At 71.2% G+C, this 54,486-nt stretch carries 55 protein-coding genes (1 of these 55 cut by a window edge); 25 read left to right on the forward strand and 30 right to left on the reverse strand.

What is annotated here, in order from left to right; translation table 11 throughout:
* Window positions 1–958, reverse strand: the 5' portion of a protein-coding gene (gene arc, locus ACIBX3_RS26065) for a proteasome ATPase (protein WP_397121237.1). 806 nt of this gene lie to the left of the window's left edge; only the first 958 of its 1,764 coding nucleotides appear in the window; the start codon lies at window positions 956–958; its stop codon lies beyond the left edge, outside the window.
* Between the two features lie 204 nt (window positions 959–1,162).
* Window positions 1,163–2,014 (reverse strand): tRNA (adenine-N1)-methyltransferase, encoded by an 852-nt coding sequence (locus tag ACIBX3_RS26070; protein WP_397121239.1) that lies wholly within the window; start codon window positions 2,012–2,014, stop codon window positions 1,163–1,165.
* Window positions 2,015–2,069: 55 nt separating this feature from the next.
* Here ACIBX3_RS26070 and ACIBX3_RS26075 point away from each other — a divergent pair, with 55 nt between their 5' ends.
* Both ACIBX3_RS26075 and ACIBX3_RS26080 read left to right on the forward strand, forming a co-directional pair.
* A complete protein-coding gene (locus ACIBX3_RS26075; protein WP_397121241.1) occupies window positions 2,070–3,173 on the forward strand; it encodes a GNAT family N-acetyltransferase in 1,104 nt (367 codons plus the stop codon).
* Window positions 3,174–3,379: 206 nt separating this feature from the next.
* The gene (locus ACIBX3_RS26080; RefSeq protein ID WP_397121243.1) at window positions 3,380–3,877 is read left to right on the forward strand and encodes a hypothetical protein; all 498 of its coding nucleotides are present in this window, start codon (window positions 3,380–3,382) and stop codon (window positions 3,875–3,877) included.
* A 522-nt stretch (window positions 3,878–4,399) separates the two neighbouring features.
* On the opposite strand, the gene ACIBX3_RS26085 is transcribed toward ACIBX3_RS26080, so the two are convergent.
* Both ACIBX3_RS26085 and ACIBX3_RS26090 read right to left on the reverse strand, forming a co-directional pair.
* Complete coding sequence (locus tag ACIBX3_RS26085) at window positions 4,400–5,932, reverse strand: FHA domain-containing protein (protein ID WP_397121245.1); 1,533 nt, start codon at window positions 5,930–5,932, stop codon at window positions 4,400–4,402.
* A gap of 341 nt (window positions 5,933–6,273) precedes the next feature.
* Window positions 6,274–7,410, reverse strand: coding sequence for a site-2 protease family protein (locus ACIBX3_RS26090; protein WP_397121247.1), 1,137 nt, complete (start codon window positions 7,408–7,410; stop codon window positions 6,274–6,276).
* Between the two features lie 171 nt (window positions 7,411–7,581).
* Here ACIBX3_RS26090 and ACIBX3_RS26095 point away from each other — a divergent pair, with 171 nt between their 5' ends.
* From ACIBX3_RS26095 to ACIBX3_RS26105, 3 genes are all read left to right on the forward strand, one after another.
* Window positions 7,582–8,442, forward strand: coding sequence for a RecB family exonuclease (locus ACIBX3_RS26095; RefSeq protein WP_397121249.1), 861 nt, complete (start codon window positions 7,582–7,584; stop codon window positions 8,440–8,442).
* Window positions 8,443–8,576: 134 nt separating this feature from the next.
* Window positions 8,577–9,767 (forward strand): histidine kinase, encoded by a 1,191-nt coding sequence (locus ACIBX3_RS26100; RefSeq protein WP_397121251.1) that lies wholly within the window; start codon window positions 8,577–8,579, stop codon window positions 9,765–9,767.
* Complete coding sequence (locus ACIBX3_RS26105; RefSeq protein WP_397121253.1) at window positions 9,764–10,447, forward strand: response regulator; 684 nt, start codon at window positions 9,764–9,766, stop codon at window positions 10,445–10,447. Before ACIBX3_RS26100 ends, ACIBX3_RS26105 begins: the two co-directional genes overlap by 4 nt.
* A 46-nt stretch (window positions 10,448–10,493) precedes the next feature.
* Here the strand turns inward: ACIBX3_RS26105 and ACIBX3_RS26110 are convergent, their stop codons facing one another.
* From ACIBX3_RS26110 to ACIBX3_RS26135, 6 genes are all read right to left on the reverse strand, one after another.
* Window positions 10,494–11,489, reverse strand: coding sequence for an ABC transporter ATP-binding protein (locus ACIBX3_RS26110; protein ID WP_397121750.1), 996 nt, complete (start codon window positions 11,487–11,489; stop codon window positions 10,494–10,496).
* 32 nt (window positions 11,490–11,521) lie between these two features.
* The gene (locus tag ACIBX3_RS26115; RefSeq protein WP_397121255.1) at window positions 11,522–12,547 is read right to left on the reverse strand and encodes an ABC transporter ATP-binding protein; all 1,026 of its coding nucleotides are present in this window, start codon (window positions 12,545–12,547) and stop codon (window positions 11,522–11,524) included.
* Entirely contained in the window at window positions 12,544–13,557 is a 1,014-nt protein-coding gene (locus tag ACIBX3_RS26120; RefSeq protein ID WP_397121257.1) for an ABC transporter permease, read from the reverse strand. Before ACIBX3_RS26120 ends, ACIBX3_RS26115 begins: the two co-directional genes overlap by 4 nt.
* An 85-nt stretch (window positions 13,558–13,642) precedes the next feature.
* The gene (locus ACIBX3_RS26125; protein WP_397121259.1) at window positions 13,643–15,412 is read right to left on the reverse strand and encodes an ABC transporter substrate-binding protein; all 1,770 of its coding nucleotides are present in this window, start codon (window positions 15,410–15,412) and stop codon (window positions 13,643–13,645) included.
* Between the two features lie 47 nt (window positions 15,413–15,459).
* A complete protein-coding gene (locus ACIBX3_RS26130; RefSeq protein WP_397121261.1) occupies window positions 15,460–16,452 on the reverse strand; it encodes an ABC transporter permease in 993 nt (330 codons plus the stop codon).
* A 239-nt stretch (window positions 16,453–16,691) separates the two neighbouring features.
* Window positions 16,692–17,180 carry a cellulose synthase gene (locus tag ACIBX3_RS26135; protein ID WP_397121263.1) on the reverse strand — a complete coding sequence of 163 codons (489 nt, stop codon included), beginning with the start codon at window positions 17,178–17,180 and terminating at the stop codon, window positions 16,692–16,694.
* 66 nt (window positions 17,181–17,246) lie between these two features.
* Between ACIBX3_RS26135 and ACIBX3_RS26140 the strand changes: the two genes are divergently transcribed.
* Window positions 17,247–17,408 (forward strand): hypothetical protein, encoded by a 162-nt coding sequence (locus tag ACIBX3_RS26140; RefSeq protein ID WP_397121265.1) that lies wholly within the window; start codon window positions 17,247–17,249, stop codon window positions 17,406–17,408.
* Window positions 17,409–17,411: 3 nt separating this feature from the next.
* Here the strand turns inward: ACIBX3_RS26140 and ACIBX3_RS26145 are convergent, their stop codons facing one another.
* Window positions 17,412–18,095: an HAD family hydrolase gene (locus ACIBX3_RS26145; RefSeq protein ID WP_397121267.1), complete on the reverse strand. Its 684-nt coding sequence runs from the start codon at window positions 18,093–18,095 to the stop codon at window positions 17,412–17,414.
* Between the two features lie 79 nt (window positions 18,096–18,174).
* Window positions 18,175–21,639, reverse strand: coding sequence for a methionine synthase (metH, locus tag ACIBX3_RS26150; protein WP_397121269.1), 3,465 nt, complete (start codon window positions 21,637–21,639; stop codon window positions 18,175–18,177).
* A 152-nt stretch (window positions 21,640–21,791) separates the two neighbouring features.
* On the opposite strand from metH, the gene ACIBX3_RS26155 reads away from it, so the two are divergent.
* The 3 genes from ACIBX3_RS26155 to ACIBX3_RS26165 all read left to right on the forward strand — a co-directional run bounded on the left by ACIBX3_RS26155 (window position 21,792) and on the right by ACIBX3_RS26165 (window position 24,466).
* On the forward strand, window positions 21,792–22,250 hold the full coding sequence (locus ACIBX3_RS26155) for a universal stress protein (protein WP_397121271.1): 459 nt from the start codon (window positions 21,792–21,794) through the stop codon (window positions 22,248–22,250).
* 557 nt (window positions 22,251–22,807) lie between these two features.
* Window positions 22,808–23,662, forward strand: coding sequence for a PAC2 family protein (locus tag ACIBX3_RS26160; protein ID WP_397121273.1), 855 nt, complete (start codon window positions 22,808–22,810; stop codon window positions 23,660–23,662).
* 297 nt (window positions 23,663–23,959) lie between these two features.
* Window positions 23,960–24,466 carry a hypothetical protein gene (locus ACIBX3_RS26165; RefSeq protein ID WP_397121275.1) on the forward strand — a complete coding sequence of 169 codons (507 nt, stop codon included), beginning with the start codon at window positions 23,960–23,962 and terminating at the stop codon, window positions 24,464–24,466.
* On the opposite strand, the gene ACIBX3_RS26170 is transcribed toward ACIBX3_RS26165, so the two are convergent.
* On the reverse strand, window positions 24,463–25,182 hold the full coding sequence (locus ACIBX3_RS26170; RefSeq protein WP_397121277.1) for a sirohydrochlorin chelatase: 720 nt from the start codon (window positions 25,180–25,182) through the stop codon (window positions 24,463–24,465). The two genes, ACIBX3_RS26165 and ACIBX3_RS26170, sit on opposite strands and share 4 nt — an antisense overlap.
* Window positions 25,179–26,345, reverse strand: coding sequence for a uroporphyrinogen-III synthase (locus ACIBX3_RS26175; protein ID WP_397121279.1), 1,167 nt, complete (start codon window positions 26,343–26,345; stop codon window positions 25,179–25,181). Before ACIBX3_RS26175 ends, ACIBX3_RS26170 begins: the two co-directional genes overlap by 4 nt.
* 198 nt (window positions 26,346–26,543) lie before the next feature.
* On the opposite strand from ACIBX3_RS26175, the gene ACIBX3_RS26180 reads away from it, so the two are divergent.
* The gene (locus tag ACIBX3_RS26180; protein ID WP_397121281.1) at window positions 26,544–27,059 is read left to right on the forward strand and encodes a peptide deformylase; all 516 of its coding nucleotides are present in this window, start codon (window positions 26,544–26,546) and stop codon (window positions 27,057–27,059) included.
* Here the strand turns inward: ACIBX3_RS26180 and ACIBX3_RS26185 are convergent.
* Genes ACIBX3_RS26185 through ACIBX3_RS26195 form a run of 3 tightly spaced genes read right to left on the reverse strand, consistent with a single transcriptional unit; the run spans window position 26,995 to window position 28,817 of the window.
* Window positions 26,995–27,279, reverse strand: coding sequence for a WhiB family transcriptional regulator (locus ACIBX3_RS26185; protein ID WP_397121283.1), 285 nt, complete (start codon window positions 27,277–27,279; stop codon window positions 26,995–26,997). The two genes, ACIBX3_RS26180 and ACIBX3_RS26185, sit on opposite strands and share 65 nt — an antisense overlap.
* A gap of 30 nt (window positions 27,280–27,309) precedes the next feature.
* Window positions 27,310–28,230, reverse strand: coding sequence for a glycosyltransferase (locus ACIBX3_RS26190; protein ID WP_397121285.1), 921 nt, complete (start codon window positions 28,228–28,230; stop codon window positions 27,310–27,312).
* Window positions 28,227–28,817 (reverse strand): D-glycero-alpha-D-manno-heptose-1,7-bisphosphate 7-phosphatase, encoded by a 591-nt coding sequence (locus ACIBX3_RS26195; RefSeq protein WP_397121287.1) that lies wholly within the window; start codon window positions 28,815–28,817, stop codon window positions 28,227–28,229. The genes ACIBX3_RS26190 and ACIBX3_RS26195 overlap by 4 nt, the downstream gene beginning before the upstream one ends.
* A gap of 172 nt (window positions 28,818–28,989) precedes the next feature.
* Between ACIBX3_RS26195 and ACIBX3_RS26200 the strand changes: the two genes are divergently transcribed.
* The 10 genes from ACIBX3_RS26200 (at window position 28,990) to ACIBX3_RS26245 (ending at window position 39,654) form a co-directional block, all read left to right on the forward strand.
* Window positions 28,990–30,621, forward strand: coding sequence for a carbamoyltransferase (locus ACIBX3_RS26200; RefSeq protein ID WP_397121289.1), 1,632 nt, complete (start codon window positions 28,990–28,992; stop codon window positions 30,619–30,621).
* Window positions 30,622–30,851: 230 nt separating this feature from the next.
* On the forward strand, window positions 30,852–32,297 hold the full coding sequence (locus tag ACIBX3_RS26205) for a glycosyltransferase family 2 protein (protein ID WP_397121291.1): 1,446 nt from the start codon (window positions 30,852–30,854) through the stop codon (window positions 32,295–32,297).
* Window positions 32,294–33,472, forward strand: coding sequence for a glycosyltransferase family 9 protein (locus ACIBX3_RS26210; protein WP_397121293.1), 1,179 nt, complete (start codon window positions 32,294–32,296; stop codon window positions 33,470–33,472). The genes ACIBX3_RS26205 and ACIBX3_RS26210 overlap by 4 nt, the downstream gene beginning before the upstream one ends.
* Entirely contained in the window at window positions 33,469–34,656 is a 1,188-nt protein-coding gene (locus tag ACIBX3_RS26215) for a glycosyltransferase (RefSeq protein WP_397121295.1), read from the forward strand. The genes ACIBX3_RS26210 and ACIBX3_RS26215 overlap by 4 nt, the downstream gene beginning before the upstream one ends.
* Before the next feature lie 2 nt (window positions 34,657–34,658).
* Window positions 34,659–35,207, forward strand: a complete 549-nt coding sequence (locus ACIBX3_RS26220) for an SIS domain-containing protein (RefSeq protein WP_397121297.1) — start codon at window positions 34,659–34,661, stop codon at window positions 35,205–35,207.
* Window positions 35,207–36,604, forward strand: a complete 1,398-nt coding sequence (locus tag ACIBX3_RS26225) for a PfkB family carbohydrate kinase (protein ID WP_397121299.1) — start codon at window positions 35,207–35,209, stop codon at window positions 36,602–36,604. The genes ACIBX3_RS26220 and ACIBX3_RS26225 overlap by 1 nt, the downstream gene beginning before the upstream one ends.
* On the forward strand, window positions 36,601–37,275 hold the full coding sequence (locus ACIBX3_RS26230) for an SDR family oxidoreductase (protein ID WP_397121301.1): 675 nt from the start codon (window positions 36,601–36,603) through the stop codon (window positions 37,273–37,275). Before ACIBX3_RS26225 ends, ACIBX3_RS26230 begins: the two co-directional genes overlap by 4 nt.
* A complete protein-coding gene (locus ACIBX3_RS26235) occupies window positions 37,266–38,153 on the forward strand; it encodes a glycosyltransferase family 9 protein (protein ID WP_397121302.1) in 888 nt (295 codons plus the stop codon). Before ACIBX3_RS26230 ends, ACIBX3_RS26235 begins: the two co-directional genes overlap by 10 nt.
* Window positions 38,150–39,112 (forward strand): UDP-glucuronic acid decarboxylase family protein, encoded by a 963-nt coding sequence (locus ACIBX3_RS26240; protein ID WP_397121304.1) that lies wholly within the window; start codon window positions 38,150–38,152, stop codon window positions 39,110–39,112. The genes ACIBX3_RS26235 and ACIBX3_RS26240 overlap by 4 nt, the downstream gene beginning before the upstream one ends.
* 2 nt (window positions 39,113–39,114) lie before the next feature.
* The gene (locus ACIBX3_RS26245; RefSeq protein ID WP_397121306.1) at window positions 39,115–39,654 is read left to right on the forward strand and encodes a cysteine hydrolase family protein; all 540 of its coding nucleotides are present in this window, start codon (window positions 39,115–39,117) and stop codon (window positions 39,652–39,654) included.
* Here ACIBX3_RS26245 and ACIBX3_RS26250 read toward each other — a convergent pair.
* The 6 genes from ACIBX3_RS26250 to ACIBX3_RS26275 form a co-directional block, all read right to left on the reverse strand.
* Window positions 39,651–40,580: an NAD-dependent epimerase/dehydratase family protein gene (locus tag ACIBX3_RS26250; RefSeq protein WP_397121307.1), complete on the reverse strand. Its 930-nt coding sequence runs from the start codon at window positions 40,578–40,580 to the stop codon at window positions 39,651–39,653. The two genes, ACIBX3_RS26245 and ACIBX3_RS26250, sit on opposite strands and share 4 nt — an antisense overlap.
* A gap of 104 nt (window positions 40,581–40,684) precedes the next feature.
* Complete coding sequence (gene mshC, locus ACIBX3_RS26255; protein ID WP_397121309.1) at window positions 40,685–41,908, reverse strand: cysteine--1-D-myo-inosityl 2-amino-2-deoxy-alpha-D-glucopyranoside ligase; 1,224 nt, start codon at window positions 41,906–41,908, stop codon at window positions 40,685–40,687.
* Between the two features lie 10 nt (window positions 41,909–41,918).
* The gene (locus tag ACIBX3_RS26260; RefSeq protein WP_397121311.1) at window positions 41,919–42,566 is read right to left on the reverse strand and encodes an NRDE family protein; all 648 of its coding nucleotides are present in this window, start codon (window positions 42,564–42,566) and stop codon (window positions 41,919–41,921) included.
* A 101-nt stretch (window positions 42,567–42,667) separates the two neighbouring features.
* Entirely contained in the window at window positions 42,668–43,432 is a 765-nt protein-coding gene (locus tag ACIBX3_RS26265; RefSeq protein ID WP_397121313.1) for an SCO1664 family protein, read from the reverse strand.
* Window positions 43,429–43,977 carry a DUF3090 domain-containing protein gene (locus tag ACIBX3_RS26270; RefSeq protein ID WP_397121314.1) on the reverse strand — a complete coding sequence of 183 codons (549 nt, stop codon included), beginning with the start codon at window positions 43,975–43,977 and terminating at the stop codon, window positions 43,429–43,431. Before ACIBX3_RS26270 ends, ACIBX3_RS26265 begins: the two co-directional genes overlap by 4 nt.
* A gap of 9 nt (window positions 43,978–43,986) precedes the next feature.
* A complete protein-coding gene (locus tag ACIBX3_RS26275; RefSeq protein WP_397121752.1) occupies window positions 43,987–44,673 on the reverse strand; it encodes an MSMEG_4193 family putative phosphomutase in 687 nt (228 codons plus the stop codon).
* Window positions 44,674–44,908: 235 nt separating this feature from the next.
* Between ACIBX3_RS26275 and ACIBX3_RS26280 the strand changes: the two genes are divergently transcribed.
* Complete coding sequence (locus ACIBX3_RS26280) at window positions 44,909–45,856, forward strand: aldo/keto reductase (RefSeq protein ID WP_397121316.1); 948 nt, start codon at window positions 44,909–44,911, stop codon at window positions 45,854–45,856.
* A 127-nt stretch (window positions 45,857–45,983) separates the two neighbouring features.
* The gene (locus tag ACIBX3_RS26285; protein WP_397121318.1) at window positions 45,984–46,778 is read left to right on the forward strand and encodes a hypothetical protein; all 795 of its coding nucleotides are present in this window, start codon (window positions 45,984–45,986) and stop codon (window positions 46,776–46,778) included.
* Window positions 46,779–46,933: 155 nt separating this feature from the next.
* On the opposite strand, the gene fabI is transcribed toward ACIBX3_RS26285, so the two are convergent.
* On the reverse strand, window positions 46,934–47,698 hold the full coding sequence (fabI, locus tag ACIBX3_RS26290; protein ID WP_397121320.1) for an enoyl-ACP reductase FabI: 765 nt from the start codon (window positions 47,696–47,698) through the stop codon (window positions 46,934–46,936).
* Between the two features lies 1 nt (window position 47,699).
* On the reverse strand, window positions 47,700–48,395 hold the full coding sequence (locus tag ACIBX3_RS26295; protein ID WP_397121322.1) for a beta-ketoacyl-ACP reductase: 696 nt from the start codon (window positions 48,393–48,395) through the stop codon (window positions 47,700–47,702).
* A gap of 77 nt (window positions 48,396–48,472) precedes the next feature.
* Here ACIBX3_RS26295 and ACIBX3_RS26300 point away from each other — a divergent pair, with 77 nt between their 5' ends.
* On the forward strand, window positions 48,473–49,966 hold the full coding sequence (locus ACIBX3_RS26300; protein WP_397121324.1) for a TldD/PmbA family protein: 1,494 nt from the start codon (window positions 48,473–48,475) through the stop codon (window positions 49,964–49,966).
* Window positions 49,963–51,333 carry a metallopeptidase TldD-related protein gene (locus ACIBX3_RS26305; RefSeq protein ID WP_397121326.1) on the forward strand — a complete coding sequence of 457 codons (1,371 nt, stop codon included), beginning with the start codon at window positions 49,963–49,965 and terminating at the stop codon, window positions 51,331–51,333. Before ACIBX3_RS26300 ends, ACIBX3_RS26305 begins: the two co-directional genes overlap by 4 nt.
* 36 nt (window positions 51,334–51,369) lie before the next feature.
* Here ACIBX3_RS26305 and ACIBX3_RS26310 read toward each other — a convergent pair whose 3' ends face one another.
* The 4 genes from ACIBX3_RS26310 to ACIBX3_RS26325 all read right to left on the reverse strand — a co-directional run bounded on the left by ACIBX3_RS26310 (window position 51,370) and on the right by ACIBX3_RS26325 (window position 53,482).
* Complete coding sequence (locus ACIBX3_RS26310) at window positions 51,370–51,504, reverse strand: hypothetical protein (RefSeq protein WP_397121328.1); 135 nt, start codon at window positions 51,502–51,504, stop codon at window positions 51,370–51,372.
* A gap of 119 nt (window positions 51,505–51,623) precedes the next feature.
* The gene (locus tag ACIBX3_RS26315; RefSeq protein WP_397121330.1) at window positions 51,624–52,181 is read right to left on the reverse strand and encodes a hypothetical protein; all 558 of its coding nucleotides are present in this window, start codon (window positions 52,179–52,181) and stop codon (window positions 51,624–51,626) included.
* A 28-nt stretch (window positions 52,182–52,209) separates the two neighbouring features.
* On the reverse strand, window positions 52,210–53,205 hold the full coding sequence (locus tag ACIBX3_RS26320) for a linear amide C-N hydrolase (RefSeq protein WP_397121332.1): 996 nt from the start codon (window positions 53,203–53,205) through the stop codon (window positions 52,210–52,212).
* A 64-nt stretch (window positions 53,206–53,269) separates the two neighbouring features.
* Entirely contained in the window at window positions 53,270–53,482 is a 213-nt protein-coding gene (locus ACIBX3_RS26325) for a dodecin (protein WP_397121334.1), read from the reverse strand.
* A 99-nt stretch (window positions 53,483–53,581) separates the two neighbouring features.
* Here ACIBX3_RS26325 and ACIBX3_RS26330 point away from each other — a divergent pair, with 99 nt between their 5' ends.
* Entirely contained in the window at window positions 53,582–53,896 is a 315-nt protein-coding gene (locus tag ACIBX3_RS26330) for a DUF3099 domain-containing protein (protein ID WP_397121336.1), read from the forward strand.
* 317 nt (window positions 53,897–54,213) lie between these two features.
* Here the strand turns inward: ACIBX3_RS26330 and ACIBX3_RS26335 are convergent, their stop codons facing one another.
* Complete coding sequence (locus ACIBX3_RS26335; RefSeq protein ID WP_397121338.1) at window positions 54,214–54,471, reverse strand: DUF6457 domain-containing protein; 258 nt, start codon at window positions 54,469–54,471, stop codon at window positions 54,214–54,216.
* Window positions 54,472–54,486: the final 15 nt, after the last annotated feature.

The following is a 54,486-nucleotide window of genomic DNA, read 5'->3' on the forward strand; positions in this document are numbered from 1 at the left end:
CGACGTACTTGTTGAGCAGCTCGGGGCCCTTGATGTTGAGGAAGAAGCTCTTGCCGGACTGGCCGGTCTTCTCCGCGACCTGCTTGGCCAGGGAGTTGGCGACGGCCTTGGCGATGAGCGTCTTTCCGCAGCCGGGCGGGCCGTACAGCAGCACGCCCTTGGGGGGCCGCAGCTTGTGCTCACGGAACAGGTCTGCGTGCAGGTAGGGCAGCTCGATGGCGTCCCTGATCTGCTCGATCTGCCGCATGAGGCCGCCGATCTCCTCGTAGGAGATGTCGGGGACCTCTTCGAGCACGAGCTCTTCCACTTCGGATTTGGGTATGCGCTCGTAGACGTAGCCGGAGCGAGGTTCGAGCAGGAGTGAGTCACCGGCCCTGATGGGCTGGCCTACCAGCGACTCGGCCAGCCGCACGACGCGTTCTTCGTCGGCGTGCGAGATGACCAGGGCCCGCTTGCCCTCGTCGAGCAGTTCTTTGAGCATCACGATCTCGCCGACCTCTTCGTAGCCGAGCGCTTCGACCACGTTGAGCGCCTCGTTGAGCATGACCTCCTGGCCACGCCGCAGCGAGTCGACGTCGACGGCGGGGCTGACGTTCACCCGGAGCTTGCGGCCGCCGGTGAACACCTCGATCGTGCCGTCTTCTCTGGCCTCGAGGAAGGTGCCGAAGCCGGATGGCGGCTGCGCCAGCCGGTCGACCTCCTCCTTGAGAGCGACGATCTGGTCCCTGGCCTCCTTGAGTGTGGCCACCAGGCGTTCGTTCTGGCCGGTCACGGCCGCCAGATTCGCCTGTGCCTCATGGAGACGCTCTTCGAGGACCCTGGCCTGACGGGGTGACTCGGCCAGCTTCCGCCTCAGCGCGGTGATCTCCTCCTGGAGGAAGGAGACCTGTGTTGAAAGATCAGCGACCTCCCGTTCGCGCTGCGCGGCTCGAGCCTCAGCATCATCGCGAGCTGCCACGCCCCGTCACCTCCTTCCCAGTCGAGGGCGACTACTAAGGACCTTACCTATCTCGGGCCCCTCCGTAACCTGGCCGGGCAGTGTTCGTAGAGTGACATTCAGTATTCGGTGAATAATCCCCAATAGTGCGTTTAATACTCCCAGCACATGAACCCGGCAATCTGTTCCCGTGTCACGCACGAACGCACCCTCGTGGCCAAATTGTCATAGTTCTTCGGTGGTCCCCTTCGGTCGGCGGCGTCTCGGCGGGGGTGTCACTCCGTCCGCCATGCGGCGGGCGGTGACGAGGAACCCCGTGTGCCCGATCATCCGATGATCCGGTCTTACTGCGAGCCCTTCGACATGCCAGTCGCGAACCAGGGTCTCCCACGCATGCGGCTCCGTGAAACACCCGTGATCGCGAATGACCTCGACGGTCTTGGACATCTGCGTGGTCGTGGCAACGTAGCAGCAGATCACGCCGCCGGGGGTGAGCGCCTTGGCGGCGGCGTCGACGCAGTCCCACGGGGCGAGCATGTCGAGGATCACCCGGTCGACGTCGCTCTCGTCGATGGAGTGCACCAGGTCGCCGACGACCAGGCGCCAGTTGTCGTCCATGGCCCCGCCGTAGAACTTCTCGACGTTCTTGCGGGCCACCTCGGCGAAGTCCTCGCGCCGCTCGTACGAGGTCACGTGGCCTTCAGGGCCGACGGCCCGCAGCAGGAAGCACGTCAGCGCGCCGGAGCCGACGCCGGCCTCGATCACCCGTGCGCCCGGGAAGATGTCGGCCATGCCGACGATCATCGAGGCGTCCTTGGGATAGATGACGGCGGCGCCGCGCGGCATGGCGAGCGTGTAGTCCTGCAGCAGGTGGCGGAAGGCGAGGTACTGGGTGCCGCCGGAGGAGCGCACGACGGAGCCTTCAGGCTGCCCGATCAGGTCGCTGTGCGGGATGGCGCCCTTGTGGGTGTGGAAGACGCCGTCCTCCTTGAGCGTGATCGTGTGGCGCTTGTTCTTGGGGTCGGTGAGCTGCACCTGATCCCCCGCCTGGAAAGGCCCATGCCTGCGGAAACCCATGGCGGCAAGGTTATAGGGCTTTCGAGCGCGTCCGGACGCGCGGTATCTATGGGGGATGCTCCCACGCGACGTGATCTCCACCGGTTCCCTGATCCTGCGGCCTCCCGTGGACGGCGACGCCGAGGCGATCGCGAAGACCTGCGACGATCCGGTGTCGGCCCGGTTCCTGCCGGCGCTGCCGTCGCCGTACCGGCTGCAGGACGCGCGCGCGTTCCTGGAGACGGCGGAGGCGAAGTGGGGGGGCGGCGGCGCGGAGTTCGTGATCACGGAGAACGGTCAGTACGTCGGGTCCATCGGGGTGCGGGTGCCGGACCACTGGGGCGTGGCCGAGATCGGCTACGTGGTGGCCCCGTGGGCGCGGGGCAAGAACGTGGCCTCGACGGCCGCCAGGGCGGTCACCGACTGGGCGTTCGACCACGGGATCCGGCGGGTCGAGCTGCAGGCCGCGGTGGAGAACGTGGCCAGTCTGCGGGTGGCTTACAAGGCGGGCTTCCGCGAGGAGGGGCGCAGGCGGGACGCCAAGCGGCTGCGTGACGGCCGGTACGTCGACATGGTGCTGTTCGGCCGGCTGCGGGGCGACGTGGTGGGGCCGGCGGAGCCGTACCTGCCGTTCTTCGCGGGCGGTGAGTTGTCCGACGGGGTGGTGCGGCTGGCGCCCCTGGCCGCCGAGGACGCCGGGGACTTCCACCGGATGCTGGCCGATCCGGCCGTGGCGGCCTACTCGGTGGGGCCGGCGAGCACGTGGGAGGACGACGAGAGGCGCTGCCGCTGCACCGGGTACTGGTGGGTGTCGGGGCAGCGGATCGAGCTGGCGGTCAGGGACGCGGCCTCCGGGGCGTTCGCCGGGCATGTGCAGCTGACGCAGGTGCTGCCGGTGCTGGGGCAGGCGATGATCGGCTATTCGCTGGTGGCGGGGTTCCGCGGCAAGGGGTTCATGACACGGGCGGTCAACCTGCTGGTGGAGTGGGCGTTCGCGAACACGGCGCTGCACCGGATCGTGGCCGGGACCGAGGCGGGCAACACGGCCTCGCAGCGGGTGCTGGAGCGGGCCGGGTTCAGCAGGGAGGGCGTGCACCGGGAGCTGTTCGCCAAGCCGGACGGCGCGCGGGTGGACGACGTGGCGTGGGCGCGGCTGCGCGGGCCCCGGCCGCCGCGGTGAGCGTGCGGGTCCTTCCCAGGTCCCTCACAGGTCTCTCTCGCGTGCCATACGGCGGGCCCAGTCTGCGGACCGAAATGGGCAAAAATCCCGATTTCCAGTTGAGGGCTAGTCAAGGGCCGCGTCGAGAGTGATAGTCGGGGCACCGCACTCGAGTGTCGCGCAACCGGGCTGCGCGATCTCGCCGCCTCCGCCGAGGGGTCATCGCGATGCCATACAACCGTGTCGATGTCGCCATGCGCGAACTCATCGCCGCGTTCTCCGGTCTGGAGGCGGCGGACGTGATCGATCGGCTGGCGCGTGCCGCCGCGGCCGTCTCGGGCACCGCCTACGCGGGTTTCGTCCGCGTGGACGCGCTGCGGCAGGAGGCGATGTCGCTCCATGTGCACGCCCCGCCAGGAGATCCGCTGCGGGTGCGGCGCTGGCTGGTCGAATCGGGGGTCCTGAAGGAGCTGGCGGTGTCCGCCGAGGCGGTGCGTCTGACGTATGACCCGGCCGTGGGCGAGCCGGGCTTCCTGGCCTGTCCCGTGCCGCTGGTGGCGCGGGAGCACACGTTCGTGTGGGTGGCGGGGCGCGGGTTCGCCGAAGGGGACGAGCATCTGATGAGCCGGTTCGCGACGGCCGCGGGGCGGGCGTTGGAGGCGGCGAGCGGGCTGGAGGCGGCGGTACGCCTGTTGCGGGGCGTACGGGCTTTCCGGCCGGTGTAGGGCCGGGCGGGCGTTGGGGGCGTCCGGTTTCCGGGAAATGGGGTGGCCGGCGGAAGGGCTGGAATTCGCGGCGTGATGCCGGCGGGCGGCCATTTCCACTGGCACCGCCCCTGCCGATTTCTAGGTTATTTAACGGCTTATTTTATGGATCTGAAATTTTGCCTGTAAGGCGAAATTATTCCCTTACCGCCCCTCCCCCGAACCACCTCCGGGAAGCGGGAAGGCCCTGGATCCCGGGCTTTCCGGAGCCCCGAGGGCTCTCCGGCCACCAGGCAGAATGATTGTCTGGGCCTGATGCCTTTGTGTCTCGATGGGCTCGGGAAACGAGGCTTTCTGCGGGGGCGGGGTTGAAGTAGGTTGGCGATTCATGAAGGTTCTGATCGCGGCGGAGTGGTTTTCTCGCAGCCCTCGTCCGAAGACTCTGGACGCGAACGTCCAAGATCCTGGACGCGAACGTCCCCGGGCCCGAGGAGTGCTCCTCGGGCCCGGGGACATGATCGCGAAGGCCAGGGACCTGGCGGCCTACCCCCGATGCGCCTCGAAGCGCAGCGTGCGGGAGACGCCCACGCGGACGGTGGTGCCCGGGGCGATCGTGACAGGCTCGTTGGGCGGGATGTCGTAGAAGTTGGGATCGCCAGGCGGCTGGATCTGGGTGCCGTTGACCGATCCCAGGTCCACCAGGTTGACGTCCCACCCGTCCAGCGCCACGCGCAGGTGCCGCCGCGAGACCGACCCGTCCGGGCTGGTCACCTTCGCGGGCCTGGCGGTGCCGCCGGCGACCTCCGGCGCCCGTTCGGGGTCACGCCCGAGCAGGTAGTCGCTCTCCAGCGGCAGCGCGGTCCCGTCGTCCAGGATGAGGACGCCGAGCGAGGGGCGCGGCCCCTTGTACGGGACGAGGGTGCGCTGGACCAGGGCGATGCCGCAGACCGCACAGTAGGGCACGCGCGGGTCGTTGAAATGGTCGTTCTTGCAGTCGACCCCGTACACCAGCGGGCGGTCACCGTGGTCGGGCTGCTGCTCCTGCTGCTGCTGCGGTCCCGGGTGGTCGAAGTGGTCGGGCGGGCCGAGCAGCGGCGGCGGGGGTTGGTCGAAGTGGTCCTGCGGGCCCAGGTGCTGCGGAACCTGCTGCTCGGCGTTGCCGTTGCCGGAGGAGGGCTGCTCGTCGTAGGACGAGAACTGCTGCTCGGGCAGGGGCGGCTGCTCATGGGGCGGCTGGAACGGCGGCTGCTCCTGAGGCGGCTGGAACGGCGACTGCTCCTGCGGAGAATGGAACGGCGACTGCTCCTGCGGAGAATGGAACGGCGACGGCGGCTGCTCCTGGTGCGGCACGTACGGCGGCGGGGGCGGCTGGTCCGGCGGGGTGTGGTAGGACGGCTGCTCCACCGCCGGGGGCACGGGCTGAGGGCCGGACGGCGGGCTCTGCATGGCCGGCGGCTGGCCGGCCAGCGGGTACGGTGGCCGCTCCACCTGCTGTTGCTGCTGCTGCGCGGGCGGCTGGATCAGGTCGGCCTCGATGTGGAAGGCCGTGGCGGGCATCTCGCTGGTCAGCGGCCTTGACGGCGCGGGCGCGGGGGCGGAGGGCTGGTCGGTGAGGTCGCCGACGAGGCCGCCGCCGTGAACCACGCCGCCCTCGAACCGGACGGCGGGATGGGGGCTGCCGGCGCCGGGCAGGCTCAGCTCGACGCGCTCGACGGTGCCGGTGACGAGCCGGTCGGCCCAGGTCAGCGAGTCGCTTCCGGCCAGCCGCGTCTCACCGGAGGAGGTGGCGATGACGGCCGAGGCAGAGCCGCTGACCAGCACGGCCACGCCGCCGCTCACGGCTCCGGCGACGGCGCAGGCGGCCGGGTCGCCGGCCATGTTGGCCGCCAGGACCTGCGCGGCGCGGCGGGCCAGCGCCCTGCCGTCGCCGCCGGACTCGGCCGTCTCACGCAGCGCCTCGAGCAGGCCGTCCGCGGGGGCCTCACCCGGGTCGCACACCAGCAGCAGCCCGCCCAGGTAGGCGACCAGCCCATTTCCGGGAAGCGGACGCACCACTCCGAAGCCTTGGTCGGTCATGCGTCCTCCCTCATGACGACCGTGCTGCGCTCATTGGTGCCCTCGCTGCGCTCGGTCACTCAACTCTCCTCCCCGGAAGCCGGCGATGTTACGGCACCCGCACTGCCGTGCTGGCCACCAGCCATACGCATACCCAGACGACGAGGCCGTGTCGCGGCCCCGCCGTCTCGATTCGGTGAACCGGTGGACCGCAACAAACCCCTCAACTGTGCAAGTCTGGCCAAACAGAACACTATCGGCCAGTCGTCGCATCGCAGAAATCGCCGGAGTCTGGTCCGGGCCACCCGAAACTGCTGGACATGACCCTATCCGGGGGCCGCCGGTTAAACGAGTGGGACAAATCAGACGCCCGTGAAAACCCGGTTCACATCGGCGGTGGCGAGCACCCCGTAGATCTCTCCACCGCCCTCCACCAGCAGGTACTCACTGCCCGGGGCCTCCCGCATGGCCTCGATGAGCGGCTCTCCGGCCAGGTCGGCGGCCAGCACCATGGTGGGCTCGAGGGACTTGGCGAGGGAGGCGACGGTGACCCAGGGGCGGCGATGCTCGGGGGTGGCCTGTACGGCGGTCTCGCTCACGATCGCGAGCGGCTTGCCGTCGTGGTCGACCACGACCATCGCGCCCGCGTGCCGCTCGGCGGCCTGCCGCAGCGCCTCGGACAGCGGCGTCTCACCCGTCACCGGGATCGCCCTGCGAGCCAGGGCACGCGCGTTGACCTGCGGGATCCTGGCCCGGATCTTGGCCACGCGCAGCGACTGGGAGGCCCCCATCCAGATGAACGAGGCCAGCACCAGCGGCCACGCCAGCTGGGCGAGGTCGATCTCCTCCCCGCTCGACAACGCCATCGCGATCGGCCCGGCGACCAGCAGCACCGCCAGCACCCGGCCGCCCCAGGCGGCGATGACGGTGCCGGTGCCGGGATTCCCGGCCAGCTTCCACACGCCGGCGCGCAGCATCCGTCCGCCGTCGAGCGGCAGACCCGGCAGCAGGTTGAACACGCCGACGATGAGGTTGGCCCACCACAGCTGCCGGACGAGCAGCTCGGGGATGCCGCCGCTGTCGATCAGGTAGACGTCGGCGAGCACGCCGAGCCCGCCCAGCCCGAGCGACAGCACCGGCCCGGCCGCGGCGACCATGAACTCCTTGCCCGGCGTGGGCGGCTCCTTCTCGATCTCCGACACGCCGCCGAGGAGGTAGAGGGTGATCCTGCGCACCGGCAGGCCGTACCACTTGGCCAGGATGCTGTGCGCCAGCTCGTGCAGCAGCACCGACACGTACAGCAGCACCGCGAACGCGAACGCCGCCACGTACGAGGCCGTGTTGCCCAGTTCGGGCAGCATCTGGCGGAACTGCGGCGCGAACATCACGGTGATGAAGCCGGCGACGACGAACCACGTCCACGAGACGTAGACCGGAATGCCGAACGGCTTTCCCATCCGAATGCCGGAGAACTCCTGCCGCGGGCTCTGCTCGCTCACCGCACTCCTTGTACGTCCTTGCCGGCGGGAACCCTGCCGGCCGTGGCCGTCCGCATTGCAGTTTTCCCATGGGTTACGTGGTGTTGCTGCCCTTGATGCTACGCGCCGCAGCACGTGATCCTCGTTCCGCGGGTCGTTATTCTGTCAGGGTCTTCACCTAGAGTGCGGGGCATGACCTTGACCGAGCCGGTGATCATCGGAGCTCTCTCCCCGTCCCGGGCGGGCGATTTCATGACCTGCCCGTTGCTCTACCGCTTCCGGGTGATCGACCAGCTGCCGGAGAGACCCTCGCAGGCGGCGGTGCGCGGCACGGTGGTCCACGCGGTCCTTGAGCGGCTCTACGACCTGCCGGCGCCGCGCCGCTCGGTGGCGGCGGCCCTGGAGCTGCTGGAGCCGCAGTGGGAGCGCCTGCTGGGCGAGGACCCGCAGTATGCCGAGATGTTCGCCGACGACGCCGAGCGGGCCGAGTGGCTGGCGCAGGCGCGCGGCATGTTGGAGCGCTACTTCACGCTCGAGGACCCGACGCGGCTGGAGCCCGCCGAGCGCGAGCTCTACGTGCAGGCGGTCCTGGACGGGGGGCTGATGCTGCGGGGTTACGTCGACCGGCTCGACGTGGCGCCGACCGGCGAGGTCCGGGTCGTCGACTACAAGACGGGCAGCGCGCCGGGGCCGGACTTCGAGGCCAAGGCGCTGTTCCAGATGAAGTTCTACGCGCTGGTGCTGTGGCGGCTGCGCGGGCAGGTGCCGCGGCTGCTGCAGCTGGTCTATCTGGGGGGCGCGGGCGAGGTCCTGCGGTACGCGCCGGACGAGGCCGACCTGCTGGCCACCGAGCGCAAGGTGACGGCGCTGTGGACGGCGATCGAGCGGTCGATGGAGACCGGCGAGTGGCGGGCCCGGCGCAGCCGGCTGTGCGACTGGTGCGACCACCAGGCGTTGTGCCCGGAGTTCGGCGGCACTCCTCCCCCGGTGCCCGACCGCCGGCCGGGCGACACCGTCCGCACCAGCCGCCGCTCGGCCACGGACGAGCTTTGACGCGCTCTTCGATCTTCCGTGCGCCGCTGTCCCAAGCAGGCGGGGCCGACGGTGCGCGAACAGGACCGGGCACAGGGGGCTAATCCTCCCAAGGGAGGAGGTTGGGCGCTCTCACCTGGTCCTACAGTGAAGCCGTGCGCATCGACCGAACCAGGCTCCACGACACGGTCCTAGCCGGGGTGGTGGCCGCAGTCTCGGCGGTGTTGTTCGTGCACTACACCCCCGAGCGCCTCCAGCAAGAGGGCCTGCTGGTCGAGGGCATGCTGGTCGAGGGCCTGCGCCCGCCGGACGCGTTGGGGACGGCTCTGGTGCTGCTGGCGGCCCTGCCGGTGGCGGCGCGCCGGAGGTGGCCGCTGGCGGCCCTGTGCGCCGGCCTGGCGCCGGAGATGCTGCTGACGGCGTTCGGGTACGGCGCCGGAGTGTCCGGCCTGGCCGGGCTGGTGCTGCTGTACTCCGTGGCCTCCCATCGGGGGCTGGCGATGGCGCTGGGCGGGCTGCTGGTGTCGCTGGCCGCGTACGCCGCCGGTGCCGCGGCGGGCCCGGTGAGGGCCTTGAGCTGGAGCGATCACGTGATGGTCGTCGTGGTGCTGGCGGCGGTGTGGGGCGCGGGCCGCAGCCTGCGGTTGCGCCGGGCCTACCTTGAGGAGCTGAAAGATCGGGCGGCCAGGCTGGAGCGGGCGCACGCGGCCGACACCCGGGCGGCGCGCGCCGAGGAGCGCTCCAGGATCGCCCGCGAGCTGCACGACGTGGTGGCCCACCACGTCAGCGTGATGATCGTGCAGGCGGCGGCGGCGCGCAAGGTGCTGTCCGCCGACCCGGAGCTGGCCGGGGAGGCGCTGTCGGCGATCGAGCAGACGGGGCGCATGGCGATGACGGAGATGCGCAACATCGTCGGCGTGCTGCGTACCGACGCCCGGGCCGAGCTGGGCCCGCAGCCGGGCGTGCAGGACCTGCCGGCGCTCGTGGAGCAGATGCGGGAGGCGGGGCTGCCGACACGGCTGCTGGTGGAGGGCGAGCCGCGGCCGCTGCCCGCCGGGGTGGACCTCGCGGCGTACCGGCTGGTCCAGGAGGGGCTGACGAACAGCCTGCGGCACGCGGGCGCCGGGGCGCAGGCGGTGGTGACCGTCCGGCACAAGCCGCGCGAGCTGGATGTCCGGGTGGAGGACGACGGGACCGGCGGGTCGGATATGTCGACGCGGTCAGGGCACGGTTTGGTGGGCATTCGCGAACGGGTGGCACTCTATGGTGGAATCCTGAACATCGGTCCGTTACCGGGGGGCGGTTTCGAGGTGCGGGCGACGTTCCCGTTGAAGGGCGGCCAATGACGATCAGAGTGCTCCTGGTGGACGATCAGCCGCTGCTGCGCACGGGATTCCGTCTGATCCTGGAGGCCGAGCCCGACATCACGGTGGTGGGGCAGGCCGGGGACGGCAAGGACGCGATGGAGCAGACGCGGGCGCTGCTGCCGGACGTGGTGCTGATGGACATCCGGATGCCCGGTGTGGACGGCATCGAGGCGACGCGCAGGATCGTCCGGGAGGCGGCGCCGTCGGCGCACGTGCCGAAGGTGCTGGTGCTGACGACGTTCGACCTGGACGAGTACATCGTGGAGGCGCTGCGGTCCGGCGCGTCGGGATTCCTGCTGAAGGACGTGCCGCCGGACGAGCTGGTGCAGGCGATCCGGGTGGTGGCGGCCGGGGACGCGATCGTGGCGCCGAGCGTGACCAGACGGCTGCTGGACAGGTTCGCCAAGCGGTTGCCGTCGGCGTACGAGCAGGCCGCGCCGGCCCGGCTGGACCGGCTGACCGAGCGCGAGCTGGAGGTGCTGCGGCTGATCGCCAAGGGCATGTCCAACGCGGAGATCGCGGCCAAGCTCGTGGTGAGCGAGACGACGGTCAAGACGCACGTCGGCAACGTGCTGACGAAGCTGGGGCTGCGGGATCGCGTGCAGGCCGTGGTGCTGGCGTATGAGACCGGGTTGATCACTCCGGGCGCATTGTCCTGAGACGCCGGGCGCGCGGCGAGAGCCACGCGCCCGGCGCGCGACGGCGTCAGTCTTCCTGGGAGGCAGGAGATGCGACGGCGGCCGGGATCTCCGGGGCGTTCTCCGGGAAGTGGCAGGCGACGCGGTGGCCGCTGGCCAGCTCCTCCAGCGGCGGCTCGACCGTCCGGCAGATCTCCTGCGCCTTCCAGCAGCGGGTGTGGAAGCGGCAGGCGGGCGGCGGGTTGAGCGGGCTGGGCACGTCGCCGGTCAGCCGGATGCGGTCGCGGTCCCTGCGGGCCTTCGGGTCGGGCACGGGCACGGCCGACAACAGGGCGTTCGTGTACGGGTGCATCGGCGCGCTGTAGAGCTGCTTGCGCTCCGCGATCTCGACGATCTTGCCCAGGTACATCACGGCGACCCGGTCGCTGATGTGGCGCACCACCGACAGGTCGTGGGCGATCACGACGTAGGTCAGGTCGAGCTCGTTCTGCAGGTCCTCCAGCAGGTTGACGACCTGGGCCTGGATGGACACGTCGAGGGCGGAGACCGGCTCGTCGGCGATGATGAGCTTGGGCTTGAGCGCGAGTGTGCGGGCGATGCCGATGCGCTGCCGCTGGCCGCCGGAGAACTCGTGCGGGTAGCGGTTGTAGTGCTCGGGGTTGAGCCCGACGAGCTCCAGGATCTCCTGGACGGCCTTCTTGGTGCCCTGCTCGGTCCGCACGCCCTGGATGCGGAACGGGGCGCCGACGATGGCGCCGACCGTGTGGCGGGGGTTGAGCGACGAGTACGGGTCCTGGAAGATCATCTGCATGTCGCGCCGGAGCGGCCGGAGCCTGCCCTGGCTCATGTGCGTGATGTCCTCGCCCTCGAAGATCACCTTGCCGCCGGTGGGCTCGAGCAGTCTCGTGACGAGGCGTCCCGTCGTGGACTTGCCGCAGCCCGACTCGCCCACCAGGCCGAGCGTCTCGCCCTTGAACACGTCGAAGCTGATCCCGTCGACCGCCTTGACCGCGCCGACCTGCCTTTTGAGCAGGCCCTTCGTCACGGGGAAGTGCTTCTCCATGTCCTGCACGGACAGAAGCAGCTCGTTTTCACTCACTGGGTCTCCAGCACTGGCTTGATCTCGTTCTCCCACAGGTTCCGCCGCTCGGTCTTGCTCAGGTGGCAGCGCACCAGGTGGCCGCCCTCGGTCTCGGCCAGGGCGGGCACCTCGGTCTTGTCCTTGCCCTCGGTGCGCTCGGCGTACGGGCAGCGGGGGTGGAAGGCGCAGCCGGACGGCACGTTGATCAGCGACGGCGGGGAGCCCTTGATCGGCAGCAGCCGTTCGGTGCGCTCGCGGTCGAGGCGGGGCATGGAGCCCAGCAGGCCCCAGGTGTAGGGGTGCTCGGGGCGGTAGAAGATGTCGTCGGCGGAGCCGTACTCGATGCACTTGCCCGCATACATGACGAGGATGTCGTCGGACAGCTCGGCCACCACGCCCAGGTCGTGGGTGATGACGATGAGCGCGGAGTTGAACTCGCGCTGCAGGTCGCGCATGAGGTCCAGGATCTGGGCCTGTACGGTCACGTCGAGCGCGGTGGTCGGCTCGTCGGCGATGAGCAGCTCGGGGTCGCACGACAGCGCCATCGCGATCATGGCGCGCTGCCGCATGCCGCCGGAGAACTCGTGCGGGTAGCTGTCGACGCGCCCGGCCGGCTCAGGGATGCCGACGCGGCCGAGCATGTCGATGGCGTGCTTGCGGGCCACCTGCTTGGAGACGTCGTTGTGGATGCGGTAGGCCTCGATGATCTGGTGGCCGACCGTGTAGTACGGGTGCATCGACGACAGCGGATCCTGGAAGATCATCGCCATCTTCTTGCCGCGCAGCGTGCGTACGTGCTCGGCGGAGGCGCCGATGAGCTCCTCGCCGTCGAGCCAGATCTTCCCGGAGATCTTGGCGCGGCCGCCCTTGTGCAGGCCGAGGACGCCGAGGCTGGTCACGCTCTTGCCGGAGCCGGACTCGCCCACGATGCCCAGGGTCTTGCCGCGCTCGACGCTGAACGACAGGCCGTCGACGGACTTGACCAGCCCGTCGTCGGTCGGGAAGTGGATCTTCAGATCCTGGACGTCAAGGAAGCTCACGACAACCTCACCCTCGGGTCGACCACGGCGTAGAGCAGGTCGACGATCAGGCTCGCGACCACTACGAAGGTCGCGGCGACCAGGACGAAGCCCATGACCGGCGGCAGGTCCTGGTTTCTGATGGCCAGAATGGCGAACTGGCCGAGCCCGGGCAGAGTATAGGTGGTCTCGGTGAGCACAGCGCCGCCGACGAGCAGGCCGAAGTCGATGCCGAAGAGCGTGAGGATCGGCGTCAGCGCGGCGCGCAGGCCGTGCCTGACGACGACCTCCCGCTCGCGCAGGCCCTTGGCGCGGGCGGTGCGGATGTAGTCCTCCCCCATGGTCTCCAGCATGCCCGCCCGGGTGAGCCGGGCGTAGCCGGCGGCGAACAGGAACGCCAGCGTGATCCACGGCAGGAGCAGGTTGTACGCCCACTGCGCCGGATTCTCCGTGATCGGCGTCCAGGCGCCGCCCGGCGGGGTCCAGCCCAGGCCGTAGCTGAAGACGACCAGGGAGACCATGCCGGTGAAGAAGATGGGCAGCGACACGCCGGCCAGCGCGGTGCCCATGGACAGCCGGTCGAAGAAGCTGCCGCGGCGCAGCGCCGAGAGCACGCCGACGCTCACCCCGGCCAGCACCCAGATGATGGCGGCGCCGATGGCCAGGGAGAAGGTCACCGGCATGCGGTCGACCAGCTCCGGCCAGACGGCTTGCCCGCTGATGAAGGAGTAGCCGAAGCAGGGCGCCGGGCAATACTCGACCCCCGCGCCGTAGTTGTACTCGGCGCCGACGAAGACACCCTTCATGAACCTGCCGTACTGCACGGCCACGGGGTCGGTGAAGCCGAGCCGGTCGGCGATCAGCGCGACCGTCTCCGGTGTCGCGGCTCGCCCGACGTAGCGCGAGGCCATGGCCTCGGGTGTCGCCCCCGCCCACTGCGGCACGACGAAGAAGATGCCGAAGGTGACCATACTGATCACGATCAGCATCGCGAACGCGCCGATCAGACGTCTGATGAAATATGTCAGCACCGTTGCCGGCCGGGTGGCCGGCCCGTCGCCGGACCGGCCACCCCTGCCTTCACCTGCCTTCGCTAGATCCCCGAGTCACCACTGCTCACTGGACGCCGAGCAGGATGTAGTCGTACATGCTCTGGCCCTCGTTGTAGGCGATGTTCGTCACGCCCTCACCGCGCAGGAGCAGCGCCTTGGCCCAGACCACGGGAAGGATGGAGGCGTCCTCCATGACCTTCTTGTCGACGTCGACCCAGAGCTTCTCGCGGGCAGTGGTGTCAAGCTCCGCGGCGGCCTGGTCGATCAGCTTGTCAACCTCGGGGTTCTTGACGCTGAGGTTGTAGTTGCCGGCGGGGCGGATGGTACGGCTGTCCACGATGGCCTGCATGAAGCCGTAACCCGTGGGCCAGTCGGAGCCCCAGCCGTGGGTGGCCAGGCCGATGCCGTTCTTCTTGACGTACTGGGTGTTACCCGCGTAGTCGGAGAAGTAGCTGGAGGCCGGGAAGCCCTTGAGCGTGAGCTTGATGCCGACCTTGGCCAGCGCCTGCTCCATCGCCTCGGCCAGCGCCTTCTCGCGCGGGCGGTCGGAGCGGAAGGACATGGTCGTGGAGAAGCCGTTGGGCTGCCCGCAGGCGGCCAGCGCCTCCTTGGCCTTGGCCACGTCGCCCTTGTTCTCCGGCGTGGTGTACAGGTCGAACTTCTCCTGGCCGGCGATGGGCGGCGGCATCACGTTGGTGGCGAGGTCGCCACCGGCGACGGGGCCTCCGTAGGCGGTCTGGTTGGCGACGCGGTCCGCGGCCCACAGGACGGCCTTGCGGCAGTCCGGGTTGTCCAGCGGAGGGTTGTCAGGGATGACCGAGACGTACCAGAGCCTGGGGATCGTCGGGTTGTCCGTACGGGCCTTGAGCGCGGGGTCCGGAAGGACCTTGCCCAGCGCGGCGGGCTGCAGGCCGGTGCCCGGGATGTCCAGGTGGATGTTGCCGGAGATGAGCTGGTTGTCCAGGTCGTCGGCGTTGACGTTGAGCTGCACCTCGATCCGGTCCGGCAGCGCGGGACGGTTCGGGTCGGTGGCGGGGTCCCACTGGTCGTTGCGGACCAGTGCGAAGCTCTTGCCGATCTGGTTCGTCTCGAACTTGTACGGGCCGGAGGAGACGACCTTCTCCTTGTACTTCGCGCCCGTGTCCTTGGCCTTCGGAACCGGCGCGGTCATCGGCATCTGGACGATGTAGTCCATGTCCGAGAACGGCTTCGTCAGGTGGAAGACCACCGTCGTGTCGTCGGTCGCCTCGACGGCCGACTTGTAGTCGACGTCGGGGGTCTTGTAGACGCCCTTGAAGTCCTTCGGCCAGGCGAGCAGCTCGTTGAGGTAGGAGGGGCCGTGCGGGAAGGTCTCCTTGTCGAAGCTCCGCGCCACCGCGTAGGCCACGTCCTTGGCAGTGATCGGCGTGCCGTCCTCGAACTTCAGGCCGCTCTTGAGCTTGTACGTCCAGGTCTTGCCCTCGTCGCTGGGCGTGCCCAGCCCTTCGGCGAGGTCCGGGATCACGGTGTTGCCCTCGGGGCCGGGACCCGGCTTGTACATCGTCAGCGTCCGCCAGTAGAGGCGGCCGAAGTTGAACGAGTAGCCGTAGTACGTGTCACCGGGGTCGAGACTGTCCCAGTCGGAGGAATGCGCCGCCTTCAGCGTCCCTCCCTTCTTGGTGGAAGGGTTGTACACCTGGGTCAGCGCGGCGTTGGCCGCGGGTTGCGCGGCCGCGCCACCGGTCGCCGACTGGGCGGGCTGCTGCGGCGTGCCGCCACCTCCGCCGCCGCAGGCGGAGAGCACCAAGGCGAGCGCCGCTGTCGCGGCCGCCGCCAGTGCGGATTTCCTTCTCATTGACTAACCCCTTGTTAGTGAGATGGGGGATGGAGCGTTGGCGAAGGTCAGTGTGCGCGCGGGTCGAAGGCGTCCCTCAGCCCGTCGCCGAACAGGTTGAACGCCAGGACCGTGATGAAGATCGCCAGGCCCGGGAAGAGCACGAAATGCGGGAGCGTGTAGAAGCGCACCGCCTCCGAGAGCATGCCGCCCCAGGTCGGGGTGGGCGGGTTGACGCCGACGCCCAGGAACGAGAGCGCGGCCTCGAACAGGATGTTGGTCGGGATGAGGAGGGTCGAGTAGACCAGGATCGGCGCCATCAGGTTGGGCAGAACCTCACGGAACAGGATGTAGCCGTGACGCGCTCCCAGGCTGCGGGCCGCGTCGACGAACTCGCGTTCGCGCAGCGAGAGGGTCTGCCCGCGGACGATGCGGCCGATGCTGGGCCAGCTGAAGAACCCGATGATGAAGATGAGCATCGCGACGCGCAGCCCGTTGCCCTCCAGGCCGAACGCCTTGTCCGGGATGACACCCGCCAGGGCGATCGCGAAGACCAGCAGCGGGAAGGCGAGGAAGACGTCCATGAGGCGGCCGATGACCTGGTCGACCCAGCCGCCGAAGTATCCCGCTATCACGCCGAGCGTCGTGCCGATGAGGACCGACAGGATGGTGGCGAGGAAACCGATCAGCAGCGAGATCCCCGAGCCTGCGACGATGCGGCTGAAGATGTCGCGGCCGTTGACCGGCTCGACGCCGAGCAGGTGTTCGCTGCCCACGCCACCGAAGGTGCCCTTGGGCAGGAGCGTGTTCGGATCGATCTGGTCCTGGTGGAACTCCAGCGGCGGATAGCCGAGCGCGGAGATGATGGGCGTGGAGAAGACCGCCACGAGGATCAGCAGCGCCACGACGATCCCACCGGCGAGCGCGACCTTGTCTCGCTTGAGCCGCATCCAGGCGATCCCGGTCAGGGACCGGCCCTGGATGGCCTTGCCCGCTCCCGCGAGCACCGACTCCGGATGCGCTTCTGCGGCGGAACCGGAAACGTCTAGCGGTGCGGTCATGCCGAATTGCCCCCTGGATTCCAGACGACGTTGTCTGATGTCTACTGACTTTAGACCGCTTGTCGCGACCTCAGGAGGCAGAATCTATGGCCTGAGCTGCGCTGACTAGCCCCTCAGGCCGCTATGTGGCTAATCTGTGATTGATGCGAAACTCATTCGTATTGATCTTGAAGAGAATGTCCAGGACGCGTCCCGTTCATGTCTCGGAACTGTGACACAACCCTGACGCCACACCCGATTCAGCTGATGCCGCGGCGCTTGAGAAGGTCCTCTATGTCCGAAAAGTCGTCATCGCCGTTTTTTGCTTTCTGAGGGGCCACAGCCGGCTTCGGCTTGACCTGGGAGGCCGCCGGCTTGTTCGCCACGGGCTTAACGGGCTGCTTTCCTGGCGTGTCATCAGTGCTCTTCTTTCTGGACATGGCCAGCCTCCTGCCACGCAGGAAACCGGACACCACGAACAGCACCGCCGACAATCCCGCCACGGCCACGCCGGCCCACACCGTGGGATTGAAGACCAGGCTCGTCACGAAGGTCACCACAGCGGCGCCGATGTTCCACAGCGTCTGCAGCGCCTTCGTCAGGTAGGCGGCCAGCGGCAGCAGCGCCCACGCCGCCATCCGCATCCCCGCGGCCGCTCCCCTGCGGCGGAACGCCAGGAAGCTCAGCACCAGCCCCACCCCGGTCAACCCGGCGCACAGCGGGAACCACGCGATCTGGGAGTAATCCATGAGGGCACCCTCCGTCTCGGCTACTCCTCCCATCCTGGCACGCGACACGCCGCCTGCCCCTCCTCCGTGAGAACCAGGCTTCCCCTAGGGGGACGTACATCCCTTCTCGGGGTACGGGAGGCGGCCTTCCCCGACGGGGGGACGGCCCTCGCGGCGCACGTCCTGGCGGCCCTGCGGACGGCCCCGCCCGACGCCCGCGACGACGGCGGTCCCGGCGCCCGTCCGTGACGATCAGGCCGGCAGGAGAGCGCGGAGGTGCTGGACCGTGACGGTGGTGAGAGAGGAGACGACCAGACGACCGGGGGCGGGCTCGACGGGCAGGAGGCTGGGGACCGCGACGACCGCGCAGCCCGCGGCGGTGGCGGCGGCCACGCCGTTGGGGGAGTCCTCCAGGACGACGCACCGGACCGGCTCGACGCCCAGCAGGCCCGCGGCCGTCAGGTACGGCTCCGGGTCCGGCTTGGTGCGGGAGACGTCGTCGGCGGTCACCACGACGTCGAACCGGTCCCTGCCGAAGCTCTTGAGCACCGCGTCGGCGATCTCCTTGAGCGAGGAGGTGACCAGCCCCACGGGCACCCCCTCTGCCCGGACGGCGTCGAGCAGCTCGGAGGCGCCCGGCATCACGTGCACCCCCGCCGCCAGCCGCGCGACCATGCCGTCCGTCATCCACTCCCGCACCGTGGCCGCGGGCACACCCGAGCCGGACACGGCCAGCATGTAGTCGACCGTGCGCTCCATGGACCCGCCGACCAGGTGGGCCTGGTGCTCGGGCGTCCAGCGCGCGCCGAGCCTGGCCATCACCTCGGTCTCGATCTCCAGCCAGACCCGCTCGCTGTCGACCAGCAGCCCGTCCATGTCGAAGAAGACGGCTTCCATGTTCATGGCCTCCCTGCGGGAGGCGGGCTCGGTCGCCATACGCCGCCTTCCCCCGATCGGTGGTGCGTGCACGCCATTCTCGCCGTCCACGGGTGAACGGAGAGCGACCCGGCCGGGGTCAGACGTTGAAGTATTTGGCCTCGGGATGGTGCGCGACCAGCGCGGAGGTGGCCTGCTCGGGGTGGAGCTGGAACTCCTCCGACAGCGTCACCCCGATCCGCTCGGGATCGAGCAGCTGGAAGAGCTGCACCTGGTCCTCGAGGTTGGGGCAGGCCGGGTAGCCGAAGGAGTAGCGGCAGCCCTGGATGTTGACCTTGAGCATGTCGTCGAGCGACTCGTCGCCGCCCACGCCCCACTCGGCCCGCACCCGGGCGTGCCAGTATTCGGCCAGCGCCTCGGTGAGCTGCACCGAAAGGCCGTGCAGCTCCAGGTAGTCGCGGTAGGCGTCCTTGGCGAACAGCTCGGCCGTGGCCTCGGCGATCTTCTGTCCCATGGTGACGACCTGGAAGCCGACCACGTCCGGCTCGCCGGAGTCCTTGGCGCGGAAGAAGTCGGACAGGCACAGGTGGCGGTCGCGACGCTGGCGCGGGAACGTGAAGCGGGTGCGTTCCTTGCCGTTCTCGTCGAGGACGATCAGGGAGTCGCCGTCGCTGACGCACGGGAAGTGCCCGTAGACGACGGCCGCCTCCAGCAGGCCCTCGGTCTGGATGCGTTCGAGCCACATGCGCAGCCGCGGCCGGCCCTCGGTCTCGACCAGCTCCTCGTAGCCGGGCCCGTCGCCGCCCCTGGTGGGCTTGAGCCCCCACTGGCCGAGGAACAGCGCCCGCTCGTCGAGGAAGGCGGAGTAGTCGGCCAGCGAGACGCCCTTGACGACGCGGTCGCCGTAGAAGGGCGGCGTCGGCACGGGGTTGTCGGCGGCGACGTCGGAACGGGCGGGCAACTCCTCGACGGGGGTGCGCTGGAGCACCGCGCCGGTCTTGACGCGCCGCTCGCGCAGCGGCGGCAGCGTCGCGCCCGCGACGCCGCGCTTGACGGCCATGAACGCGTCCATCAGCCGCAGCCCTTCGAACGCGTCACGGGCGTAGCGCACCTCGCCCTCGAACAATCCGGCCAGGTCCTGCTCGACGTAGGCGCGGGTCAGGGCGGCGCCGCCGAGCAGCACGGGGTATTTCTCGGACAGGCCCCTGGAGTTCATCTCCTCCAGGTTTTCCTTCATGATGACCGTCGACTTCACCAGCAGGCCGGACATGCCGATGACGTCGGCCTTCTGCTCGTCGGCTGCCTCCAGGATGGCCGAGACCGGCTGCTTGATGCCGAGGTTGACGACCTGGTAGCCGTTGTTGGACAGGATGATGTCGACGAGGTTCTTGCCGATGTCGTGGACGTCGCCCTTGACCGTGGCCAGCACGATGCGGCCCTTCGTCTCGCCCTCGACGCGCTCCATGTGGGGCTCGAGGTAGGCGACGGCGGCCTTCATGACCTCGGCCGACTGCAGCACGAACGGCAGCTGCATCTGACCGGAGCCGAACAGCTCGCCGACCGTCTTCATGCCGTCGAGCAGCACGTTGTTGATGATCTCCAGGGCGGGCCGCTGCTCCAGCGCGGAGTCGAGGTCGGCCTCCAGGCCCTTGCGCTCGCCGTCGATGATGCGCCGCTTGAGCCGCTCCCACAGCGGCAGCGCCGCCAGCTCCTCGGCCTTGCCGGCGCGCATGGCGGCGGCGTCGACGCCCTCGAACAGGTCCATGAACCGCTGCAGCGGGTCGTAGCCGTCGCGGCGGCGGTCGTAGACCATGTCGAGCGCGACCTGGCGCTGCTCGTCGGGGATGCGCGCCATCGGCAGGATCTTGGAGGCGTGCACGATGGCGGAGTCGAGCCCGGCGTTGACGCACTCGTTGAGGAACACCGAGTTGAGCACCATGCGGGCGGCCGGGTTGAGGCCGAAGCTGATGTTGGACAGGCCCAGCGTGGTCTGCACGCCCGGGTAGCGGCGCTTGAGCTCGCGGATGGCCTCGATGGTCTCCAGGCCGTCGCGCCTGGTCTCCTCCTGGCCGGTGGCGATGGGGAAGGTCAGGCAGTCGACGATGATGTCCTCGACCCGCATGCCCCAGTTGACGGTGAGGTCCTCGATGAGGCGGGTGGCCACGCGCACCTTCCAGTCGGCGGTGCGGGCCTGGCCCTCCTCGTCGATGGTGAGGGCGACCACGGCCGCGCCGTGCTCGCGCACCAACCGCATGATCTTCTGGAAGCGGGAGTCGGGGCCGTCGCCGTCCTCGTAGTTGACGGAGTTGACGGCGGCGCGGCCGCCGAGCATCTCCAGGCCCGCCTTCAGTACCGCCGGCTCGGTCGAGTCGAGCATGATCGGCAGGGTGGAGGCGGTGGCGAAGCGGAAGGCCAGCTCCTTCATGTCGGCCACGCCGTCGCGGCCGACGTAGTCGACGCACAGGTCGAGCATGTGGGCGCCGTCGCGGGCCTGGTCGCGGGCCGTCTCCACGCAGTCGTCCCAGCGGCCCTCCAGCATGGCCTCGCGGAAGGCCTTGGAGCCGTTGGTGTTGCAGCGCTCGCCGATGGCCAGGTAGGAGGTGTCCTGGCGGAACGGCACGGTCTGGTAGAGCGAGGACGCGCCCGGCTCGGGGTGCGGGCGGCGCGCCGGGACGTCCTTGCCGCGCACACGCTCGACGACCTGGCGCAGGTGCTCGGGGGTGGTGCCGCAGCAGCCGCCGACCAGGGACAGGCCGTAGTCGCGGGTGAACGTGGCGTGCGCGTCGGCCAGCTCCTGCGCCGACAGCGGGTAGTAGGCGCCGTCGGAGGTCAGCACCGGCAGGCCGGCGTTGGGCATGCAGGAGAGCTTGAGCCGGGAGTGGCGGGCGAGGTAGCGCAGGTGCTCGCTCATCTCGGCGGGTCCGGTCGCGCAGTTGAGGCCGACGACGTCGACGCCGAGCGGCTCGATCGCGGTCAGCGCGGCGCCGATCTCGGAGCCGAGCAGCATCGCGCCGTTCGTCTCGATCGTCACCTGCGCGATGATCGGGATGTCGCGGCCGGAGTCCTCGACGGCCCGCTTGGAGCCGACGACGGCGGCCTTGACCTGGAGCAGGTCCTGGCAGGTCTCGATGATCAGCGCGTCGGCGCCGCCCGCGATGAGGCCGGCGGCGTTGTCGCGGTAGGCGTCGCGCAAAGTCGCGTACGGCAGGTGGCCCAGCGTCGGCAGCTTGGTGCCCGGGCCCATCGAGCCGAGCACGAAGCGCGGGTGGTCGGGCGTCGACCAGTGGTCGGCGGCCTCGCGGGCGATCCTGGCTCCGGCCTCGGAGTATTCGTAGACCCGGTCGGAGATGTCGTATTCGCCGAGCGCGGCGAGGTTGGCGCCGAAGGTGTTGGTCTCGACGCAGTCGACGCCGACGGCGAAGTAAGCGTCGTGGACGCCGCGGACGATGTCGGGGCGGGTGACGTTGAGCACCTCGTTGCAGCCCTCGTGACCGTGGAAGTCGTCGAGCGTCGGGTCCTGGGCCTGGAGCATCGTGCCCATCGCGCCGTCGGCGACGATCACTCGCTGAGACAACACTTCTCGGAAGGACGGGGAGATGCTCATGGCGTAGAGCTTATCGGGTGCTCTTCAAAGGCCGTTCGGGCCCGCCTCGGAAGATCGTTCAGGGTGGGTGGGTTGGTGGTGATTCGGGCGGCCTGGAGCGGGAGGATAGGCTGTGGAGTGTCAATTGAACTTCGCGTCCAATTGGGGTCTCCATGACCTACCGCACCGTGCTCGTCGGCACCGACGGGTCCGCCTCGTCCTTCCGCGCCGTCTCCGCGGCCGCGTCCCTGGCCGCGGCGACCGGTGCCGGCCTCGTCCTGGCCTGCGCGTACCTGCCTATGCGGGAGAGCGAGCGGTCGGCGGCCGCCGACCGGCTGGGCGAGCTGGCGTACAAAGTGAGCGGCTCCACGCCCGCCGACGACGCGCTGCGTGCGGCGCGCGAGCACGCGGTGGCGGCCGGCGCCACCGACATCGTCCTGGCAGCCGACCAGGGCGATGCCGTGGACGTGCTCGTCGCGCTGGCCGGCAGGCACCGCGCCGACCTGCTGGTGGTGGGCAACCGCGGCCTCAACAGCCTGGCCGGGCGGCTGCTCGGCTCCGTTCCGTCGGGTGTCTCCCACCGGGCCTCCTGCGATGTGCTGATCGTGCACACGACCGACGGCGGGCGCTGACCCGGCCGCCCGGCCGCGTCCTCCCCACCCCTTCCGGCTTACGTGAACCGGTCGTCTTCCTCACACGAACGGGCAGCCTTTCTCACACGAACGGGCAGCCTTCCTTACCCGAACGAGCCGTCTCCTCACACGAACGGGCCGTCTTCCGCCCACCGCGAACGGTCAGCGTTGCCCTGCCGGCGGCGGGTGGCGTGCCCACGGGCCGGACGGATGGCGTGCCGGCGGGCAGCGCTTCCGGCAGGGGCAGGGGCAGGGCGGAGGGCGGAGGGCGCCGGAGGGCGGTCCGACTCCAGGTTCCTCACCGGGCGAGCACGGGGCCGCCTGGCGTGCGACCGGCCGCCCCCGACGGGTGACGGGAGGCGGTGTGCGTACCCGCGCGATGGCGCGACACGCCGTGTTCACCGGGCTTCCGGGCATCGCCCGCGTGCCGTCGCCACTGGGCCGTGCCGTGACGGGTTGGGCGGGCGGCTGGCGAGGGAAGAGGTTCGGGGAGATCGGTACGGCGATGCCTCCTAACCGCATAGGCTTAGCGGGACGGTGGAGAGAGGAGGCGACACGTGATAGAGCTCGAAGGGCTCCCCGAGCTCGTCGACCCGGTGCTCATAGCCGCGTTCGAGGGGTGGAACGACGCGGGCGAGGCTTCCAGCGGTGTGATCGCCCATCTCGAGTCCTCATGGAAGGCCGAGCCGCTCATCGCGCTCGACCCCGACGACTACTACGACTTCCAGGTGACCCGGCCCGTGGTGGAGATGAACGACGGGCTGACCCAGTCGATCGTCTGGCCGACGACGCGGCTGCTGCGCGCCCGCCCGCCCGGCGTGGAGCGCGACGTCGTGCTGCTGCGCGGCATCGAGCCCAACATGCGCTGGCGCTCGTTCTGCGCCGACATCATCGAGATCTGCCGCGAGCTGGGCGTGGAGCTGGCCGTGATGCTGGGCGCGCTGCTCAACGACTCGCCGCACACCCGCCCGGTGCCCATCCTGGGCGGGGCGACCAACGCGGCGCTGGCCCGCTCGACCAACCTGGAGCTGAGCCGCTACGAGGGCCCGACGGGCATCGTCGGGGTGCTGCAGCACGCGTTCGGCCAGGCGGGGCTCGACGCCGTCTCGCTGTGGGCGTCGGTGCCGCACTACGTGGCCCAGCCGCCCAACCCGAAGGCCACGCTGGCGCTGCTGCGCCGCCTGGAGGACGTGCTGGAGATCCCCATGCCGCTCGGGGACCTCGACGAGGAGGCGCGCGCGTGGGAGCGCGGCGTCGACGAGCTGGCCTCGCAGGACACCGAGGTGGCCGAGTACGTCAAGGAGCTCGAGGAGCGCAAGGACGCCGCCGAGCTGCCCGAGGCCAGCGGGGACGCGATCGCCGCCGAGTTCGAGCGTTACCTGCGCCGCCGCGACACCGATACCGATACCTGACGAGAGAGTCCTCGTCACTGGGGCATCGGCAGCCTCCCCCGCCGCGATACTGCCAGCTAACCCTCAGGGATTAAGACCGACAATTTTCCGCGGTTTCGAGTAATAATCGGGGACCGTACAAGATTGCACAAAAGTTGGGACGCCTGTTTCGCCCGACCATCATCCCTTGAATCGTATGAACCTCGGCTTCGCGCCGTGATGCCTACTCACCGACCGCGCACCGTTAGGCACGCCATGGCGACTTCCCATGTAGATCCGCATCAAAGAAGTCAGGACACCCGGCGGCGCATCCTGGAGATGGCCGTCTCCCTCCGGGAGGACCGCAGCGGCGGCTCCGTGGACCACTTCCTCGCGTTGCTGCAGGACCGGCTTCCGCTCTGGCTGAGCATTCTTCACGATCTTTCCCATCGCACCGGAAAAGGGTGCGTATCGGACAATCTTCTTCCCGTTGTACGAGCGGGCATCGACTACTACATCGACGTGCAGAGCGCGGCGCTGCCCGCCTTCACCTCGCCGAACGTGACGGTCCGGTTCCGGCAGGCCGTCCGCGACACCGGGCTCGGGCCGAGCACGGAGGTCACGCCGCTGGCCGCGTATCTGGCGGCCGAGCAGCGGCTGGGGCGGGTGCGGTCCGACGTCGACCCGGAGGCCAGCGCGCGGCTGCTGATCGCGGGCTGCTTCCACCGCGCCTACATCGAGATGTTCCTCGGCGCGGACACGGAGCCCACGCGCGAGGCGAGCGCCTTGGAGATCGTGCGCGAGCTGCGGCTCGAGCCCGTCCCGTCGACGCCCGCCGTCGCCTAGTGCGACTGCGACGCCCGTGCGGGCCGCGGCACGCCGCGGCGGCCGTGCAGGGCCTCGTCGTAGCGGTGCCAGATCAGCGCCGCCACGTCCGGGTCCGCGCCCAGCGGGTCGCTCACCAGCCCGGCGCCCGCCGAGCCCAGGCGGTCGTGGAAGAACCCGGGCGCGAGGACGTACGAGGCGATCGCCACGCGCGCGGCCGGGGTCGAGCCGAGCCGTTCCATGGCCTCATCCAGCGACGGGGAGCCGGCCGAGGCGAAGGCCGCCGTGACCGGGCGCGCCAGGCGTAGCGCGAGCTGGTGGGCGGCGGCACGGACGTCGGCGAGTGCGGCCGGGTCGGACGAGCCGGCCGCGCCGAGGACGACCGCGTCGGTGGAGCGCAGTCCCGCCCGGGCGAGCTTGCGGGCCAGCACGGACGTCAGCAGCCGGTGCGGGCCGAGCCAGCCGGCGATCATCGCGTCGGGACGGTGCTCGGCGATCACGTCGGGCAGGTCGATGTGGACGTGGTAGCCGCCCGCCAGCAGCAGCGGGACCACGACCACAGGGCCGCGGACGGCCGGGAGCACGTCGGCCAGGAGAGGTGAGCTGATCTCCAGGTAGCTGAGCTCGACCCGCTGCCCGGGCCGGGCCCTCCTGACCGTCTCGGCCAGGGCCGACAGGGTCTCCTCCCCTGCGGTGCTGCGTGTCCCGTGCGCGGCAAGGACGAGTGCGGGCTTCACATCCCCGCCTCGTACAGGCAGGCCAGCCGGTAGCCGCGTTTGACCACCGTCTCGACGATCCCGCTCGGGCCGAGCGCGCGGCGCAGCCGGGTGATGGCCATCTCCACGGCGTGCTCGGCGGAGTCGCGCGCGATGCTACCCGGCAGCACGGTACGCAGCTCGGCGCGGGACACCACGTGCCCCGGCTTGTCGGCCAGCCGCTTGAGCACCGCCATCGGGGCGGGCGGCAGCGGCCGCAACTCACCGTCCACGACCACGGCGTGGCCGCGGATCTCCAGCTGGTGGTCCCCGGCCGTGAGCCGGGTGACGCCGTGCTCGGGCAGATGCCTGGCCAGGGCGCGGGCCAGCGCGCCGAGCCGGGAACGTTCCGGCTGCAGCGTCGGCACGCCGCGCGAGACCAGCGGCTCGGCGGTGACAGGCCCCACGCAGGCGGCCACGACGGACCCGCTGAACGCCGCCAGCAGCGCCTCCTCCAGCCCTTCGGCGCGAGCCGTGCCCAGCATGGCGTGCACGGCGGGCGCGCTGGTGAAGGCCACCGCGTCCACCGAGCCGGAGATGGTCTGGCTGATCAGGCGGCGCAGCGGCGAGATGTCGCGGTACGGCAGCCACCGGTAGACCGGGATCTCGATCACCTCGGCGCCCGCCTGGCGCAGCTCGGCCACGAAGCCGACGAGCGGCTCGCCGTGCTGCTGCACCGCGATGCGCCGGCCGTGCAGATCCTGGGCCAGCAGGTACTGCTTGACCTCTTCGCACGACTCGGTGGCGGGCGTCCAGTGGTCGTTGAGCCCGGCCGCGCGCACCGCTCCCCTGGCCTTGGGGCCGCGGGTGAGCAGACGGCTCCCGGACAGGTGCTCGCCCAGGTCGGCCGACAGCCCCCAGCCCTCGGCGGCGGCCATCCAGCCGCGGAAGCCCACGCCCGTGGTGACGACCACGTCGTCGAGCGGCGCCTCGAGGGCGAGCCTGGTGGCGGCGAGCAGGTCGGCGTCCTCCGCCAAGGGGACCAGCCGGATCGCGGGCGCGCTGACGACACGGGCGCCGCGCCGCTCCAGCAGCGCGCCGAACTCCTCCCGCCGCCGTGTCGCGGTCACGCCGACGGTGAAGCCCGACAGCGCGTCGGGCGCCGTTTCCGGGGAAGAGCCACCCGCGAGGGGAAGCGCACTCATTCCGGCACCTCCAGATAGTCGAGAATGCTTGGCCGGGCCCCGAGCGCCCGGCCAAGCATCACAGGCGCGTGTGACGCAAGTGAGATCACCCTCCGATACTGCTTTCGGGTGGTTTCGCCTACGGGTCTCCTCTGTTACCGCTGTGCTACAAGGCACCGCCCTCGCGGTTGGCGGGCGTGATCGCGGGAAACGTCCTTCATGACGACGCGGCCTATCGGGGAGTTGCGGGTGACGGTCCGGCCTATTCGCACGTTCGATGATCCGGTGCTCCGTTCGGTCGCGGAGCCGGTCCGCGACTTCGATCGGGAGCTGCGGCGGCTGGTGAAGGCGCTGATCGCCACGATGCGGGCGGGCGCGGGCCGGGCGGGGCTGTCGGCGCCGCAGGTCGGAGAGCCGGTGCGGGTCATGGTCTACTCGTACGACGGCAGATCAGGCCATCTGGTCAATCCGCGGCTCGAGTTGTCGGAGCGGCGGATCATCGCCGACGAGGCGTGCCTGTCGGCGCCCGGGGTGTGGTGGCCGCTGGAACGCTCCTACATGGTCACGGCGCGTGGCCGGGACATGTTCGGCAAGCCCGTGACAGTCAGGGCGCTCGGCGTGCTGGCGAGGGTGCTGCAGCATGAGGCCGACCACCTCGACGGCGTGCTCTTCAGCGACCACCTCGAAGCGGGCGAGCGGGAACGGTTTCTCGCGGCGGCTCTGCCGGCAGGCTGAGCTCACGCCGCTGCGCCGGGTCGGTGCCACCCCAGACGCCGTACGCCTGGCGGGTCGTCAGCGCGTAGTCCAGGCACGGCTCCCGCACGGGGCAGCCGTGGCACACCGCCTTGGCGCGCTCGACCTGTGACTGGCTGGGCCCTTCCATGGAAATCGGGAAGAACAATTCCGGGTCCAGGTCGAGGCAGGCGGCCTTGCGTGTCCAGCTGAGCATCATCATGACCTTCGCGCCTACCCATGCCTTCCGGCGCTATACATCCCGCAGCAACCGGTCCCAGTCGGACAGGAACCTGTCCAATCCGTAGCGGGCCAGCGCCGCCGCGCGCGCGGCCTTGCCGGCCCGCGCGGCGCTCTCGGGATCTTCGGCGAACGCGTGCAGGGCGTCGGCCAGCACGCTCACCTTCGTGGACAGCACCCCCGCCTCCGGGGGCACGGCCTCGATCGCCTCGGTGGCGGCCAGCGCGACCACCGGCATGCCCAGGGTCATGGCCTCGATGAGGGCCAGCCCGAGTGAGGTCCACCGGTACGGGTGCAGGTAGACCCGCCGTCTGGCCAGCTCGGCGTGCATGACGTGCTGCGGCAGGTCCTCGTGCGTGCCGTACGGCAGCCCGGCCACCTTCATGCCGAACACGTCCAGCGGGACCCGCTCGGCGAAGCGCGGCAGCAGGTCCGTGCCGGCGACCCTGGTGCGGCGCACCGGCTCGTTGACGACGACCCCGGCACGGGGCAGCTCGCCCGAGTACAGGTGGCCGGGGTCGGGCACTCCGTGCTCGATGACGCGCGTGGGCGCCTTGCCGTTGTCCCAGTAGAGCTCGTTGAAGTGGGTGACGTGGACCAGCGTCACGTCCGTGCGGCCGGCCAGCGGATGGCGGGTGTGCGGCACGTCGCCCTTGGGCGTGTTGTGCTCGACGTACACGCCGGGCACAGCGCGGCCGAGCCATTCGCGGGCCAGGTCGAGCTCGTGCGGCCGCTGGTAGACGACCACGTCGATCGGCTCGTCGCGGAGGCGGTCCCATGGGACCTCGCGGGCGCTGTCCGGCCAGTCGAACGTGGCGGCTCGTCCCCGGCCGTCGGGACCACGGCCGGGGACGAGCGGCAGCACGTACTCATGCCCGCCCCTGATGAAGGCGCTCGTCCATGAACCGTGCACGTGCCAGAGGAGGATCCTCACCAGCGGCTCCAGCCCATCGCGCGAGCCCAGGGAGCGGAGATGGCGGGCACGGGACTCTCGGCGTCGCTGAGCACGCGGTCCACGACGTCGGTCAGGTCGTCGGCGACCTCGGGGGCCTGATCGATCTCCTCCGGGAGCGTCACCTCGGTGGGGACCAGGATGCCCCTGGCGCCGGCGGCCCTGGCCGCCTCCATGTCCCTGCCGATGTCGCCCACGACGACGCAGTCGCGGGGGCTGACGTCGAGCACGGCGGCGGCCCTGATCACGAGACCGGGCGCGGGTTTACGACAGGTGCAACCGTCGGCGTCGTCGTGGACGCAGATCGCCCACGCGTCGAACGGGCCGAGCAGCTCCTCCACCCTGGCGTTCACCTGGTCCATCTCGTCGGGGGACACCAGCCCCTTGGCCACGCCCGACTGGTTGGTGACCACGGCCACCGGCACGTCGGCGCGGCGCAACCGGCCCAGCGCCTCCAGCGCGCCCGGCATCGGCTCGACCCGTCGCGGATCGCCGTTGTAGGGCACGTCCCTGATCAAGGTCCCGTCCCGGTCGAAGAGCACGGCGCCGGGACGTCGCTTTTCGAACACCTTTCACCTCCGTCGCGCTCACCGTCGGCTACCCGAGGGCAGGCTCGGCAAACAACTACTTAGCGTGACCAAGCGCAGGCGACCGCGCCCGTTTCCGCATCTCGCAGCCCTGTCGAATGTTTGAGCACCGCTTCTCTCGGTAGCGGTTCTCGACATCCTTGGGGGAGGAAGAATGAGATTTCTCGGCATCAACGCGATCTTCCACGACCCGGCCGCCGCGCTGGTGGCCGACGGGAGGATCGTCGCCGCGGCGGAGGAGGAGCGCTTCAGCCGCCGCAAGCACGGCAAGCGGCCGCTGGCGTTCTCGGCGTGGGAACTGCCCGAGCAGGCCGCCGCCTGGTGCCTGCGAGAAGCGGGTCTCGCCCCAGAGGACATCGACGCGGTGGCCTACTCGTACGATCCGGCTCTGGTGGTGCAGCGCCCGGAGGGCGAGTGGGAGGACCTGCGCACGAAGTACGCGGTGCGCGCCCCCCTGTTCCTGTCGACCGCGCTGCCGGGGCTGGACCCGGGCCAGGTCACGTACGTGCCGCACCACGTCGCCCACGCCGCGTCGGCGGGGCTGGCCGCGCCGTGGCGCGACTGCGCGGTGCTCGTGTGCGACGGCCGCGGCGAGAACGTCTCCCACCTGGCCGGCCGCTACCGCGACGGCGAGCTGGACGTGCTGGCCGCGCAGGAGCTGCCGCACTCGCTCGGCCTGATGTACGAGGAGGTCACCGAGCACCTGGGCTTCCTGCGCTCCAGCGACGAGTACAAGGTCATGGCGATGGCCTCCTACGGCGATCCCCGTCACCTGGAGGCGTTGCGCGAGGTGATCTACACGACCGGCGACGGCGGGTTCCGCGTCGAGCCGGTCGACTGGAACGTCTACGCCAAGGCCCTGGCCAAGGGCGCCACGTGGACCTCCGACCACGCCGACCTGGCCGCCAGCGTGCAGGCCCGGCTGGAGGAGGTCCTCATGGAGCTGGTGCGCTGGCTGCACGAGCGGACCGGCGAGCGGCGGCTCGCGCTGGCCGGCGGCGTCGCGCTGAACTGCGTGGCCAACACCCGGCTGCTGGACGAGGGGCCGTTCGACGAGGTGTGGGCGCAGCCCGCCGCCGGCGACTCCGGGACCGCGCTGGGCGGCGCCCTGCACCTGGCGCAGGCGTACGGCGAGCCGGCCGGGCCCATGCCGACCGCGGCGCTCGGGCGCGGCTTCACCGACGAGGAGCTGGGGGCGTGGCTGGACGTGGCGCGCGTGCCGCACAGCCGGCCCGCCGACCTGGCCGCGGCGGTGGCCGCCGAGCTGGCCGCCGACCGGATCGTGGCCTGGTTCCAGGGCCGGGCCGAGTACGGGCCGCGGGCGCTCGGGCACCGGTCGCTGCTGGCCCATCCGGGGCACGCGCGCAACACCGAGCGGCTCAACGACGTCAAGGGGCGCGAGCAGTTCCGGCCGATCGCGCCGATGGTGCTGGAGTCGCGGGCGGCTCAGATCTTCGGGCGGGGGCCGGTGCCGTCGCCGTACATGCTGTTCGTGCACGACGTGCACCCGGACTGGGCGGCGCGCATCCCGGCGGTCGTGCACGTGGACGGGACCGCGCGCATCCAGACCGTCTCACCGCAGGCCGAGCCGCTGATGGCGCGGGTGCTGGCGGAGTTCGAGTCGCGTACGGGGCTGCCGGTGATCGTCAACACGAGCCTGAACACCGCCGGGCGGCCCATGGTCGACGATCCGCGCGACGCGCTGGAATGTTTCGGGTCCGCGCCGGTGGACGTGCTCGTCCTCGGGCCGTACATGGTGCGGCGCGGGGAGGTGTTCGCCTCGTGATCACTGTCGTGATCCCCACCGTCGGGCGGCCCACGCTGCGGGAGACGCTCGCCGCGTTGGATCCGCAGCGGAGCGAGGACATCCGACGCGGCCGTCCGAGCTCGGCTCGGCGATCGGGCAGGGCGTTGGGTCCCGGGGTGCCGGTGATCGTGGTGGACGATCGCGTTACGGAGCGCGATCAAACGGGTACTCTTCGTCTTGGCGGTGGCAGTCGTCAGAAGGAGAGTGATGTGACGCTGCCCGCCGTTTCTGGTTGTGAGCATGTACGAGTAGTCCGGTCCGGGGGCAGAGGGCCCGCGGCCGCCCGCAACGTCGGATGGCGGGCCGCGGACACGCCTTGGGTGGTGTTCCTCGACGACGACGTGATCCCGGGGCCCGGGTGGGTCGAGGCGGTCTGGAAGGACCTGGTGGACCTGCCCGAGGACGTGGCCGGCAGCCAGGGGCGCATCGTGGTGCCCCTGCCGGGCGAGCGCCCCCCTACCGACGGGGAGCGTCACACGGCGGGGCTGGCGGACGCGCTGTGGGTGACGGCCGACATGGCGTACCGGCGAAGCGTGCTGGAGGCGGTCGGCGGGTTCGACGAGCGCTTTCCGCGGGCGTACCGGGAGGACGCCGACCTCGCGCTGCGCGTGACCCGGGCCGGGCACCGGCTGGTGCGCGGCGAGCGGGTGACGTCCCATCCGGTGCGGCGGGACGGCTTCTGGGCCAGCGTCCGCTTCCAGCGGGGGAACGCGGACGACGCGCTGATGCGGCATCTGCACGGGCCCGGATGGCGCGAGGCCATCGGCGGGGCGCGCGGCCGGTTGTGCCTGCACGCCGTGACGACGGCCGTGGGGGTGGCTGCGGTGACGCTGGCGGCGATCGCGGTGCTGCGCGCCCGCGGGCCCGCCGTGACCCGCCGTCCCGGCCTGCGCCTGCCCGCGGCCTCCGGCCGACGCGCGAACCCGGTCCTGTGGCGGCGGCACGCTTCACCGCTGATCAACCGGCTCCCGGTAGGACCGGGCGACCTGCGGGGCAAGCACTCCGGCACCGGGATCTTCGGCCGCTTGGCCGCTCGCCTCCAGGCGCGCGCCGGTCGGCGACGCCCGGGGCGGCTCGCCGGGCGGGTCCTGAAGCGGCTCGGCTCGCAGGCCGATCGGATCGCCGCGCGGCGGGCCGCTGGGGGGCCTCGTGAGCGGCTCCCCGCCCTGGCCGAACCAGGCGCACCGGCCGGTGGTGAGGCACGAACCGCACGTTGGACCCGGGCCGCACGTTGGACCCGGGCCGCACGTTGGACCCGGGCCGCACGTTGGACCCGAGCCGCACGTTGGACCCGAGCCGCACGTTGGACCCGGGCCGCACGCAGGGCGATGGCCGAACGCAGGCCCCTGACGGAGGCACGTCCGCCGGCCGGGCTCAGGCCGCTGGCCGGGCGTGGTTTGTGGGGGCGGCAGGGGCGCTGGGCGCCGGGGCGGGGCGGGGCGATCGGACGTGCGGCGCGGGGGCGCGGGGTCCCGGTCATGGCGGCGGTCGCCGGAGTCGTGTGGGCCGGGCTGACGGCGGAGTTCGCATGGCGGCGGATCGCGCCCGGCCCCCGTACCCCCGATGAGGTGTGGCGGATGGTCGTCACCAGCGTGGTGATCCCGCCGGTCGCGTGCGCGCACCGGCTTCGGGGGGAATGGAGGGTGCGGCGATGAGCGGTCGCATGTCGGGAGCGGTGCTGCACGGGGCCACCCCGTGCGGGACGGCGGGCGCCGCGAGAGGCGGCCCCGCGGGCAAGGACGCCCCCAAGCGGGCAACCGGCGAGAAGACCGAGCGGAGAGCCGCCACGAGCGCGCAGGGCCGCGGCCGGGTGCTGGTGGCGCGGCTGGACGACGCCGGCGACGTGCTCCTGGCCGGGCCCGCCGTCAGGGCCGTGCGCACCCAGGCCCGCGAGGTCGTCTTCCTGGCGGGGCCGAACGGCAGGGCGGCCGCCGAGCTGCTGCCCGGCGTCGACCGCGTCGTCGAGTGGCGGGCCCCGTGGATCGACCACACTCCCCCGCCCGTCAGCAAGGCCCAGGTCGCCGACCTGGTCGGCCGCGTCCACGGCGTCGACGAGGCGGTGATCCTCACCTCGTTCCACCAGTCGGCGCTCCCGCTGGCGCTGCTGCTCAGGCTGGCCGGCGTCCGCAGGATCACGGCGATCAGCAACGACTACCCGGGTTCCCTGCTCGACGTCCGCCACGTGGTGGACGAGAGCGTCGACGTGCCCGAGGCGGAGCGGATGCTGGCGGTGGCACGGGCGGCGGGCTTCGAGCTGCCACCGGGCGATGACGGCAAACTCGCTGTTCAGCGGCCATTGCCGGATATAGGCGAGATTACGGGGCAATTGCTCAACGTCGGCGCCGATGCCGACAAAGGCGCGTATGTCGTGGTGCATCCGGGGACGTCGGCACCCGCGAGGACATGGCCGGCCGACGGGCATCGGCAGGCCGTCCGGGAGCTGGCAGAAGACGGGCATCGAGTCGTCGTGACCGGCACGGAACGTGACCTCACCGCCTACGTGGCCGGCGACGACGCGGCCGACCTCGGCGGCGTGACCACTTTCGCCGAACTGGCCGCCGTGATCGAAGGTGCCAGCGTGCTCGTGGCGGGCAACACCGGCCCGGCGCACCTGGCGGCGGCGGTCGGCACGCCGGTCGTGAGCCTGTTCGCCCCCGTCGTGCCGGCCGCGCGGTGGGCTCCGTACGGCGTCCCCGCGGTGCTGCTCGGCGACCAGCAGGCGCCCTGCAGGGACAGCAGGGCGCGCATCTGCCCGGTCCCCGGACACCCGTGCCTGTCCCAGGTCACAAGTGAGCAGGTGGTCAAGGCAGTGAGGGAGCTGACGCAGTGAAGGTCGATCTCATCTCCGAGCACGCGGACCCTCTGGCCGCGGTCGGTGGCGTCGACGCGGGCGGCCAGAACGTGTACGTCGCCGCGCTGGCGGTCGCACTGGCCGGGCGCGGGCACAGGGTCGTCGTCCACACCCGGCGCACGTCGGAGTCGCAGCCCGCGTCCGTGCCCCTGGCACCGGGCGTCACGGTCGAGTACGTCCCGGCCGGTCCCCCGGCGCCGATGGCGAAGGACGACCTGCCGCCGTACATGCCGGAGTTCACCGACCGCCTGGCCGACCGGTGGGCGATCGAGCCGCCGGATGTCGCGCACGCGCATTTCTGGATGAGCGGGCAGGCGGCGCTGCAGGCGGCCGACGGGTTCCCGGTGGTGCAGACGTTCCACGCGCTCGGCACGGTCAAGCGGCGCTGGCAGGGCGAGGCGGACACCAGCCCCGCGCACCGGATCGACACCGAGCGGGAGATCGGCAAGCGAGCCGACGCCGTGCTGGCCACGTGCAGCGACGAGGTGAGCGAGCTGTGCGCGATGGGCATCCCGGAGCAGCGGATCGCGGTGGTGCCGTGCGGCGTGGACCTTGCGGCGTTCTGCCCGGAAGGGCCGGTGGCGCCGCGTACGGCGGGGAAGCTGATTCTCAGCATCGGGCGGATGGTGCCGCGCAAGGGCGTGGACACGGTGATCGCGGCGCTGCGGCTGCTGCCCGACGCCGAGCTGGTGATCGCCGGCGGCAGCCCGGACGACGAGGAGGCCGTCCGGCTGCGCGAGCTGGCCGCCGGTTACGGCATCGAGGAGCGGGTGCACGTGATCGGCAGCGTGCCGCGCACGCGTGTGCCGGCGCTGATGCGCTCGGCCGACGTCGTGGTGACGGTCCCGTGGTACGAGCCGTTCGGCATGGTCCCGGTCGAGGCGATGGCGTGCGGGGTCCCCGTCGTGGCCTCGGCCGTCGGCGGGCACCTGGACACGGTCGCCGGCTGCGGCGTGCTGGTGCCGCCGCGCCGCCCGCGCGCGCTGGCCCGGGCGCTGAAGGACGTGCTCGGCGATCCCGGCAAGAGGACGCAGCTGGGCGCGGCGGGGGCCAGGCGGGCCCGCGAGAGGTACGGCTGGCCGAACGTGGCCGAGCGGACCGAGGCGGTGTACACGCAGGTCATCAACGGCAGGCTGTGCGGCCTGGCGGCGCTGGGGGGTTGATCATGGACAGTCATCTCGAGAAGCTCTGGAACACCTTGGAGAAGGTCGACGACCAGGCGGTCACGGTCCGCGCGTGGGGCGCGAAGCTGGCGAGCGTACTGGCCTCCGGCGGCAGGCTGCTGGCCTGCGGCAACGGCGGGTCGGCGGCCGAGGCGCAGCATCTGACGGCCGAGCTGGTCGGCAGGTTCAGGGACGACCGGCGGCCGTACGCGGCGATCCCGCTGCACGCCGACGGCTCGTCGCTGACGGCGATCGCCAACGACTTCGGCGCCGAGGAGGTCTACGCCCGCCAGGTGCGCGCGCACGGCCGTCCCGGCGACGTGCTGGTGTGCCTGTCCACCAGTGGCACCAGCCCGAACGTGCTGGCCGCGGCCAAGGCGGCGCATGACGGCGGGATCCTCGCCTGGGCGTTGACCGGGCCGGCGCCCAACGCGCTGGCCGGGCTGTGCGACGACGCGGTGGCCGTGCCCGCCGGGGAGACGGCCACGGTCCAGGAGGTGCATCTCGCCATGATTCATCTGCTGTGCGAGGCCGTCGAGGAGGCGCTGTGATGGATTCGCAGCGGAGCGAGGACATCCATCACAGCCTCCGGGGCGGAGCCCGGCGATCAAACGCCGCGCGGCCGCTCGTGGTGATCGGGGACACGCTGCTCGACGTGGACGTCGAGGGCGACGCGGAACGGCTGTGCCCGGACGCGCCGGTCCCGGTGGTGGACGTCACCGCCGAGCAGGCGCGCCCGGGTGGCGCCGGCCTGGCCGCGCTGCTGGCCGCCCGCGACGGCGCCGAGGTCGTGCTGGTCACCGCGATCGGCGACGACCCCGACGGGCACCGCCTGTGCGGGCTGCTGTCGGAGGAGCTCGACCTGGTACGCCTGCCGCTGCGCGGCGGCACCGTACGCAAGACCAGGGTGCGGGCCAGGGGCCAGACGCTGGTCCGGCTGGACACCGGCGACGGCACGGCCAGGTACGCCCCCACCGAGGCGGTGGCCGAGGCGATCGGCCGGGCCGGCGCGGTGCTGGTGTCCGACTACGGCAGAGGCGTGGCCAGGATGGCGCGCGAGCTGCTGCGGGAGACGGACGCTCCGGTGGTGTGGGACCCGCACCCGAGGGGCGAACAGCCGATGCCCGGCTGCGCGCTGCTGACGCCGAGCGAGGCCGAGGCGCGGATGTTGTGCCCGTCCGCCTACCGCGGCCCCGACCAGGCCGCCCGCCGGCTGGTGCGGGAGATGCGGGCGCGGGCGGTGGCCGTCACGACGGGTCCGCGGGGGGCCGCCCTGGCCATGGAGGGCGGCCCGCTCGTCCAGGTGCCGCCGCCCGTCCGGGCCGGCGGCCAGGACGCGTGCGGCGCCGGCGACAGGCTCGCCGGCGCCGCGGCGCTGGCGCTGCGTGACGGCGCCGGCATCAAGGACGCGGTGATCATCGGCGTCGGCGAGGCCTCGCGCTTCGTCGAGCGCGGCGGCGCCGCCTCCGTGAAGGTGCAGGAGCAGCGGCTCGGCGACCGGCCGCGCACGGCGCTGGAGGTCGCCGGGCTGACCCGCGCCAACGGCGGCCGGCTGATCGCCACGGGCGGCTGCTTCGACCTGCTGCACGCGGGCCACGTGAGCCTGCTGCGGCGGGCCAGGGCGCTGGGCGACGCGCTCGTCGTCTGCGTCAACTCCGACGACTCGGTACGCCGGCTGAAGGGCCCCGACCGGCCCATCGTGGACGCGCGCGACCGGGTCGAGGTGCTCAGGGCGCTCGGCTGCGTGGACGCCGTGCTGGTGTTCGAGGAGGACACCCCGGCCCGCGCCATCGAGCTGCTGCGCCCCGACGTGTGGGTGAAGGGCGGCGACTACGAGGGGGAGCTCCTGCCCGAATCCGAAGTCCTCGGCCGGCTCGGCGCGGAGATCGTCGTGCTGAGCACGCTGCCGGGGCGTTCGACCACGAATCTGATCAGGGAGATCCAGTGAACATCTTGATTACCGGGGGAGCCTCCGGACTCGGCCGGGCCACCGCCGAGGCGGTGGAGAAGGAGGGCTGGCGTCCGCTCGTCGTCGACGCGCGCGAGTCCGACCAGCGCTTCGATCAGGTCACGGCTGATCTGTCCGATCGCGGCGAGGCCGAGCGGGCGGTACGCGAGCTCGCCGAGCGGGCCGGCGGCCTGCACGGCGTGGTGACGGCCGCGGGCATCGACGCGTGCGGGCGGCTGGAGGACGTGCCGGCCGACGACTGGGAGCGGGTCATCAAGGTGAACCTGCTGGGCACCGCCTCCGTCGTACGGGCGGCGCTGCCGTACCTGAAGCACACCCGCGGCACGATCGTCACCTGCGCCTCGACGCTGGGGTTGCGGCCGCTGAGCGACGCGTCGGCGTATTCGGCGTCGAAGTTCGGCGTCGTCGGCCTCACCCGGGCGCTGGCGATCGAGCTGCGCGGCGAGGTGGGGGTGACCCTGCTGATCCCGGGCGGCATGCGGACGGGCTTCTTCGACGGGCGGCCCGAGCAGTACAAACCGGGCCCGGAGGCGGGGCTGAACGATCCCGCCGACGTCGCGCAGACCGTGGTGTTCGCACTGCGGCAGCCGGCCGGATGCGAGGTGAGAGAGCTCGTCGTGTGCCCCTCGACGGAGACGTCATGGCCCTAGAGCTGCTGGTGCTGCGCGGGCTCGGGCTGGGCGATCTGCTCACGGCCGTGCCCGCGCTGCGGGCACTGCGCCAGGCGTTCCCGCGGCACCGCATCACGCTGGCGGCGCCGCGGGCGCTGGACGCCCTGCTGCCGTTGATCGGCGCCGTGGACGATCTGGTGGACGTCTCGGGTCCCGGGCCCATACCGATGGACAGGGTGCCGTTCCACCGGCCGGACATCGCGGTCAACCTGCACGGCAAAGGGCCGCAGAGCATCGAGGCGCTGCGGCGCACCGAGCCGGGGCGGCTGGTCAGCTTCGGCACCGGACCGCCGTGGCAGGACGGTGTGCACGAGGTGCGGCGCTGGTGCGGGCTGCTGGAGTGGCACGGCATCCCGGCCGATCCCACGGACCTGACGCTCGGCATCTCCGACCGTACGGGGCCGGCGATCGTGCATCCGGGGGCCGCCTATCCGGCGCGGCGCTGGCCACCGGAGCGGTTCGCGCAGGTCGCGGCCGCGCTGGACGACGTGGTCGTCACCGGCAACGCCGAGGAGGTGCCGCTGGCCAAGGAGGTCGCCGAGCTGGCCGGACTGCCGCCCGAGCGGATGCTGGCCGGGCAGACCCGCATGGCCGACCTGATCGACCTGGTCAGCAGGGCCAGGCTGGTGGTCTGCGGCGACACCGGCGTCGCGCATCTGGCGACGGCGTTCTGCGTGCCGTCGGTGGTGCTGTTCGGGCCGGTCTCGCCGGCGTTGTGGGGGCCGCCGCCCGGCTGGCGCCACGTGGCGCTGTGGGCGGGTCACCGGGGGGATCCGCACGGCCTGAGGCCCGATCCGGGCCTGCTGAAGATCGAAGTATCCGAAGTCGTCGACGCTGCCTTGGAGGTCACGTCATGAGGGCTCTGGTCACCGGGGGCGCCGGGTTCCTCGGTTCCTACCTGTGCGAGCGGCTGCTGGACGAGGGGGCGGAGGTCGTCTGCATGGACAGCTTCCTCACCGGCGGGCCGCGCAACGTCGAGCATCTGATGGACCGTCCCGAGTTCCGGCTCATCGAGTGCGACCTGACCGGTTTCGTGCACGTGCCGGACCGGCTGGACCTCGTCCTGCACTTCGCCTCGGCCGCCTCGCCGGCCGACTACCTGCGCTATCCGATCGAGACGCTGCGCGTGGGCAGCGTGGGCACGCTGCACGCGCTGGGGCTGGCCAGGGAGAAGGGCGCCAGGTTCGTGCTCGCCTCGACCAGCGAGGTGTACGGCGACCCGCTGGAGCACCCGCAGCGCGAGACGTACTGGGGCAACGTCAACCCGGTCGGCCCGCGCAGCGTGTACGACGAGGCCAAGCGTTTCGCCGAGTCGCTGACCACGGCCTACCGCCACTCGCGCGGCACCGACACCGGCATCGTGCGGATCTTCAACACCTACGGCCCGCGCATGCGCCCGTTCGACGGGCGGGCGATCCCGACGTTCATCAGGCAGGCGCTGACCGGCGAGCCGATCACCATCACCGGCGACGGCTCGCAGACGCGCTCCATCTGCTACGTCGACGACACGGTGTCGGGCATCCTGACCATGGCCCGCAGCGACTTCGCCGGACCGGTCAACATCGGCAACCCCGACGAGGTCACCATGCTGGAACTGGCCACGATGATCAAGGATCTGGCCGGGTCGTCGTCGGAGATCGTGTTCATCGACCGGCCGGCCGACGATCCCAAGGTCCGGCGGCCGGACACGGCGCTGGCGGCCGAGCGGCTGGGCTGGCGGGCGCAGGTGCCCGCGCGTGAGGGGCTGCGCCGCACGATCGAGTGGTTCTCGGCCGAGCTGGCCACGGCCGAGCAGCCCGAGCAGCTGCGGGTCTGAGCGTGCCGCGGACCGCGGTGGTCGTCGTCGACATGCTCAACCCGTACGACCACAAAGACGCCGACCAGCTCGCGGACAACGTCGCGCCGGTCGTTCCGGTGCTGGCCGAGCTGGTCGGCCGGACGCGCGGGCGCGACGACGTGGAGCTGATCTACGTCAACGACCACTACGGGGACTTCGCCGCGACGCGGGAGGACATCGTGGCGCGGGCGCTGCGGGGGCGGCGCCCGGATCTGGTGGAGCCCATCGTGCCGCCGGAGGACTGCGCGTTCCTGCCGAAGGTGCGGCACAGCGCGTTCTACGGGACGGCGCTGGAGTACCTGCTGCGGCGCCGGGACGCCCGGACGGTGCTGCTGGCCGGGCAGGTGACCGAGCAGTGCATCCTCTACAGCGCGCTCGACGGCTACATCAGGGAGTTCTCCATCATGGTGCCGCCGGACTGCGTGGCGCCGATCCATCACGACCTCGGCCGGGCGGCGCTGCGCATGATGGAGCGCAACATGTCGGCCGAGATCGTGCCCGCCGCGAGCTGCCTGGTCTAGCGCTCGTTGCCGGCGCGCAGCCAGGCGAGGTAGTCGGCGACCGCGCGGTCGGTGTCGTAGGCGGGCTCGAAACCGGTGTCCTCGCGCAGCCGGGTGATGTCGAGCCAGACGTCGAGCCTGCCGGGGTCGCGGCCTTCCGGCAGGTCGACGCGGGCGTCGGGGACGAGCTTCTTGATCGCGGCGCCCACCTCGCCGTGGGTGGTCAGCCGGCCCGAGCCGACGTTGTACGTGCGGTGCCGCAGCCGGCCGGCTGTCTGGAGCAGGGCGATGGCGCGGGCGCAGTCCTTGACGTAGCACATGTCGATGCCGTTGCCCGCGCGCATCGGGCCGCCTGCCGGGGTGGTGCCGCGGGCGGCCGCGTGGACGAGCTGAGGCGCGGCGAAGAACGGTGACGGCGTGTGGCCGAGCGGCCCCCAGACAGCGGAGATGCGGTAGGTGACCACGTCGAGGTCCATGGTCCCGGCGAGGTGATCGGCCAGGAGCTCGCCGATCTTCTTGAAGGCGGGGATCGGGTGCCAGGCGGTCATCGGCAGCGGCACGTCCTCGGGCAGCGGGCTTTCGCCGGGGGCGCCGCCGTACACGCCTATCGTGCCGGCGAGCCCGAGGCGGGCCACCTGCCATTCGCTCGCGGCCCTGAACACGTTGAGCAGGCTCTTGAGCGCCCTCTCCGCGGCGTCGGCCGGCGCGTCCGGGCCCGGGGGCCAGGGTACGGAGCCGGCGAGGTGCACGATGCCGGTGATCTCGTACTTCTTGCCGAGGTCGAGGAGCGCGGCCTCGTCGGTGAGGTCGGCCTGCTCGACGAAGACCCGCTCGTCCGGGAAGGTGCCGGGGCGGCGCTGGACGAGCACGCAGGTCTCGCCCAGGTCCAGCAGTGCGCGGGTGGTATGGGTGCCGATGAAGCCCAGCCCGCCGGTGACCAGAATCATGATTCCGCCAATCATCAGTAGTACTGATAATCAGTCTAGCGACTCCTGTGGGCATGAGAAAGGCCCCGCGCCTGTGCCGTGCGGGGCCTGAATGGGGGCTTTCGCTAGAGCGCGACGCCAAGCAGGGCGTCCGCCAGGTCCCTGACCAGGGCGGGCGCGCCGGGATCAGGGCCGCCGCGCGCCAGGGCCTCCTCGGCCCATGCGTCGATCGCGGCCAGCGCGCCCGGCGAGTCGAGGTCGTCGGCCAGGCGCTCGCGCACCCGGGCCAGCAGGTCCTCGGCGTGCGGCCCTGAGGACAGCGCCGCAGCCGGGCGCCACAGCGCCAGCCTGCGCTCGGCCTCGGCCATCAGCTCGGGGACGTACGCCCAGTCCGCGCGGTAGTGGCGGGCCAGCAACACGAGCCGGACCGCCATCGGGTCGTGCTCCTGGCGCAACTTGGAGACGAAGATCAGGTTGCCCTTGGACTTCGACATCTTCTCGCCGTCGAGCCCGACCATGCCGGCGTGCGTGTAGAACTTCGCGAACGGCCACTCCCCCGTCGCCGCATGGCCCTCCGAGGCGCCGCACTCGTGGTGCGGGAAGATCAGGTCGGAGCCGCCGCCCGCCACGTCGTAGCCCGCGCCGAGGTGGTCCAGGGCGATCGCGGTGCACTCGATGTGCCAGCCGGGACGGCCCCTGCCCAGCGGGGACTCCCAGGCCGGCTCATCGGGCCGCTCGGCCCGCCACAGCAGCCAGTCCAGCGGGTGACGCTTGCCCGCCCGGCCGGGGTCGCCGCCGCGCTCGGCGAACAGGGCCGTCATCTCCTGCTCGTCGTAGCCCGACACCTGGCCGAACTTGGGGGCGTCGGCCACGCTGAAGTAGACGTCGCCGTCGAGGACGTACGTGACGCCCTTGGCCGACAGCCTGGCGATCAGGTCCGCGACCTGATCGACGACCTCGGTCACGCCGATGTACTCGCGGGGCGGCAGGACCCGCAGCGCCTCCATGTCGCTCCGGAACAGCTCGATCTCCCGCTCGGCCAGGTCCTGCCAGCCGATGCCGGTCTGGATGGCCCGCTCCAGCAGCGGGTCGTCGACGTCGGTGGCGTTCTGCGTGTAGTGGACCTCGTGGCCCGCGTCGCGCCACATCCGGCCGACCAGGTCGAAGGCGTGGTAGGTGTTGGCGTGGCCGAGGTGGGTGGCGTCGTACGGCGTGATGCCGCAGACGTACATCCTGGCGGTCGGCCCGGGATCGGTCTGCCGCACCTGCTTGGCCGACGTGTCGAAGAGACGCAGCGGAATGCTCTCACCGGGGAGCTTCGGAACGTTCTGGGCAGACCACGATCTCATGTGCTTGAGCCTATCCGTCCCGATCTGCGGTCAAGTCCGTGAACTGGTACGTCACGCCGTCCTGCGCGAGCGTGACCTCCATCACCGACAGGGAGGCGAAGACCCGGCCGCCGGGCAGTTTGTGCCGGACGATGAGCGCGCCAGGGTCGGCGGACGGCTCCGCCGTGATCAGCTCCGGCCACGGCTCGGTCTCGAAGCGCGGCAGGTACGCGACGACCCGCTCGTTCGCCGGGTCCAGGCCCGTGTTGACGATCATGCTGGTGCCGTCCGGCAGGCCGGCGGCGGACAGCCGCTCGCCGTCCCAGCTGAACACCCGCACCCGCGCCAGGTCGGCGAGCACCAGATGAAAGGGGTTGTAGCGGGTCAGGTCGGCGTCGGGCATCTCCCCCGTGTACGCCGCCCGCAGCGCCAGGTCGCCACGCGAGACCTTGGTCGTCTCGGGCGCCGGCCGGCCAGGGCCGTTGAGCAGGGCGGCGGCGCGGCGGGCCGCCGGGTGGACGGCCAGCCAGGTGCCGCCTGCCTTGAGGTCTCGCCCGCCGATCACCCCCGGGTAGTCCGGCCAGTGCTCCCCCGGCCCCTCCCAGGGCCGGTCGGTGAACTCGTCTCTCACGCCCATGAGGGTCACCGGCAGCCCGGTTCTGACGATCAGCGTGCACATGGGCAAAGGGTATTAAACGGGCGCGAGGCGGCGGAAGCGGGGCCGGGTGGCAGGGGTGGCCACGGGTCGGCGGGGCGGACGGCCGGAGGACGGCGGGCCGGTCAGATGGGAGGCCAGGGGATGGCGGGCCAGCCCTCCGACGGGTACGGGTGCACGCCGGTGTCCAGCAGCCGCCTGACCCGCTGCCAGGTGGCCTCGACCTCCGCCAGCGTCAGCAGCTCGCGCAGCCGGCGCCCGAGCGCTCCCGACTCCAGGTCGCGCTCCAGCTTGGCCAGCACCGCCACCGCCTCGCGGGCCAGCGGCTTGCCCCGCCACTGCCACAGCACGGTCCGCAGCTTGTCCTCGACGGAGAAGCACACCCCGTGGTCCACCCCGTACACGTGCCCGGTGGGCAGCGGCAGCAGGTGACCCCCCTTGCGGTCGGCGTTGTTGACCACCGCGTCGAACACCGCCATCCGCCGCACGACCGGGTTGCGGCTCTTGACCAGCCGCATCAGGTCGATCTCGCGCTCGGTGTCGATCCACAGCTGGACCATGCCGGGGCCGAAGGGGCCCTCGCGGTAGACCGTGGGCGGCACGATGCGCCAGCCGGTCGCCTGGGACACCTCGTACGCGGCCACCTCGCGGGCGGCCAGCGTGCCGTCGGGGAAGTCCCAGAGCGGGCGCTCACCGCGTACCGGCTTGTAGACGCAGGCGGCCGTGCGCTCGCCCAGCTTGACCGAGCAGTAGAGCGTCATGTTGGTCGCCTCGACGAGGCGACCGGCAACCTCCAGGCGGCCGTCGCGGAGCAGCGTGAGGGCCTCCTCATCGTGCATGCCCGGCGGGTTGGACGGTTTGACGGCCGGTTCGCTCTCCGGAGCGGTCATGAAGCCGCCTCACCCCCGCGGTATCCGTTGAGACGTACGCACACGTGCCCGGCGGCGTCGAGGGGCTGGGCGCACAGGGGACACGGCGGCCGGCCGGCCGCGACGATGTGGAGCGCCCGCTGGGTGAAGGCGCGCGCGGCTCCCGCACTGATCCGCACGCGCAGCACCGCGGGGTCGGGGCCGTCGAGGTCATCCTCGTCGATGACCTCCTGCGCCTCTATCACCACCTGGGCTCTGTCCGCGTCCCACGCCAGTGCCATGGTGCCGACGCGGAAGTCCTCCGCGACCGGCACGTCGAGCGGCTCGTCGTCGGCGAGGTCCACGGGCGCCAGGGCGGGCACCTGCGCGGCCCCGCCGCTGAGGCGCAGCACCTCGTCGAGCAGCTCCTCCAGCCTGCCCGCGAGCGCGGCCACCTGGAGCTTCTCCAGCGCCACCGTGGTCAGTCTGCCCTCGGCCCTGGCCTGCAGAAAGAAGACCCGCGCACCCGGCTGCCCCACGGCACCGGCGACGAACCTCTCTGGTGGGTCGTAGTCGAAGACCGGCATAGCCTGACCTTACGTGGTTCCGGGTCCGCCGCCGACGGCGGCATCGCTCCCGGTGATGTTTTCTCCCCCGTCTTTCTCCTCCGAATCCTCGGGAAGCCTCAATTCCCCCATATCGTTAAGCCTGAGAACAAAGGGACGCAAGGGGGCATAGCGAATGACGGTGAGCGCCGCCGGATCAGCCGTTATCCGCTGAAAATGATCGAGGTGAAGCCCCAGGGCGTCGGCGACGATCGACTTGATCACGTCGCCGTGGCTGCAAACCAGGTAGACAGCCTTCTCCCCCAGGCGTTGATTCCACTCCCGGACCGCTGAGACGGCCCGATGTTGCATTCCGGCCAGCGACTCCCCTTCCGGAAATGTCGCCGCGCTGGGGTGTGCCTGGACGACCTGCCACAGCGGCTCCTGGGCGAGCTCCTTCAGCGGCCGCCCGGTCCACCCGCCGTAGCCGCACTCGATGAACCGTTCGTCGAACTCCACGCCGCCCTGCCGGCCCTGGGCGACCGCTTCGGCCGTTTCCCGGCAGCGTTCGAGCGGACTGGAGACGATGGCGTCGAGCCTGACGCCCGCGATGCGCTCGGCGAGCGCGGCGGCCTGCGCCCGGCCGGCCTCGCTCAGCCGCACCCCCGGGGTGCGGCCGGCCAGCACCGGTCCGGTGAGGTCCGTCAGCCCGTGCCGGGCCAGAAGCAGCGTGGTCACCCAGCAAGTGTCGCAGGCGTCGATCACAGTGTCGAAACCGGAGATCACGATCTCACGGCGGCACGGTGCTACGGCGTTCACCACCAACGACAGTGGAGCGGCAGCCCGGTGGAGCAGGTTTCTTGTTGGCCAATGAGAAACCTGCAAGGCGGGCTGCCGCTACGGCGTTCACCACGAACGACAGTGGAGCGGCAGCCCGGTGGAGCAGGTTTCTTGTTGGTAACCTGGCGGGATCATGGAGCAGCGCTATGTCGGCCACAGCGGCCTGTCGGTGTCCCGGCTGGGGCTCGGCACGATGACCTGGGGCCGTGACACCGACGCGGACGAGGCGGCCGCCCAGCTCCGCACGTTCCTGGACGCGGGAGGGAACCTCGTCGACACGGCCGACGTCTATACCGGCGGGGACGCCGAGCGGCTCCTGGGCCGGCTGCTGCGCGATTCGGTGCCGCGTTCGGAGCTGGTGATCTCCACCAAGGCCGTGGTGACGCCGGCGGGACGCAGGCCGCGTGACGCCTCCAGGCGCCACCTGATCGCCGCGGTCGACGACTCACTCAACCGCCTCGGGCTCGACTACGTCGACCTGTGGCAGCTGCACACGTACGACGAGGAGGTGCCGTTGGAGGAGACCCTGGCCGCGCTCGACGCGATCGTCTCCTCCGGCCGCGCCGTCTACGCGGGCGTGTGCGACTACACCGGCTGGCAGCTGGCAGCCGCGACGGTCACCCAGAAGATGGTCCCCGGCCGCATCCCGATCACCTCGGCGCAGGTGGAATATTCCTTGCTGGCCCGCGAGCCGGAGCGGGAGCTGCTGCCCGCCGCGGCGCATCTCGGCGTCGGGGTGCTGGCCTGGTCGCCGCTGGGGCGCGGGGTGCTGACCGGGAAATACCGCACAGGCATCCCGGCCGACTCACGGGCCGCGACGCCGCACTTCGCCGACTTCGTCCGCCCGTACCTCGATGAGAGGAGCCGTCGGGTGGTCGAGTCGGTCATGACCGCAGCCGACGGGCTGGGGGTGTCGCCGCTGGCCGTGGCCCTGTCGTGGGTGCGCGACCAGCCGGGCGTGGCCTCGGCCATCGTCGGCGCCCGTACGCACGCGCAGCTCACCGGGGCCCTGCCGGCCGAGGACGTGGTGCTGCCCATAGAGATCCGAGAGGCCCTCGATGACGTGTCGTCGCTCGACTGACCGGGAACGGGAGACTCTCTCGCGTATCACTAGTCGATACCGAATCGCAACTTTACCTGCCAAACGCCTGCGTCCCACGAGCGATGTCCATAAAGATTTCCCCCGGAAGCGACGCAGGAGGGGACGGATGGGGAGCAGGGCCGCGATCTCGGCTGGAGTACTCGCGGTGGCGCTGGCGGCCGTCCCAGGGGCGGCTCCCGCCGCGGCGGCCGCCGCGTCGCAGGACTGCGCGCGCGAGGGGGGCCTGCTCTCGGGGGTGACCAACACGCTGTGCGACGTCGTGAAGTCCGTCACGGGCACGGTCGACACCCTGACGGGCGACACGACCGACCCGGTGACGAGCGGCGTGGACGAGACCACCGACGAGGTGCTCGGCAAGGTCGGCGAGGCGGTCCCCACCGGCGAGGCCACCTCCACCGCGTCCGCCGGGCCGTCGCCCACGCCGGCCAAGACCGGGCTGTGCCTGCCGGTGCTGGCCTGCGAGGACCGGACCGCGCGCGAGGCCGTGACCCCGAGCCCCACGCCGTCAGCCGACCGCCCGGGGCAGCCGCGCTCGCGCGAGAAGGACACCTCCACCGTCCCCACCGGCGCGCCCACGCCGCCGGAGAGCCGGCCGCAGCAGCTGGACACCGGGCGGCCGGTGGGCGAGAAGCGGACCGCCGACACGGACGAGCCCCGGGTGGACCTGCTGTGGCCGAACCCGTTCGCCCATGAGCTGACGGTGCCGATGCAGGACCAGCAGGTCGTACGCCCCACGCCGCCGGCCTCGGACGTGCTGGGCACGGCGCTGACGATCGCCCTGCTGGGGTCGGCGGTGCTGGCGACGCGGATCGTGCAGCAGCGGCGGCAGCGCACGGAGCCGGTGGAGTCGATCCCCTTCGAGCCCGCCCACGTCGGCAGCGGCCGCCACCGCGTGGCCTGACCTCCTCACGGCAAGGGGCGGCGGCGCGGGGTGGGCGTCCGATCCATGGACGCCCACCGGCCGCGCGCCGCCTGTCCCGCCCGGCTGGTTCCGCACCGGGCTCGTCCAGGTTTCAGGCGAGCATGAGGAGAGGTGGAGGACGTTCCGGCAACGGGTCAGGCGCCGATGGCGTGGACGCCGCCGTCCACGTGGACGATCTCGCCGGTCGTGGCCGGGAACCAGTCGGACAGCAGGGCCACGCACGCCTTGGCGGCCGGGACCGTGTCGGACAGGTCCCAGCCCAGCGGGGCCTTCTCCGGCCAGCTGTCCTCGAACTCCTTGAAGCCCGGGATCGATTTGGCCGCCATCGTGCGCAGCGGACCCGCCGCCACCAGGTTGGCGCGGATGTTGTGCTTGCCGAGGTCCCTGGCCAGGTAGCGGTTGCAGGACTCCAGGCCCGCCTTGGCGACGCCCATCCAGTCGTAGACCGGCCACGCCTTGGAGGCGTCGAAGTCGAGGCCGACGACCGCGCCGCCCTCCTTCATGAGCGGCAGGCAGGCCACGGCCAGCGACTTGTACGAGTACGTCGACACCTGCAGCGCGGTGGCGACGTCCTCCCACGAGGTGTTGAGGAAGTTGCCGCCGAGCGCGGTCTGCGGGGCGAAGCCGATCGAGTGGACGACGCCGTCGAGGCCGTCCACGTGCTCGCCGACCCGGGCGGCCAGCGTGTCGAGGTGCTCGGTGTTCTGCACGTCGAGCTCCAGCACGGGCGCCGCCTCGGGCAGCCGCTTGGCGATGCGCTCCACCAGGCTCAGCCGGCCGAAACCGGTGAGGACGACGGTGGCGCCCTCCTGCTGGGCCAGCTTGGCCACCGAGAACGCGATCGAGGCGTCCGTCAGGACACCGCTCACGAGGATCCGCTTGCCTTGGAGAATGCCCACGTCAGTGCCCCATTCCGAGTCCGCCGTCGACCGGGATCACGGCCCCGGTGATGTAGGAGGCGTCGTCGCTCGCCAGGAAGCGGACGACGCTTGCGACCTCCTGGGGGGCCGCCTGCCGCCCGAGAGGGATGTTCGCGATGATCTTTTCCTGGTCGAGGCCGGCCGTCATGTCGGTGGCGACGAAGCCGGGCGAGACCACGTTGACCGTGATGTTGCGCGAGCCGTATTCACGGGCCAGGGAGCGGGCGAAGCCGACCAGGCCGGCCTTGGAGGCGGCGTAGTTGGCCTGGCCCGCCTGGCCGGACAGGCCGACGACGGAGGAGATGAGGATGATCCGGCCGCGCTTGAGCTTCATCATGGGCCTGATGGCCCGCTTGGCGACGCGGTAGGCGCCGGTCAGGTTGGCGTCGATGACGTCGGTGAAGCTCTCCTCCTTCATCATCGCCAGCAGCGTGTCCTTGGTGATGCCGGCGTTGGAGACCAGGACTTCGACCGGGCCCTGCTCGGCCTCCACCTTGCCGAAGGCGGACTCGACGTCGGCCGTGCTGGTGACGTCGCAGCGCACGCCGAACAGGCCCTCGGGCGGCTCCCCGGATCGGTAGGTGACCGCGACGGCGTCGCCGGCCGCGGCGAGTTCACGGGCGATCGCGAGGCCTATGCCGCGATTGCCCCCGGTGACGAGTACAGAGCGTGCCATGGCACCTGACGCTATCTCCTACCCGCCGGTATCCGGTTGTCCGGGTGACACAAGATCGCGGGGTTAGGATCGTGGACATGCGCCAGATCGATCCCGATTTCCTGGAGCTGCCGCTACGGCAGCTCGCGGACGCCGCCCTGCAACGCGCTCGCGACCTCGGCGCCGAGCACGCCGACTTCCGGCTCGAACGCGTCAGGGCCGAGACGCTCAGCCTCTACGACACCCGGCTCGAGGGGGCGATGGACGCCGACGACCTGGGCTACGCCGTGCGCGTGGTCAAGGGCGGCACCTGGGGGTTCGCCGCCGGGATCCACCTGACGCCCGAGGCCGCCGCGACGGTGGCCGAGCAGGCGGTGCGGGTGGCCGAGGTGAGCGCGCCCATCAACAGGGAGCCGATCGAGCTGGCCCCCGAGCCGGTGCACGCCGAGGCGGTGTGGGTGTCGGCGTACGACGTGGACCCGTTCGACGTGCCGCAGGCCGACAAGGTCGGCATGCTGGCGGAGTGGTCGGCCGGGCTGATGAAGGGCGCCGACCACGTGTCGGCGCGGCTGCTGCAGGTCAAGGAGCAGAAGTTCTACGCCGACACGGCCGGCACGCTGACCACGCAGCAGCGGGTGCGGGTGCATCCGAAGCTCAACGCGATGAAGGCGCACGAGACCGGCTTCGACGACATGTCGACGATCGCGCCGCCGGTCGGGCGCGGGTATGAATACCTGACGGGCACCGGCTGGGACTGGCAGGGCGAGCTGGCCAGGCTGCCGGAGCTGCTGGCCGAGAAGCTGGCGGCGCCGTCGGTGGAGGCGGGCGACTACGACCTGGTGATCGACCCGTCCAACCTGTGGCTGACGATCCACGAGTCGATCGGCCACGCCACCGAGCTGGACCGGGCGCTCGGCTACGAGGCGGCGTACGCGGGCACCAGCTTCGCCACGTTCGACCAGCTGAACGAGCTGGTCTACGGCTCGCCGCTGATGAACGTCACCGGCGACAGGACCGTCACGCACGGCCTGGCCACGATCGGCTACGACGACGAGGGCGTGCAGGGGCAGAGCTTCGACATCGTCAGGGACGGCATCCTGGTGGGCTACCAGCTCGACCGGCGGATGGCGCTGATGAAGGGCCTCGGGCGGTCCAACGGGTGCGCGTTCGCCGACTCGCCCGGGCACATGCCGATCCAGCGCATGGCCAACGTGTCGCTGGCGCCGGCGCAGGACGGGCCCTCGACCGACGAGCTGATCGCGGGGGTCGAGCGGGGCGTCTACATCGTCGGCGACAAGAGCTGGTCGATCGACATGCAGCGCTACAACTTCCAGTTCACCGGGCAGCGGGCGTACAAGATCTCGCACGGGAAGCTGGCCGGGCAGATCAGGGACTTCGCCTACCAGGCCACGACGACGGACTTCTGGTGGTCGATGGAGGCCGTCGGCGGGCCGGAGACGTACGTGCTCGGAGGCGCGTTCAACTGCGGCAAGGGGCAGCCGGGGCAGGTCGCCCCGGTGAGCCATGGATGTCCGTCGGCGCTGTTCAGGGGCGTGCGGATCCTCAACACCGTGCAGGAGGGTGGGAAGTGACCCCGCAGGAAATGGTGGACAGGGCGCTGGAGCTCTCCCGGAACGACGGTTGCGTGGTGCTCGTGGACGAGGGGTCCACGGCCAACCTGCGCTTCGCGGGCAACACGCTCACGACCAACGGCGTCGCCCGCTCCTCGCGGCTGACCGTGATCTCGATCGCCGGCGAGGGCGTGGGGGTCGTGTCGCGGGCCTCAGTGCGCGAGGAGCAGCTCGCCGACGTCGTGGCGGCGGCCGACGCGGCGGCGCGCGACGCGCGGCCCGCCGAGGACGCCCGCCCGCTCGTGGAGGCCGGCCCCGCCCCCGCCGATTGGGACGATGCGGTACGCCCGACCGACATCGGGGTGTTCGAGGGGTTCGCGCCCGCGCTCGGCGAGGCGTTCTCGGCGGCGGAGGCGGGCGGCAGGAAGCTGTACGGCTTCGCCGAGCACTCGCTCACCACGACCTTCCTCGGCACGTCCACGGGCGTGCGGCTGCGGCACGACCAGCCGACGGGGCGGCTGGAGCTCAACGCCAAGTCGGCCGACCTGAAGCGGTCGGCGTGGACGGGCGTGTCCACGCGGGACTTCACGGACGTGGACGTGGCCGCGCTGGGCTCGTCGCTGGCCCAGCGGCTGGAGTGGGCCAAGACGCGCGTCGACCTGCCGGCGGGCCGCTACGAGACGCTGCTGCCGCCGAGCGCGGTGGCCGACCTGATGATCTACCTGTTCTGGTCGGCGGGAGCCAGGGACGCGCTCGACGGGCGGTCGGTGTTCGCCAAGCCGGGCGGGGGCACCCGGGTCGGCGAGCAGCTCGCGACGCTGCCGGTGACGCTGTCGAGCGACCCGGGGGCGGACGGCATCGCGTGCGCGCCGTTCGTGACGGCGCACGCCTCCAGCAGGGAGAGCTCGGTCTTCGACAACGGGCTGCCGCTGGCGCCGACCGACTGGATCAAGGACGGGCGGCTGGAGGCGCTGCTGCAGACCCGCTACTCGGCCGAGCTGAGCGGGCTGCGGGTCACGCCCGGCATCGACAACCTGATCATGAACGGGCCGGCGGGCGGGCGCTCCCTGGAGGAGATGATCGCCTCCACGCAGCACGGTCTCCTCGTCACCTGCCTGTGGTACATCCGCGAGGTCGACCCCCAGACGCTGCTCGTGACCGGGCTGACCAGGGACGGCGTCTACCTGGTCGAGCACGGCGAGGTCGTGGGCGAGGTCAACAACTTCCGGTTCAACGAGAGCCCGGTGGACCTGCTGGGACGCCTGACGGAGGTGGGGGCGGGCGAGCGCACGCTGCCGCGGGAGTGGAACGACTACTTCCAGCGGACGATCATGCCGCCGGTGCGGGTGCCTGACTTCAACATGTCCACGGTCAGCCAGGCCAGCTGACCTGCCGCTCGCCCGCCCCTCCGCCTCCGGTGACGGTCAGGGGCGGGTGACCCGGTAGCGCACGTGGGTCACGCCGTCGGACGGGATGACGGAGATCTGCTCCAGGCCGATCGGCCCGATGCCTCCGACACCGATCCGTCGCCCGCCGGCGGCCTCCTCGGCCGGCTGCACGGCCCGCTCCACGCCCTCGGTGACGAAGGAGACCCGGGGACTCCATTCGCCCTCCGCGGGCGGGTGGTGGGTGAGAACGCGGGCGGGTGGTGGGTGAGAACGCAGAGGCGGGCTGGAGGTCAGCGGGGGCCGAGGAGGGCGCCCAGGGCGTGGCTGAGGGCTTCGCCGAGGGTCTTGGCGCAGGCCTCGTAGCCCTCCGGCGGACCGCCGTACGGGTCGTACACCTCCATCGCGCGCCGGTGGTCGCGCCGTTCGGCGGCCGACTGGACGATGGCGCGGGCCCGTTCCACCGTGTCCGACCGGTAGCGGCGGTGCCCCGCCCCGGAGGCGAGCTGGGCGAACTCCGGCAGCGTGAACGTCTTCTGCGCGGCCTCCGGATCCAGGTTCGCCGCGACGGCGACGTGCCCGGCCTCCATCGTCAGGAGCAGGTCCGAGGACCTGACCAGGTCGAGGTCGAGCATCCGGGCCCGGTGCGCCCGCCCGTCGAGGCCGAGCCTGGCCAGCGTGGCGGCCGCGTGCGGCGCCATCGGCTGGCCGATCAGGGCGCGGACCCCCGCGCTCCCCGTCGCCACGGGAAGGGCCGAGGAGTGGAGCATCGCCCCGGCGATCACCTCTGCCATGGCGGAACGGCAGATGTTGGCCGTGCACACCAGGAGAATGCGGAACTCACGACTCACATCGGCCAATCTAGCCCGTCGAATCGCGTCACGAGCGGCGGATGGTGTGGACGTGTTCCCAGCGCTGGCCGGCGACGAGCCTGGCGGTGCCGGCGTCCAAGTCGTAGACGACCGACCAGCGGGTGTGCCGCTGGGCCACCCGGCGCAGCAGCTCCAGGGCGTCGGCCTGCCCGCCCTCGGCCAGCTTCCGGTAGCGGGGGTCGGCCATCCTGGTGGCACGGTCGGTGCCGGTCATCGTGATGTTGGTGAGGATGCGGTCGTCGATGACGTTGAGGCGGCCGCCGGCGTACTCGACGACCGCGGACCTGCCCGACCGGTCGGCGATCAGGTAGTGCAGTTGCGGCCCGCCGGTGAAGTCCAGGTCGTAGCGGCGCATCAGCGCGATGGCCTCGGGGACGGTGGCGGCCCGGTCGAGCAGGAGGCGGATGATCCGTACGCCGCTCACCGTGACACGTCCGGGCGTCCTTCCGGGCAGCCGCGCGTCGGGCGCCTGGGCCAGGCCGACGGCCAGCCCCTGGTCGTTCACGCCGTCGAACGGGGCCAGCACCGCGTGCGCCAGCCGCCTCCTGTCCCCCGGATCGTCCAGGTCGGGTGGGCCGGGCGCGTCGAGCAGGTAGGAGACGTCCACCAGGGAGAGCGAGGCGTGGGCGCCGGGCGGGCGGGCATGGACGATCATGGCGGGGTTGGGGTCCCAGTCGAAGTTCCTGCCGAACTCGCCCGGCCGGTGGAACAGCGAGCACGCCCATCCGTCGGCCTTCCTGGCCAGCTCGGCGTCGGTGAGCGGGGCCTCGGCGTCGTAGCCGCCGTGGTAGGTCATCTCGTACAGCGGGAGAGTGCCGTCCACCAGGCGCAGGCTTCCGGCCGTGCGGGCGATCTCGTCCGGGGTCTGGCGCAGGACCGCCGTGGCGCTGCGGTCGGGCGCGGGCGTGTCTTCGGCGGGCGCGGGGGTGCGCTCGGCGGCGCAGGCGGCCGGCGCCGTGGTCAGGGCCAGCGCCGCCAGCACCGCTACGGTACGGCTCCGCATGTCCGCAGTGTGCCGTCCGGCGCCCGCCCTGTCACGTCCCCCCGAGAGCCCCTCAGGACGCCGCTCAGGCGTCTTCCAGCCGGAAGCCCACCTTCAAGCCGACCTGGAAGTGGGCGACCTCCCCCGCGTCGATGTAGCCGCGGATCTCGGTCACCTCGAACCAGTCCAGGTGGCGCAGCGTCTGCGACGCCCGCCGGATGCCGTTGCGGATGGCCTGGTCGACGCTCTCCCCCGACGTGCCGACTATCTCGGTCACCCGGTACGTTCGATCCGTCATCTCCCTCTCCTCCTTACTCGAAGGCCATGATCGCATGACCCCCGTCACCGCCCGGGTGCGCCGTCGCGCCCCGCTCCTCCGAGGTCTACGGTGGAACATATGAAGGGGTGGCGCAGGAAGCCAGACGTCCACCAGGTCACCGACGCCGAGCCGTCGTTGTCGGCCGACATCCGCAAGCGCGAGATCAGCTACCTCATCAAGATGGGGATCCGCACGATCTGCCTGATCCTGGCGGTCGTGGTGCCGCTGCCGTGGCCGTACCGGCTGCTGTTCATCGCGGCGGCGGTCTTTTTGCCATACATAGCGGTAATCGGGGCCAATGAGAGGGGGAAGCCTGCCTCGCCTCCTACCTTTCAGAGCCCGGAGGCTAACCAAACCGAGATACCGCTGCATCGACGCGAGATCGGGTCGTGACTAAGTCTTGACGCATCCCACGGGTTGTAGGTGTACGCTTTAGCCAAGCGCTCCGGTCCCCCGTCGGAGTGCTGGTGCCGGCGTTCCGGGCCCCCGTCGGAACGCCGATGAAGCGACGCCGGGTGGTTTGCCCCCGTAACCACCCGGCGTCGCCCTTTTCCTGGTGAAACCTTCGCCGGCGGACGATCTACCATGGCGGCGCCGGGGCCCGTCGGTAGGGCCGCTTTCCCGAAATCGTTTACACCCGCTCTTGCCCCGTTATTCACAGGAAATCTTCAGGTAAGGGCGGGCTTTGACTTCAAGAGTTCGTTCGAGTATCAGTCGTCTGTCAGGGTCTCGGCGGTGGCCTCCCCCCAGTTTTTCGCCATTGTGATCAGTTTGGCCACAGCGTCCTCAGGCGCACTTCCTGACCCTTGGGCCAGTCCGAGCAGGTAGGCCGTCAGGGGCGCGGCCGGCCTGGCGACGCCGTGGGCGACCTCCTTGGTGAGGTCGAGAATCAGGTCGCGGTCCACGGCGGCCGGGTCGATCCCCAGCTCCTTGCAGGCCAGCGCGGTCCATTCGTTGAGCACGTTCATGCGAGCCACCTCCAG

It is taken from the genome of Nonomuraea sp. NPDC049480 (assembly GCF_044465905.1).
Taxonomy (GTDB): domain Bacteria; phylum Actinomycetota; class Actinomycetes; order Streptosporangiales; family Streptosporangiaceae; genus Nonomuraea.

Bases quoted from the DNA above. Each gene is read 5' to 3' on its own strand.
- ACIBX3_RS26070 (WP_397121239.1), bottom strand. From the start codon at position 2,014: ATGGGTTTCCGCAGGCATGGGCCTTTCCAGGCGGGGGATCAGGTGCAG.
- ACIBX3_RS26075 (WP_397121241.1), top strand. From the start codon at position 2,070: ATGCTCCCACGCGACGTGATCTCCACCGGTTCCCTGATCCTGCGGCCT.
- ACIBX3_RS26080 (WP_397121243.1), top strand. From the start codon at position 3,380: ATGCCATACAACCGTGTCGATGTCGCCATGCGCGAACTCATCGCCGCG.
- ACIBX3_RS26085 (WP_397121245.1), bottom strand. From the start codon at position 5,932: ATGACCGACCAAGGCTTCGGAGTGGTGCGTCCGCTTCCCGGAAATGGG.
- ACIBX3_RS26095 (WP_397121249.1), top strand. From the start codon at position 7,582: ATGACCTTGACCGAGCCGGTGATCATCGGAGCTCTCTCCCCGTCCCGG.
- ACIBX3_RS26105 (WP_397121253.1), top strand. From the start codon at position 9,764: ATGACGATCAGAGTGCTCCTGGTGGACGATCAGCCGCTGCTGCGCACG.
- ACIBX3_RS26110 (WP_397121750.1), bottom strand. From the start codon at position 11,489: ATGGAGAAGCACTTCCCCGTGACGAAGGGCCTGCTCAAAAGGCAGGTC.
- ACIBX3_RS26125 (WP_397121259.1), bottom strand. From the start codon at position 15,412: ATGAGAAGGAAATCCGCACTGGCGGCGGCCGCGACAGCGGCGCTCGCC.
- ACIBX3_RS26130 (WP_397121261.1), bottom strand. From the start codon at position 16,452: ATGACCGCACCGCTAGACGTTTCCGGTTCCGCCGCAGAAGCGCATCCG.
- ACIBX3_RS26135 (WP_397121263.1), bottom strand. From the start codon at position 17,180: ATGGATTACTCCCAGATCGCGTGGTTCCCGCTGTGCGCCGGGTTGACC.
- ACIBX3_RS26145 (WP_397121267.1), bottom strand. From the start codon at position 18,095: ATGGCGACCGAGCCCGCCTCCCGCAGGGAGGCCATGAACATGGAAGCC.
- metH (WP_397121269.1), bottom strand. From the start codon at position 21,639: ATGAGCATCTCCCCGTCCTTCCGAGAAGTGTTGTCTCAGCGAGTGATC.
- ACIBX3_RS26155 (WP_397121271.1), top strand. From the start codon at position 21,792: ATGACCTACCGCACCGTGCTCGTCGGCACCGACGGGTCCGCCTCGTCC.
- ACIBX3_RS26165 (WP_397121275.1), top strand. From the start codon at position 23,960: ATGGCCGTCTCCCTCCGGGAGGACCGCAGCGGCGGCTCCGTGGACCAC.
- ACIBX3_RS26175 (WP_397121279.1), bottom strand. From the start codon at position 26,345: ATGAGTGCGCTTCCCCTCGCGGGTGGCTCTTCCCCGGAAACGGCGCCC.
- ACIBX3_RS26180 (WP_397121281.1), top strand. From the start codon at position 26,544: ATGACGACGCGGCCTATCGGGGAGTTGCGGGTGACGGTCCGGCCTATT.
- ACIBX3_RS26185 (WP_397121283.1), bottom strand. From the start codon at position 27,279: ATGATGATGCTCAGCTGGACACGCAAGGCCGCCTGCCTCGACCTGGAC.
- ACIBX3_RS26200 (WP_397121289.1), top strand. From the start codon at position 28,990: ATGAGATTTCTCGGCATCAACGCGATCTTCCACGACCCGGCCGCCGCG.
- ACIBX3_RS26210 (WP_397121293.1), top strand. From the start codon at position 32,294: ATGAGCGGTCGCATGTCGGGAGCGGTGCTGCACGGGGCCACCCCGTGC.
- ACIBX3_RS26220 (WP_397121297.1), top strand. From the start codon at position 34,659: ATGGACAGTCATCTCGAGAAGCTCTGGAACACCTTGGAGAAGGTCGAC.
- ACIBX3_RS26225 (WP_397121299.1), top strand. From the start codon at position 35,207: ATGGATTCGCAGCGGAGCGAGGACATCCATCACAGCCTCCGGGGCGGA.
- ACIBX3_RS26235 (WP_397121302.1), top strand. From the start codon at position 37,266: ATGGCCCTAGAGCTGCTGGTGCTGCGCGGGCTCGGGCTGGGCGATCTG.
- ACIBX3_RS26240 (WP_397121304.1), top strand. From the start codon at position 38,150: ATGAGGGCTCTGGTCACCGGGGGCGCCGGGTTCCTCGGTTCCTACCTG.
- ACIBX3_RS26250 (WP_397121307.1), bottom strand. From the start codon at position 40,580: ATGATTCTGGTCACCGGCGGGCTGGGCTTCATCGGCACCCATACCACC.
- mshC (WP_397121309.1), bottom strand. From the start codon at position 41,908: ATGAGATCGTGGTCTGCCCAGAACGTTCCGAAGCTCCCCGGTGAGAGC.
- ACIBX3_RS26260 (WP_397121311.1), bottom strand. From the start codon at position 42,566: ATGTGCACGCTGATCGTCAGAACCGGGCTGCCGGTGACCCTCATGGGC.
- ACIBX3_RS26265 (WP_397121313.1), bottom strand. From the start codon at position 43,432: ATGACCGCTCCGGAGAGCGAACCGGCCGTCAAACCGTCCAACCCGCCG.
- ACIBX3_RS26270 (WP_397121314.1), bottom strand. From the start codon at position 43,977: ATGCCGGTCTTCGACTACGACCCACCAGAGAGGTTCGTCGCCGGTGCC.
- ACIBX3_RS26280 (WP_397121316.1), top strand. From the start codon at position 44,909: ATGGAGCAGCGCTATGTCGGCCACAGCGGCCTGTCGGTGTCCCGGCTG.
- ACIBX3_RS26285 (WP_397121318.1), top strand. From the start codon at position 45,984: ATGGGGAGCAGGGCCGCGATCTCGGCTGGAGTACTCGCGGTGGCGCTG.
- ACIBX3_RS26295 (WP_397121322.1), bottom strand. From the start codon at position 48,395: ATGGCACGCTCTGTACTCGTCACCGGGGGCAATCGCGGCATAGGCCTC.
- ACIBX3_RS26300 (WP_397121324.1), top strand. From the start codon at position 48,473: ATGCGCCAGATCGATCCCGATTTCCTGGAGCTGCCGCTACGGCAGCTC.
- ACIBX3_RS26320 (WP_397121332.1), bottom strand. From the start codon at position 53,205: ATGCGGAGCCGTACCGTAGCGGTGCTGGCGGCGCTGGCCCTGACCACG.
- ACIBX3_RS26325 (WP_397121334.1), bottom strand. From the start codon at position 53,482: ATGACGGATCGAACGTACCGGGTGACCGAGATAGTCGGCACGTCGGGG.
- ACIBX3_RS26330 (WP_397121336.1), top strand. From the start codon at position 53,582: ATGAAGGGGTGGCGCAGGAAGCCAGACGTCCACCAGGTCACCGACGCC.
- ACIBX3_RS26335 (WP_397121338.1), bottom strand. From the start codon at position 54,471: ATGAACGTGCTCAACGAATGGACCGCGCTGGCCTGCAAGGAGCTGGGG.